Source organism: Nitrospirota bacterium (genome assembly GCA_016178585.1).
Classification (GTDB): domain Bacteria; phylum Nitrospirota; class Nitrospiria; order JACQBW01; family JACQBW01; genus JACOTA01.
The window spans coordinates 1-51195 of sequence record JACOTA010000043.1 but is presented as its reverse complement, the minus strand read 5'-3'; the positions used below and the strand labels follow the sequence as shown (position 1 = coordinate 51195).

At 42.9% G+C, this 51195-nt stretch carries 61 protein-coding genes and 2 tRNA genes; 29 read left to right on the top strand and 34 right to left on the bottom strand.

Annotated elements, in window-relative coordinates; genetic code table 11:
* The 3 genes from HYR79_08025 to HYR79_08015 all read left to right on the top strand — a co-directional run.
* Positions 1 to 1382 (top strand): response regulator (locus HYR79_08025; GenBank protein ID MBI1821641.1); only part of this gene is annotated, 1382 nt, incomplete at its 5' end.
* A gap of 26 nt (positions 1383 to 1408) precedes the next feature.
* Positions 1409 to 2206, top strand: a complete 798-nt coding sequence (locus tag HYR79_08020) for a hypothetical protein (GenBank protein ID MBI1821640.1) — start codon at positions 1409 to 1411, stop codon at positions 2204 to 2206.
* Between the two features lie 175 nt (positions 2207 to 2381).
* A complete protein-coding gene (locus HYR79_08015; GenBank protein MBI1821639.1) occupies positions 2382 to 2765 on the top strand; it encodes a hypothetical protein in 384 nt (127 codons plus the stop codon).
* Positions 2766 to 3730: 965 nt separating this feature from the next.
* Here the strand turns inward: HYR79_08015 and HYR79_08010 are convergent.
* The 3 genes from HYR79_08010 to HYR79_08000 form a co-directional block, all read right to left on the bottom strand.
* Positions 3731 to 4438: a hypothetical protein gene (locus tag HYR79_08010; GenBank protein MBI1821638.1), complete on the bottom strand. Its 708-nt coding sequence runs from the start codon at positions 4436 to 4438 to the stop codon at positions 3731 to 3733.
* A 76-nt stretch (positions 4439 to 4514) separates the two neighbouring features.
* Positions 4515 to 4961: a DUF488 domain-containing protein gene (locus HYR79_08005; GenBank protein MBI1821637.1), complete on the bottom strand. Its 447-nt coding sequence runs from the start codon at positions 4959 to 4961 to the stop codon at positions 4515 to 4517.
* A 5-nt stretch (positions 4962 to 4966) separates the two neighbouring features.
* Positions 4967 to 5593: a DUF488 domain-containing protein gene (locus tag HYR79_08000; protein MBI1821636.1), complete on the bottom strand. Its 627-nt coding sequence runs from the start codon at positions 5591 to 5593 to the stop codon at positions 4967 to 4969.
* Positions 5594 to 6169: 576 nt separating this feature from the next.
* On the opposite strand from HYR79_08000, the gene HYR79_07995 reads away from it, so the two are divergent.
* Positions 6170 to 6670, top strand: coding sequence for a hypothetical protein (locus HYR79_07995; GenBank protein ID MBI1821635.1), 501 nt, complete (start codon positions 6170 to 6172; stop codon positions 6668 to 6670).
* A 1-nt stretch (position 6671) separates the two neighbouring features.
* Positions 6672 to 6971, top strand: a complete 300-nt coding sequence (locus HYR79_07990; GenBank protein ID MBI1821634.1) for a UPF0175 family protein — start codon at positions 6672 to 6674, stop codon at positions 6969 to 6971.
* Between the two features lie 217 nt (positions 6972 to 7188).
* Here the strand turns inward: HYR79_07990 and HYR79_07985 are convergent, their stop codons facing one another.
* Positions 7189 to 7464, bottom strand: coding sequence for a type II toxin-antitoxin system RelE/ParE family toxin (locus HYR79_07985; protein MBI1821633.1), 276 nt, complete (start codon positions 7462 to 7464; stop codon positions 7189 to 7191).
* The gene (locus HYR79_07980) at positions 7461 to 7691 is read right to left on the bottom strand and encodes an antitoxin, RHH family protein (protein ID MBI1821632.1); all 231 of its coding nucleotides are present in this window, start codon (positions 7689 to 7691) and stop codon (positions 7461 to 7463) included. Before HYR79_07980 ends, HYR79_07985 begins: the two co-directional genes overlap by 4 nt.
* Positions 7692 to 8235: 544 nt before the next feature.
* On the opposite strand from HYR79_07980, the gene HYR79_07975 reads away from it, so the two are divergent.
* From HYR79_07975 to HYR79_07930, 10 genes are all read left to right on the top strand, one after another.
* Positions 8236 to 8712, top strand: coding sequence for a MerR family DNA-binding protein (locus HYR79_07975; GenBank protein ID MBI1821631.1), 477 nt, complete (start codon positions 8236 to 8238; stop codon positions 8710 to 8712).
* Positions 8709 to 9032: an antibiotic biosynthesis monooxygenase gene (locus HYR79_07970; GenBank protein ID MBI1821630.1), complete on the top strand. Its 324-nt coding sequence runs from the start codon at positions 8709 to 8711 to the stop codon at positions 9030 to 9032. The genes HYR79_07975 and HYR79_07970 overlap by 4 nt, the downstream gene beginning before the upstream one ends.
* A 359-nt stretch (positions 9033 to 9391) precedes the next feature.
* The gene (locus HYR79_07965; GenBank protein MBI1821629.1) at positions 9392 to 9643 is read left to right on the top strand and encodes an AbrB/MazE/SpoVT family DNA-binding domain-containing protein; all 252 of its coding nucleotides are present in this window, start codon (positions 9392 to 9394) and stop codon (positions 9641 to 9643) included.
* Positions 9640 to 10029 (top strand): type II toxin-antitoxin system VapC family toxin, encoded by a 390-nt coding sequence (locus HYR79_07960; GenBank protein MBI1821628.1) that lies wholly within the window; start codon positions 9640 to 9642, stop codon positions 10027 to 10029. Before HYR79_07965 ends, HYR79_07960 begins: the two co-directional genes overlap by 4 nt.
* A gap of 169 nt (positions 10030 to 10198) precedes the next feature.
* On the top strand, positions 10199 to 10399 hold the full coding sequence (locus HYR79_07955; GenBank protein ID MBI1821627.1) for a type II toxin-antitoxin system VapB family antitoxin: 201 nt from the start codon (positions 10199 to 10201) through the stop codon (positions 10397 to 10399).
* On the top strand, positions 10396 to 10794 hold the full coding sequence (locus tag HYR79_07950) for a PIN domain nuclease (protein ID MBI1821626.1): 399 nt from the start codon (positions 10396 to 10398) through the stop codon (positions 10792 to 10794). The genes HYR79_07955 and HYR79_07950 overlap by 4 nt, the downstream gene beginning before the upstream one ends.
* Positions 10795 to 11004: 210 nt before the next feature.
* Positions 11005 to 11574, top strand: coding sequence for a YqaJ viral recombinase family protein (locus HYR79_07945; protein MBI1821625.1), 570 nt, complete (start codon positions 11005 to 11007; stop codon positions 11572 to 11574).
* Positions 11575 to 11656: 82 nt separating this feature from the next.
* A complete protein-coding gene (locus HYR79_07940) occupies positions 11657 to 12091 on the top strand; it encodes a hypothetical protein (GenBank protein MBI1821624.1) in 435 nt (144 codons plus the stop codon).
* Positions 12092 to 12146: 55 nt separating this feature from the next.
* Positions 12147 to 12440, top strand: coding sequence for a cupin domain-containing protein (locus HYR79_07935; protein ID MBI1821623.1), 294 nt, complete (start codon positions 12147 to 12149; stop codon positions 12438 to 12440).
* A 51-nt stretch (positions 12441 to 12491) separates the two neighbouring features.
* On the top strand, positions 12492 to 12704 hold the full coding sequence (locus HYR79_07930) for a helix-turn-helix domain-containing protein (protein MBI1821622.1): 213 nt from the start codon (positions 12492 to 12494) through the stop codon (positions 12702 to 12704).
* A 595-nt stretch (positions 12705 to 13299) separates the two neighbouring features.
* Here the strand turns inward: HYR79_07930 and HYR79_07925 are convergent.
* A complete protein-coding gene (locus HYR79_07925; GenBank protein MBI1821621.1) occupies positions 13300 to 14094 on the bottom strand; it encodes a PhzF family phenazine biosynthesis protein in 795 nt (264 codons plus the stop codon).
* A gap of 42 nt (positions 14095 to 14136) precedes the next feature.
* Positions 14137 to 14209: transfer RNA gene (locus tag HYR79_07920), tRNA-Lys, on the bottom strand.
* 362 nt (positions 14210 to 14571) lie between these two features.
* Between HYR79_07920 and HYR79_07915 the strand changes: the two genes are divergently transcribed.
* The 11 genes from HYR79_07915 to mtaB all read left to right on the top strand — a co-directional run bounded on the left by HYR79_07915 (position 14572) and on the right by mtaB (position 27240).
* Positions 14572 to 14778, top strand: a complete 207-nt coding sequence (locus HYR79_07915) for a hypothetical protein (protein MBI1821620.1) — start codon at positions 14572 to 14574, stop codon at positions 14776 to 14778.
* A gap of 11 nt (positions 14779 to 14789) precedes the next feature.
* A complete protein-coding gene (locus HYR79_07910; GenBank protein ID MBI1821619.1) occupies positions 14790 to 15410 on the top strand; it encodes a NifU family protein in 621 nt (206 codons plus the stop codon).
* Positions 15411 to 15817: 407 nt separating this feature from the next.
* The gene (gene pyrR, locus HYR79_07905) at positions 15818 to 16369 is read left to right on the top strand and encodes a bifunctional pyr operon transcriptional regulator/uracil phosphoribosyltransferase PyrR (GenBank protein MBI1821618.1); all 552 of its coding nucleotides are present in this window, start codon (positions 15818 to 15820) and stop codon (positions 16367 to 16369) included.
* A gap of 18 nt (positions 16370 to 16387) precedes the next feature.
* On the top strand, positions 16388 to 17308 hold the full coding sequence (locus HYR79_07900) for an aspartate carbamoyltransferase catalytic subunit (GenBank protein MBI1821617.1): 921 nt from the start codon (positions 16388 to 16390) through the stop codon (positions 17306 to 17308).
* 28 nt (positions 17309 to 17336) lie between these two features.
* On the top strand, positions 17337 to 18611 hold the full coding sequence (locus HYR79_07895; protein MBI1821616.1) for a dihydroorotase: 1275 nt from the start codon (positions 17337 to 17339) through the stop codon (positions 18609 to 18611).
* A gap of 12 nt (positions 18612 to 18623) precedes the next feature.
* Positions 18624 to 19736: a glutamine-hydrolyzing carbamoyl-phosphate synthase small subunit gene (gene carA, locus HYR79_07890; protein ID MBI1821615.1), complete on the top strand. Its 1113-nt coding sequence runs from the start codon at positions 18624 to 18626 to the stop codon at positions 19734 to 19736.
* Positions 19737 to 22955 (top strand): carbamoyl-phosphate synthase large subunit, encoded by a 3219-nt coding sequence (gene carB / locus HYR79_07885; GenBank protein ID MBI1821614.1) that lies wholly within the window; start codon positions 19737 to 19739, stop codon positions 22953 to 22955.
* A gap of 49 nt (positions 22956 to 23004) precedes the next feature.
* Positions 23005 to 23469, top strand: coding sequence for a transcription elongation factor GreA (greA, locus tag HYR79_07880; GenBank protein ID MBI1821613.1), 465 nt, complete (start codon positions 23005 to 23007; stop codon positions 23467 to 23469).
* A gap of 248 nt (positions 23470 to 23717) precedes the next feature.
* Entirely contained in the window at positions 23718 to 24503 is a 786-nt protein-coding gene (locus HYR79_07875) for an SAM-dependent chlorinase/fluorinase (GenBank protein ID MBI1821612.1), read from the top strand.
* 110 nt (positions 24504 to 24613) lie between these two features.
* Positions 24614 to 25918 (top strand): tRNA (N6-isopentenyl adenosine(37)-C2)-methylthiotransferase MiaB, encoded by a 1305-nt coding sequence (gene miaB, locus HYR79_07870; GenBank protein MBI1821611.1) that lies wholly within the window; start codon positions 24614 to 24616, stop codon positions 25916 to 25918.
* Positions 25915 to 27240 (top strand): tRNA (N(6)-L-threonylcarbamoyladenosine(37)-C(2))-methylthiotransferase MtaB, encoded by a 1326-nt coding sequence (gene mtaB / locus HYR79_07865; GenBank protein ID MBI1821610.1) that lies wholly within the window; start codon positions 25915 to 25917, stop codon positions 27238 to 27240. The genes miaB and mtaB overlap by 4 nt, the downstream gene beginning before the upstream one ends.
* A 228-nt stretch (positions 27241 to 27468) precedes the next feature.
* Here the strand turns inward: mtaB and HYR79_07860 are convergent, their stop codons facing one another.
* Complete coding sequence (locus HYR79_07860) at positions 27469 to 27966, bottom strand: TrkA C-terminal domain-containing protein (protein MBI1821609.1); 498 nt, start codon at positions 27964 to 27966, stop codon at positions 27469 to 27471.
* Positions 27967 to 28419: 453 nt separating this feature from the next.
* Between HYR79_07860 and HYR79_07855 the strand changes: the two genes are divergently transcribed.
* Positions 28420 to 29502 (top strand): response regulator, encoded by a 1083-nt coding sequence (locus HYR79_07855; protein MBI1821608.1) that lies wholly within the window; start codon positions 28420 to 28422, stop codon positions 29500 to 29502.
* Between the two features lie 5 nt (positions 29503 to 29507).
* On the opposite strand, the gene recN is transcribed toward HYR79_07855, so the two are convergent.
* From recN to HYR79_07725, 26 genes are all read right to left on the bottom strand, one after another.
* Entirely contained in the window at positions 29508 to 31196 is a 1689-nt protein-coding gene (gene recN / locus HYR79_07850; GenBank protein ID MBI1821607.1) for a DNA repair protein RecN, read from the bottom strand.
* A 30-nt stretch (positions 31197 to 31226) separates the two neighbouring features.
* Complete coding sequence (trxA, locus tag HYR79_07845; protein ID MBI1821606.1) at positions 31227 to 31553, bottom strand: thioredoxin; 327 nt, start codon at positions 31551 to 31553, stop codon at positions 31227 to 31229.
* A gap of 131 nt (positions 31554 to 31684) precedes the next feature.
* Positions 31685 to 33316, bottom strand: a complete 1632-nt coding sequence (groL, locus tag HYR79_07840) for a chaperonin GroEL (GenBank protein MBI1821605.1) — start codon at positions 33314 to 33316, stop codon at positions 31685 to 31687.
* Positions 33317 to 33375: 59 nt separating this feature from the next.
* Complete coding sequence (locus HYR79_07835; protein ID MBI1821604.1) at positions 33376 to 33666, bottom strand: co-chaperone GroES; 291 nt, start codon at positions 33664 to 33666, stop codon at positions 33376 to 33378.
* Between the two features lie 143 nt (positions 33667 to 33809).
* Complete coding sequence (locus HYR79_07830) at positions 33810 to 35204, bottom strand: S41 family peptidase (protein MBI1821603.1); 1395 nt, start codon at positions 35202 to 35204, stop codon at positions 33810 to 33812.
* Positions 35205 to 35306: 102 nt separating this feature from the next.
* Positions 35307 to 36449 carry a peptidoglycan DD-metalloendopeptidase family protein gene (locus HYR79_07825; protein MBI1821602.1) on the bottom strand — a complete coding sequence of 381 codons (1143 nt, stop codon included), beginning with the start codon at positions 36447 to 36449 and terminating at the stop codon, positions 35307 to 35309.
* A gap of 149 nt (positions 36450 to 36598) precedes the next feature.
* Complete coding sequence (locus HYR79_07820) at positions 36599 to 37498, bottom strand: ABC transporter permease (protein MBI1821601.1); 900 nt, start codon at positions 37496 to 37498, stop codon at positions 36599 to 36601.
* Between the two features lie 6 nt (positions 37499 to 37504).
* Positions 37505 to 38179: a cell division ATP-binding protein FtsE gene (gene ftsE / locus HYR79_07815; protein MBI1821600.1), complete on the bottom strand. Its 675-nt coding sequence runs from the start codon at positions 38177 to 38179 to the stop codon at positions 37505 to 37507.
* Positions 38176 to 38502, bottom strand: coding sequence for a hypothetical protein (locus HYR79_07810; protein ID MBI1821599.1), 327 nt, complete (start codon positions 38500 to 38502; stop codon positions 38176 to 38178). Before HYR79_07810 ends, ftsE begins: the two co-directional genes overlap by 4 nt.
* 54 nt (positions 38503 to 38556) lie before the next feature.
* Positions 38557 to 38922, bottom strand: coding sequence for a YraN family protein (locus tag HYR79_07805; protein ID MBI1821598.1), 366 nt, complete (start codon positions 38920 to 38922; stop codon positions 38557 to 38559).
* A gap of 202 nt (positions 38923 to 39124) precedes the next feature.
* On the bottom strand, positions 39125 to 39757 hold the full coding sequence (locus tag HYR79_07800) for a ribonuclease HII (protein MBI1821597.1): 633 nt from the start codon (positions 39755 to 39757) through the stop codon (positions 39125 to 39127).
* Positions 39758 to 39776: 19 nt separating this feature from the next.
* The gene (gene rplS / locus HYR79_07795; GenBank protein ID MBI1821596.1) at positions 39777 to 40214 is read right to left on the bottom strand and encodes a 50S ribosomal protein L19; all 438 of its coding nucleotides are present in this window, start codon (positions 40212 to 40214) and stop codon (positions 39777 to 39779) included.
* A gap of 160 nt (positions 40215 to 40374) precedes the next feature.
* Positions 40375 to 41139 carry a tRNA (guanosine(37)-N1)-methyltransferase TrmD gene (gene trmD, locus HYR79_07790; GenBank protein MBI1821595.1) on the bottom strand — a complete coding sequence of 255 codons (765 nt, stop codon included), beginning with the start codon at positions 41137 to 41139 and terminating at the stop codon, positions 40375 to 40377.
* A 3-nt stretch (positions 41140 to 41142) separates the two neighbouring features.
* Positions 41143 to 41529 carry a 16S rRNA processing protein RimM gene (gene rimM, locus HYR79_07785; protein MBI1821594.1) on the bottom strand — a complete coding sequence of 129 codons (387 nt, stop codon included), beginning with the start codon at positions 41527 to 41529 and terminating at the stop codon, positions 41143 to 41145.
* A complete protein-coding gene (locus tag HYR79_07780; protein ID MBI1821593.1) occupies positions 41511 to 41648 on the bottom strand; it encodes a hypothetical protein in 138 nt (45 codons plus the stop codon). Before HYR79_07780 ends, rimM begins: the two co-directional genes overlap by 19 nt.
* A gap of 13 nt (positions 41649 to 41661) precedes the next feature.
* Complete coding sequence (locus HYR79_07775) at positions 41662 to 41892, bottom strand: KH domain-containing protein (GenBank protein MBI1821592.1); 231 nt, start codon at positions 41890 to 41892, stop codon at positions 41662 to 41664.
* Positions 41893 to 41943: 51 nt separating this feature from the next.
* Complete coding sequence (gene rpsP / locus HYR79_07770) at positions 41944 to 42195, bottom strand: 30S ribosomal protein S16 (protein MBI1821591.1); 252 nt, start codon at positions 42193 to 42195, stop codon at positions 41944 to 41946.
* A gap of 56 nt (positions 42196 to 42251) precedes the next feature.
* The gene (locus HYR79_07765) at positions 42252 to 43094 is read right to left on the bottom strand and encodes a diguanylate cyclase (protein MBI1821590.1); all 843 of its coding nucleotides are present in this window, start codon (positions 43092 to 43094) and stop codon (positions 42252 to 42254) included.
* Entirely contained in the window at positions 43064 to 44401 is a 1338-nt protein-coding gene (gene ffh, locus HYR79_07760; protein ID MBI1821589.1) for a signal recognition particle protein, read from the bottom strand. Before ffh ends, HYR79_07765 begins: the two co-directional genes overlap by 31 nt.
* Before the next feature lie 34 nt (positions 44402 to 44435).
* On the bottom strand, positions 44436 to 45161 hold the full coding sequence (rlmB, locus tag HYR79_07755; GenBank protein MBI1821588.1) for a 23S rRNA (guanosine(2251)-2'-O)-methyltransferase RlmB: 726 nt from the start codon (positions 45159 to 45161) through the stop codon (positions 44436 to 44438).
* Positions 45162 to 45187: 26 nt separating this feature from the next.
* Positions 45188 to 46696, bottom strand: a complete 1509-nt coding sequence (locus HYR79_07750; GenBank protein ID MBI1821587.1) for a cysteine--tRNA ligase — start codon at positions 46694 to 46696, stop codon at positions 45188 to 45190.
* Positions 46692 to 47237 carry a DedA family protein gene (locus tag HYR79_07745; GenBank protein MBI1821586.1) on the bottom strand — a complete coding sequence of 182 codons (546 nt, stop codon included), beginning with the start codon at positions 47235 to 47237 and terminating at the stop codon, positions 46692 to 46694. The genes HYR79_07750 and HYR79_07745 overlap by 5 nt, the downstream gene beginning before the upstream one ends.
* Before the next feature lie 86 nt (positions 47238 to 47323).
* Positions 47324 to 48094 (bottom strand): 5'/3'-nucleotidase SurE, encoded by a 771-nt coding sequence (surE, locus tag HYR79_07740; protein ID MBI1821585.1) that lies wholly within the window; start codon positions 48092 to 48094, stop codon positions 47324 to 47326.
* 143 nt (positions 48095 to 48237) lie between these two features.
* Positions 48238 to 48311, bottom strand: a tRNA-Pro gene (locus HYR79_07735).
* Positions 48312 to 48426: 115 nt separating this feature from the next.
* The gene (locus HYR79_07730; protein MBI1821584.1) at positions 48427 to 48783 is read right to left on the bottom strand and encodes a MerR family transcriptional regulator; all 357 of its coding nucleotides are present in this window, start codon (positions 48781 to 48783) and stop codon (positions 48427 to 48429) included.
* 58 nt (positions 48784 to 48841) lie between these two features.
* Entirely contained in the window at positions 48842 to 49165 is a 324-nt protein-coding gene (locus HYR79_07725) for an integration host factor subunit alpha (protein MBI1821583.1), read from the bottom strand.
* A gap of 294 nt (positions 49166 to 49459) precedes the next feature.
* Between HYR79_07725 and HYR79_07720 the strand changes: the two genes are divergently transcribed.
* Together HYR79_07720 and ubiA are read left to right on the top strand one after the other, a co-directional pair.
* On the top strand, positions 49460 to 50047 hold the full coding sequence (locus HYR79_07720; GenBank protein ID MBI1821582.1) for a chorismate lyase: 588 nt from the start codon (positions 49460 to 49462) through the stop codon (positions 50045 to 50047).
* Positions 50048 to 50058: 11 nt separating this feature from the next.
* Complete coding sequence (gene ubiA, locus HYR79_07715; protein ID MBI1821581.1) at positions 50059 to 50928, top strand: 4-hydroxybenzoate octaprenyltransferase; 870 nt, start codon at positions 50059 to 50061, stop codon at positions 50926 to 50928.
* The last annotated feature ends 267 nt before the right edge of the window (positions 50929 to 51195 follow it).

Here is a 51195-nt window from a genome sequence, read left to right as displayed (position 1 = left end):
CTTTTATCGAGGTAAATTCGGCAGGCCTCAGCCTTTTGAAATGCACGCATGAAGACGTTTTAAAAATGAAAATCAAGGATTTTATACTGGATGAAGATCTCTCGATTGCGGCAAAATATTTTGAAGCCCAGCGAATGGGAGAAACGGTTTTGTGTGAAATGCGGATTAAATGTAAGGACGGGTCGGTCATTCAAACGGAGACCAATGCAAAACGGATCGCTGATGGAAGATTTCAGGCCATTATGCGCGATATTACATCACGGAAAAGAGAAGCAGAAAACCACATTAAAGTTGAAAAACTGGAATCAATTACCATTCTCGCCGGGGGGATTGCCAATGATTTTAATAATCTCCTCACCGCCATTTTAGGAAATATTTCATTGGCCCTTTTGTCGACCGATTCGGGAAACCCCGCCTTTCACCGTCTAGCCGCGGCGGAAAAAGCCTCTCTTCGGGCGCAGGAATTAACCCAGCAGCTTCTCGATTTTTCCAAAGGACGGTCCCCTGCAAAGAAAGAAGCCTCCATTAAAAATCTCCTCATTGAGGCGGCCAGGTTTGCCTCCCGCGGCACAAGTATTAAATGTGACTTTCACCTCTCTCCTGATTTATGGGTTGTCGAGGTCGACGAAGGGCAGATCAATCAGGTCATTAACAACCTGATCATCAATGCCGTTCAGGCATCGGGTGAAGTAGAGGATTCCCCGCCGGTCAACCTCCTTCCGGGGAAATATGTCAGGATATCTATTCAAGATCAGGGGGTCGGAATCCCGGAGGAGAATCTGACCAAAATTTTCGATCCTTATTTTACCACCAAACCAACCGGAAGCGGCCTTGGACTGGCCACCTCCTATTCCATTATTAAAAAACATGGGGGAGAAATCATCGTGACCTCCCGGCTTAACCAGGGAACAACCTTTTCTTTTTACCTCCCGGCATTGGATAAAATCAGTTCTGATACAGTGGTTCAAAAAGAACCCCTCTTAAGAGGAACCGGGAGAATCTTGCTATTGGATGATGAAGAAGATGTGTTGGAGGTGACCGCTTATATGCTGAAGGAACTCGGGTATGAAGTCGCCCTGGCCCGTGATGGGACAGAAGTCCTTTCAATCTATCAAAATGCCATGGAATCCAAAAAACCGTTTGCCGCGGTTATTATGGACTTAACAATCCCGGGTGGAATGGGAGGAAAAGAAGTCCTGCCAAAACTGCTGAAAATGGATTCCGGCGTCAGGGCTATCGCCTCCAGCGGGTATTTCAGCGAACCTGTCCTGGCCAACTGGAAATCATATCATTTCTGCTCCGTTCTTTCTAAACCCTACCGGCTGGCGGACCTGGGAAAAACCCTTGATCAGGTCTTGAAGAAAAAGGATGCGGCAGGTTAACCGATCCGTTCATAGAGCCAACCACTTTGAAAAGAGAAAAAAATAAGACACTCCTCATTTTAGGGGGGGGCTATACCGGCCGGGTCATTTTTCGGCAGGCCGCTTCAACTCAACGGTCTGTTTTAATCTCAAGCCGGAATCCGGAGAAACATCTAACCGGGATTCCTCCCCAACAGAGAGTCTTTTTTGACCTTCTCCTCCCGGAAACCTGGGAGCATATCCCCGCCGGAGCCGATCTCATCTGGACTTTCCCTCCCATTCCTCTTGATAAGGTCATTGAATTTATAAAAACAATTCAGATCAGAGCCGGCCGGATGGTCGTTCTGGGGAGTACCTCTGCCTACCGGGTAGAGCCAGCCAGAGCGCCGGAAATCATTGACGAAAAAAGCGCTATTGATCCCGCCCTGCCACGGGTCCAGGGAGAAGAATTTTTAAGAGAAACTCCCGGGGCCGTCATTGTCCGTTCGGCAGGGATTTATGGACCCGGCCGGAATCCCTTGGAGTGGATCCGCCGGGGTAGGATCGGTTATTCAGACCGGGTTTTAAATTTAATCCATGTCGAAGATCTGGCGGGTATTTGCGTTCGGGCTTTGGAAAGGGGGAAACCGGGCGAAGTTTATATTGCCTCCGACGGCCTCCCCCGCCGATGCTCGGACCTGATTGACGCCGCGGCTGAAATCTGGAGTGTGCAAAAAACCCCTTCACCGGAACAAATCAACCAGGGGAAACAACTTTCAAATCAGAAAGCGATCAAGAAGTTAGGATATCTATTCAGGTATCCAGACCTTTTGCAGGGATTAAAAGAGATCGAAGCTCAAAAGTGAGGGGATAAACACCTTGGGATGAGATCAGTATCAGTAAGAGTAAAGTAAAGGGGTCACCCTGATCTTGCCCTAGTTTGACAGATTTCTTACGAGCGGTATACTTAATAAATGGGAAAAAATGACCCATTTTCCATGTTTTAACAACTAACAACCCTCTATTTAAAGGAGTTATCCTATGTTTCAAAAAACTCTCCTTACACTGACCCTTGGCACGGTATTGGGTCTTTTATCGTTTGCAGGCCCCGCCATGGCGGCTGATAATGATGGAACGCCAGACATCCGGCAGGACCGTAAAGATATCAGACTGGACAATGCCAATGTCCGGCAGGACAGGCGTGATATCGCCAAAGACAAACAGAATTTACAACAGGACAGGCGTGAACTGGCCGCTGAAAAACGGGAAGGGGATAAAGCCGGAGTCGCCAAAGTCCGGGCAGAAATTCACCAGGAAAAAAAAGAACTTCATTCAGACCGTAAAGATATACGGCAGGACAGGCATGATCGCCGCACAGACCGGCGGGATTTAAGGCATGACCGCAAAACCCATGCCAAGAAGTAGTTTTTAAGTTTTTCCAGCCTTCAATTATCCAGCCGGGATTTATTCTGAAGACATAAATCCCGGCCTTTGTTTTTAATCAAATCCCCCTTTCTTTTTTTTTATCAGTTAAAAACACACCAACATATTCTATGCGAGCCTATTCTATTCAAAGCAGTCGGAACATCATAATCAACGATAACCGATATAAAAGTATTAATTAACAAAAGATGTGACCCCTTAGTCTTAGTTTCTTACATTTATTCAAATAAAGTTGTTAAAAACGCGGTCAAGTTTCAGCAATTGCTCGGAATTGATAAGGAACGAGCGGAATCCATTGACTTCACATTGAAAAATAATAAAGCACAGATTAAATGCGCTGGGTGCCCAACTCTCTTCATTCCAAGAGATAAAAACCATAAATATTGTGGAAAATGCCCAGAATCGAAGAATAGGGTAAAACGGTGGAGAGAAGAAAAACGTCAACCCGATAGATCTAAACCAGAAGAAAAGATCATCAATCTAACAACTTTTAGTTTAAAAGAATTATCAGCCGACAAGAAAAGCAGTTAAACAAATCTGTTTAACAAAATATAAATCTGAAAACAGTCACTTAAAGCTTTTTTTCGGAGAATTGTTTAACAAATCGTTTTACAAATCAGCAAATTCATTGCGTTGGGTGTGAAGGAAAAACGCCTTTACAGATGTTCCTTATAAAAACTAAAGTTTTGGAAAAAACAGGCCCCGACTTCTGGCCCGCGCTCTTTAAGCCCTAGTGGCTTTATGAGCGCCAGAGGGCGGGATCTGATCAATCCGAACAGGGTGCAGGGTTTCCCTTTCCATATGAAGGGTGGAAGCGACAGCAGAGGGAAACACAAACCCGGAGGTTGTAATGGAAAAACCTCACTTTTCCATTTCTACCGGAGCCATCCGCCAAAATACAATAAGATGGCTGGAGGATTGGGAATAGAAGTTCTCAAAAGAGATGATTATTTTGAATGCGTTCTGACTTCAGTTAAAAAATCCGGGAAAGTGTAAATGCCATTCACTTGAATCCAAAATCCATTCCTTCCATCTGGAGAGCAATATCGTCTACTTAACCCAATCCTTAGATAAATCCGGTTTTGATTCTGTATGAAGTTGTTTAAATTTTCAATTAACAGTGGCTGGGTCTGTTTTGAAATTGCCAAATTATAAAATCCAAGGTCCGTTATCGGTAGAAACTTATACTCTTTCTCGTCGTTATCTAATATATGCAGTTTTATCTTTTCCGGATTAAATCCGTCGCGCATAATGGTGATTTGTCCTGGTTTTAACTTCAACGAGATTATGGAGCGGCCCGGTGGATCATTATGAGGGATAACCTTACTGCTCCCGGGAATTTTGCCCTCAAATCCTTCATTTATAGAATCATAAGTTGTATTTTTTAAAACATCTTCAAACTCGACTGAAGAACAAGGCCCTTCATATTCAAGTTCAGAATAGTTTTTATCCTCTAAGTGTGGTTTTTTCAGTTCCTTTGCTTTTATCAGTTTGCCTTTTATTTTGGCTCCCGGAAGGATATTTAATTTCTTACAATACTCCATTTCAATATATGGAAGTGGCCTCACGCATTTTTTTGTTTTGATATCAACCCCAGCGACACATACGATATCTTCGTTTTGAAATCTTGTTAAGTCGGTAACTATAAAAATCATTTTTATTTCTCTAGTTCACCAATATTTTATAAATAAGTTTTGTGGTCGTGCTTGGTAAAGAAACTTTTTGACTTTTTCAAGAAAGGTGGTTTATTTCGAAATTTCCCCATTTTTGATTGAGGTATTCTGCGACTAACCTTCGATGACAGTGGTGGGGTTTATCTTCACTACATAAAAGACAGGAGCTCTTCAAAACATCTTTTGAAAGACTATCCTCAATTTTTCGAGACGAGATCAATTCCAAGAACTTCTTTTCGTAAAGTGCCCAATCCCCTTTTCTCTTCTTATACTCATCAAGCATGTCCTGTGTAGGTGCCAGAGTTGGCATATGGACGTATTCAATATTGCAGATCAACTTTAAAAAATAACGTAAATCATCTCTTTTCGAGAATCCTGCAAGTTGAGAATTATTATTTAAGCGAATATCTATTACCCGTTTAACTCCAGCCTTCTGAATCAAATTAAAAAATTGTTCCGCTGTTTTCTTTGTAAATCCGATTGTAAATAGCTTGATTTTGTCCAAGCTTTTTAAACCTTTTCGGTATAGGTTATGGGCTGATTGACTGTTTTATTTGAATCGGTAGTATAGGCAATTTTCTCACTCTGGAGATCATAGGCTTTGTTTATCAGGTCTTCCATTGTGGCAAAAAGCTCGGGAGTGGCAAGATTTAGATTTTTCAGAAGTCGTTTTTCAGAGTCTTGATGGTTTTCTATTGTTCCATCCGACCAGATATGTTTAATTTCAATATTTTCTTTTCGAAGACTCCGACAAATTAAAATCGTCCGATGGCAAGTGAGGGGATCCTTTTCTGCGCACATTAATGCAATTCGATATTTCTGCAAACCAAATCTAATACGATCCAGACCCTCTAAAAATAAGGGTTGTTTTTCAAGTGATTTGTATTGGACTTTGCCATTGACATAACAAGAAGGATTATCACTCCGGGCTCCAAGCTCATTGCCCAGAAAGACATAGGCAATCTGGTTCCTTTCTAGCTCTGCCTTAATAGTCTCTCTGTTAAATTGAGGATTAATCCGGCTATAGGGAGTAGATCGGACATCCCCAACAGCCGAAATGTTATTTAATTTCAGGAGTTGAATAAATTCCTGAAGTGAATGAGTGGAGTGCCCAATTGTATAAAGAGTATGAATCATAATTAAAAAGTATGCCCGTTTTAGAGAGGATTTTCAATGGGTTTCATTTTGGTCAAATGGGAGGTAAATTTATTATATAAATGCCCATAAAACTGTCTTTCTTAAAAAAAATCTAAAATTATATTCATTTACAAAATTAGCGGGCTCGGTTTGACAGACTTCCCTCCTTAATATACATTTAACATGGTAGGTTTTTTAAAATAGATTTACTTTAAACCGAAAATCTAATGTAAAAATAATTACCTAATCTCAACAAGGAAAAAAATTAGAGGGTCAGGTCTTTATTATTGAATAGCTTACATAATTGTGCTGGTAATTAGTTTTTATATTTTCAGGGAAGATGTTTGGTTTGAAGGGATATTTACGGAGGTTACGTTTTAGAAAAAATTATTTTTTTTTACTTTTATTTCTTTCTTTGCGAACGGAGAGGGTCGAATCTTTAATCTTTAGTAAACGGTTACATCTTTTGTTGTTTGTAGAGGGGACAAGTCCTGGGGTGAACCCCTCTGTTGAGGCAAACTAAATTGGTGCCCTTTAGTTGACAAACATCATACATTTGTCATACAATTAACACATATGATCATATTTGATTCTTCTACTCTCATTCTGCTGGCAAAAATTCATTTGCTGGATTTGTTTGTTTTAGATTTTCCGGGATTGGTTGTTATTCCTGAGCAGGTAAAAATGGAGGTTAGCGCCAAAGATCGGGAAGAAGTTCCTTTAATCTTAAGTTTAATCAAAGATAAAAAAATCAAAGTGCAGAAAGTAAAAAACAAAAAAGAATTAATAAAGCTTATGGCAGACTTTAATATCGACCTTGGAGAAACGGAAGCGATTGCCATTGCTGTCAATGATAAAAACAATGTTCTTGCAACCGATGACAGGAACGCAATTAGGGCCTGTAAGATTTTAAAGATTGATTATGTTACATCGATTTCTATATTAATACGTGCCTTTGAAAAAGGTCTCCTGGAAAAAGAAGAAGCATTGATTAAATTACAAAACCTGCAATTGTTTGGTAGATTTAAGAAGGAAATCATTGAAGGTGCAACAAAACAAATTCGTAGAGAGGCGTAAAATGGCTACCAAAACTTTAAGTATACGAATAAATGACGACGACTTTAAATTCCTTTCTTCTTTAGCTAAGGAAGAAAAAGAAGATGTCTCGAAAACAGTCAGAGAACTCGTTGATCTTGGCAGGGTGTTACTTGCCATAGACAAATATAAAAAATCTGAGGCTTCTATCGAAAAGGCATCAAAAATAGCCGGTGTTTCCATCTCAAAGATGATGGATCTGTTTAAAGATTACGGCGTTGAGGCCAATCTTGAAGAAGAAGATTATCTGAAAAGTCTAAAAACCATCAGAAAGGTTTGGTGAGATCGTAGCCCGTTGATTTCCCAATTAGTGCCATTTGTATGAAAACAAAATCAATCAGAATCCCCAAAGATATTATGGAGGCGATAGAGCTGAAACCCGAAACCCGGGTCAGGCTTTGACAGTTTGACAATGAAAAAAGAGGACAAGTCCCGTTTTGCTCTCATTGTGTAGAAAGGGAGTGTAGCAAGGGTTTTAGATTTTTTTAGTTTGCCGATTTTTATATTCTGTCTTCAGCGATTTGATAAACTTCTTTTCGATGACAAATTCCTAAAATTAAAATCTCCTGCCCTGTTATTTTGAAAACCACCCGATAATCTCCAACCCGCATTTTCCAATAACGTTTGAGTGTTTTCCTTAAAGGTTCTCCATATTGTTCCGGTGAAACTAAAAGCCTCTCTTCAATAGCCTTTTTAATTCGTTCTTTTAATTTTTTGTTAATTAAGGGGAGATCATTCTTTTTGACATCAGGATGATATCTTAATTCAAAGGTCAACTGGACCAAATCTCTTTATGGGTTAAAGACTTGCTTTTTGAATAGGTTTTTTCCCTTTCTTCGGAAAATTTGGCCAATCCAATATCTTCATGAAGCTCCATGGCTTCTTTGACCATATCCCGGACAACCAGCGACATGGATAATCCATCCCTTTTGGCCTTTTTTTGAATGACTTGGTAAAGGGGTCGTTCAAGAACGACATTGATTCTCGGGTTTTTCCCATGCATTTTTATTTCCTCCTATTTGTTCTAAGTGTAACACATATGAGTCATTTTATGGAAAGATCTTTTTTCAGTAGTGTCCGGTTAAGAAACGGCATCTTTTCAAAATTATAAAAAGGGGTCAATCTTTTGTTGTTTGTTTATCCCCTCTAATATTTAGGAATCCATGGTCTCGAAAGATTTCTTTCCAGTCGTATTGCCATGTTGGAAAGATCGTTAGATATCCATCAAATCGAATTATATTTAAGTATTTTTTTAGAAGTTCCTCTAGAAAATCTAAACAGTCGTCCAATTCCTTGTAGGTTGGAATTATGACGAGGGGTCCTACCTGTATTAAGCTTTAACCATCTATAGCATTGCTTTTCTTTTGGGACCAACCTTCTATACAATCTCCTCAGAAGTGAGTAAAGTAAGCCAGCGTTCTTATCTCAGTGCCTAATCCATCAGATTGTGTCCGGGTTTTAAATTTTATTTTTGTCTTTTTGTTAAAATCACTTGACCTTGGAAACGATTCCAAGGTCTAGAATGCTTATTATGAAGGAGGCCAAATATGTCGTCTCAGAAATTAACGGTCAGCCAACTTGCGCGTATCGCAGGCGTGGGGCCGGATAGCATCCGCCACTATGAGCGAATCGGGCTCGTGCCGAGGGCGGAACGCTCTCCAGCCGGATATCGATTCTGGACTGCGCGAGAAGTCCAGTATCTCAAGTGGGTGGCCCCGGCTAAGCGCGCAGGTTTTACGCTGCACGAGCTGGTCGAAATCTTTCGGATGTACCGCGAGGGAAGTCCCCCATGTCGCACGGTCCGAGATCTCCTCAAGCAGAAACTTTCTGATTTGGATCGGCAGATTGACGATCTGTCGACTCTGCGCACCAAACTGAGACAAGTGCTCTTGCGATGGAAAGGACGACTTCGTCGGGCATCGTCGGGCGACTTTGTGCCCCTCTTTGATGAACTGTATGACGTACCCATCACACAATCAACAGCGGTTTTGAAGCGAAAAAACCGAAAAGGAGGAAAGCAATGATGTACATTTTGGTAAATTTTCATGTCCAACCGTCCAAGGTCCATGAGTTTGAATCACTTCATAGCGCGCTTGCACAGTTTATGAGCGGCCAACCTGGATGCATTGAGGTAAAGGTTCACCGGTCGCTGAAGAATCCTCAGGAGTATGTCGTGTACGGAACCTGGGAAAGCAAAGAGGCTTGGGAGCGGGCGCATCAAACCGCAGAATTTAAGACTCAGTTTCAGAATCTGCCGATTGAACAGCACACGCTCTCAAGCGCAAGCTTCTTTGAGGAAGCCTATTCCTACAAGGGCGGTATCGGCAAGCATTGTTCTAAATGATGCGCCATTTGGCACTGAAGAGGCGTAAAAAACCGGGTCAGGCTTTGACCAGTTTGACAATGAATGTAAATGAAGGGGTCCGGTTTGGCTCATTGTGTTGAGATCGGTGTGGAATTTTTAAACAGCCTGTTTTTCAGTTAGTTCATCTACTTTATCGATGACCCGGTTTTTTATCAGGCATTGCCGGGTCATTCCTCGTCTGGCCGCTTCCGGTCGATTTTCTTTACCACCCAATGGGAAGATCAAAGGGAATGAGTTTGCCGGAGCAAGAGTCCAGCAAGAAAATTAAGTTGAAATGCGAATCTATGGTCGGATATAATACATCTTACTATTGTCTTACTTCTTGGAAGGGGAAAGATATGAAAACCACTAAATTATCCAGTAAAGGTCAGGTCATTTTGCCAAAGTCAGTGAGAGTGGCTCATCACTGGGAGCCAGGCGTTAAGCTTGCTGTCGAAGATCGAGAAGACGGAGTCTTATTAAGACCGGTTAAACCGTTTAAGACAACGACCTTAAAGGAAGTCATGGGGTGTGTTGGATTTAAGGGGCCCGTTAAGACTTTAAAAGATATGGAAGAAGCGATTGCCGCGGAGGCCAGAGCAAAAAAATGATATCTGTAGATACGAATATTTTAATCCGTATCGTGACGAACGATGATCCAAGACAGGCCAAGCGCGCGGCTAACGTACTCGCAAAAGATCGGGTGTTTATTGCCAAGACGGTGTTTTTAGAAATGGAATGGATTTTACGCCGCGCGTATTTGTTGGAAAAGAAAGTTATTCTAAAAGCGTTTAGAAACATCCTTGGGTTAATGAACGTGGAAGCCGAGGATGAACTTCGCGTTGTTCAGGCGCTTGAATGGTATGAAACGGGACTAGATTTTGCGGATGCGTTGCATTTAGCCTCAAGCGGAAACGCAAGCCAATTAGTAACATTTGATAAAGAGTTCGCAAAAAAATCCAAAAAAATTAATAGAACCCGGGTAAGCGTTGTTTAAGGTAGGTGGATAAATAAAGGAATCAGGCTGGTCTTGATTCATCTATGACTATGAAGGGGTCCTGCTGTCCCCGAAACACGGTCTTTAAAGAACCTTGCTTTATACACATAAACAAGCTATGGTTAGTGTATACTTAAACGCGTTTGTTGTTACGAAGGAGAAGCAACATATGCTGAGAACAAACATCGAACTCGACGAGAAAGTGGTAAATGAAGCGATGAAACTCACTCACTTCAATACCAAAAAAGAGCTTGTTAATTATGCTCTCAGGGAACTTGTTAAAAAACTAAAAAGAAAGAAACTTCTTTCCCTGGAAGGCAAGATAGAATGGATAGGAAGCCTCAGTGAAATGCGGAAGGGAAGGGGATGATCGTTGTTGATACCAGCATCTGGATTGATTTTTTGAGGGGAGAAAACTCCGCAGAACAAAGGAAACTTCACAGTCTCATTAATGATGAAGAGGATATCGCGATTGTCGAGATCATTTTCACAGAAATTCTACAAGGTATTAAGGAAGACAAAGATTTTCAAACGATGAAGGGCTTTCTTTTGGATTTTCCAATCTACAAACCAAAGTCGATTGAGACCTACCTTCAGGCCGCACAAATTTATCGCGATTGCAGGAAAAAAGGGAAAACTATCAGAAAAACGGTTGACTGCATTATTGCCGCGATCTGTATGGAGAACAGACTGACCCTTTTTCACAAAGACAGCGATTTCGACAATATTAAAGCTTGTACAGGACTTCAAGTGATGAGGGTGTAAGATAAAAAGGACGGGCTTTGACAGTTTGACAATGAATGTATATTTATAAAAGCCTGTTGCTGTTGTGTTGATGACTCTGTTGATAATAAAAAGCGGCAAATCGTGTTTTGACTCACCTTTAAGTTTAGAAAAATGAGGGTGACCCAATAACTGGCCAAAAGCGCCGGTTTGCTTTTGCCTGCTGTTCAGGATGTTAAACCGAGGAGAAAAATGTTTTACATCATCGTAAATCTCCAACAAGGAGAGAGGGAGTGGCTTGAGTGGCGCAGTCAAGGAATAGGGGCATCGGATGCCCCGACGATCATGGGGGAGAACCCCTGGAAGACCCCGGCAGATTTGTTGAAAGAGAAATGTGGCGGGAAAACAACCGTTTCAAACGCCGCAATGGCGAGAGGCACCGCGCTTGAGCCGGAGGCAAGAAAACGGTATGAAGCCACAGCGGGTATCCGTGTTGTTCCGGCTTGCCTGCAAAGCGTAAAATATGAATGGTTGCGCGCCAGTGTAGACGGATTGGCAATGAACGGAAGCTCTGTCGTTGAAATCAAATGCGGAGAGAGTGTTTATCGCAAGGCGTCAGCCTCTCGGGCCGTCCCTGATTATTATTATGGTCAATTGCAACACATTCTAGCTATTACCAATCTTCAAAACATCGATTTCTACTGTTATCTGCCAGAGCGGCCGGAAGTTCATCTCCGCATAGCACGAGACGATCGTTATATTGAAAATCTCATTGAGACCGAGCGATTGTTCTGGGAGCAGATACTACAGAATAGAAAATAACGGGATAATTGAAACCAGGTTTTAAACAACCTGTTTTTCAGCTTATCAGATAATGAATTTTTTTAAATATCGCGGAGCTTTCATGAAAAAATTGTTTTTTGTCCTGCTTGCCCTCTCCCTTTTCTCCGGCGAAGGATGGGCGGCTTCTCTTGATGAAGAATATAAGCTGAAGCAGTTGTGTGAAAATGACGCTCAAGAAATATTCGGTAGAGAAACCAGAAGAATGAAGCTGGATCATTATAAATTAAGTTATATCAGTCATTACAACAAAAGTTTAAAAACCTGTTTCATGATTATCCAGATATCCACCGATCTTAATCTTCTGGATTTGCCGGTAATCGAGACCCTTTCCTATGATTTTTTTGATGTTGAAGAGAATGCAAAAGTCGGATCCTTCTTTATGCAACTGGATCGAAAGAGTGGAAAAAAGACCTTATTCTTTTGTCATTTTTCGGGACAGGAATGTCATTCTCTTCCGGAATGGCAAAAGCTCATTAAACTCTACATGGAAGAATGATAGAAATAGACACAGGGACTGCCTCCCATATTGCAAATTTCTTTGATCATAGGCCATGCCTTTGAAAAACCAATCCGTTGATATTCAAAAGATAGAAAAAGAATGGAGGTCCCGTGGATTTCAAGGAGGCCTCTGGATGGATCCTCCGGGCCAGGTCTGGAAAGACTTTATTCATAACGTCGATGAACTGGTGATGGTCATCGATGGGGAGGTGGAAATTGAAATGGAAGGATCTGCTTGTTTCCTCCAAATAGGTGAAGAGATATTCATCCCTGCCAATACTTATCATACCGTCCGGAACATAGGAAAAGAAAAATCCCGATGGCTTTATGCCTATAAACTGAAGTAACTGCCCTTTCCCCCAACTTTACAAAATCCCGCCCTCTGCTATCTTTATGGTATGGCCGTCAAGAAAACCTACACCATTCGAGAGGCTGCGAAAAAGCTCGGAATCACTCCTGAGTCTGTTCTCAAGGCGATTCAAAAAGGACGCCTGAAGGCTCGGAAGAAAATTGTTAAAATTCCCCAAGAAATTTGGGTGATCGAAGTTTCGTCCATCGAAGCTTACGTCGTCTCAAAATCCCATCAGTCACGTGGTTTAAAAAGACATTGACAGGTTAGCGTCTGCTATCCTATATTCACACAAAGCGTTCGACTCCCGAAGCCATAAAAACAATTTCGCGATGTGATGATTTAGACGACGAGCCTGTGACTAATGCTATGCCCGATCAACGATTTAATGTTCTTCCAGAGGAGCAGTTTAAATATCTTTTGGAGCATGAGTGTAAACGTGCTCAGAGATATCAATATTTTTTCTCACTTTTGATGATAAAGTTAGATCATCTGGATTCACAGTCTCCTTCTTTAACCGAAATTCCGAGGCTGATTAAATGTGTGATTCGAGATTGCGACACAATAGGCGCCATTCAATACAATAAGCTTGCGGTACTGTTAGGTTTTGCAGATAACCCAAACTCAACAGCCAGAAGAATTGTAAATAAAATTCAAAATGAGTTCCCCCGTATAAACATTAAAGTTGGAGAGGTTTGTTTCCCTGTCGACGCCACCACAGCACAGGATCTTTTTCGTCAAAGTCTGGACCGCATATTTTGAAAAGTTGAAACTTACTTTGACCAGGAATGGTGTAAGCGGAGTCGCGTCTTGATATTTGACTTTGTGATAAGACTTTTTTTTAGATGGAGCCTGGATTAACCGGGATCGCCTTCTACCGAAATCTCCCCGCGAAGATATTCAACCGTTTTACCCGAAATCATCACCCGATCGCCCTGCATCTCACAGACCAGCTCACCTCCGCGCGTTGATACCTGCCTGGCGAGGAGCTTCTGCTTCCCTAAACGGTTGGACCAGTAGGGAATAAGGGTACAGTGAGCTGAACCGGTTACCGGGTCTTCCGGAACACCGGCTCGCGGACCGAAAAAACGGGAAACGAAGTCTACGGAATCACCCGGTGCCGAAACGATGACCCCAAATGCATCAAGCACCGCGACTTTGTCGAACTTTGGGCGGATTGAGCGGACTTCCTTCTCGGATTCAAATATGGCGAGGATGTCTCGCGCCAGAAACGCCTCACGAGGTTTTGCTCCGAGAGCTTCGATCAATGCCGGAGAGACTTCGATCTGTTTTCCGGGGCGGGACGGAAAGTCCATACTCAGGAGTTTCCCGTCGCGGTTTACGCTTAATTCTCCGCCGGGAGACGAAAAGATTATCCGGAGCTTTGAGGGAAAATAGTCGGTAAGCAGAACATGAGCGGCGGCAAGGGTGGCATGACCGCATAGATCGACCTCAACAGTCGGTGTAAACCACCGGATGGGGCAGGTATCGGGGAGGGGAATCACAAAGGCGGTCTCTGCCAGGTTGTTCTCGGCGGCTATCGCCAGCATGATTTTAACGGGGAGCCATGATTTGAGCACAACGACAGCGGCAGGGTTCCCGCCGAAGAGGCGGTTGGTAAATGCATCAATCTGATAGAGGGGAAGTTTCATCTCGGTTGTCGAAGTTAACGATACCTCTATTCATTTAATCGATGGGCTGTCGCGGGATCGAACCGCGGACCCGCTGATTAAGAGTCAGCTGCTCTACCAACTGAGCTAACAGCCCGAAAATACATGATCGGTTTCTCTTGAGGAGAGAGGTTTTTTATCATGTTTGCTGATAAAGAGTCAAGGGATCATTTTCTATTGTTCACCGCCAGTTTTTATGCAGCGGAGCAAGGAAAGGGATTCTGTCGTCGATCCAAAGTCGGACTATCGGAGAATTTCTATCCAGCGTTGTTTCCGTGGCCGTTTCCGCTCATGAACCGCGGAATCCGGCAGTATTAGCCTTTCCTCGCTCTTTTTCCGTCTAAAATGGAATAACTGGGCGTGGGCGAGGTCATTTTTTTGTATACGTACGGGGGGCGCTCCGCTAAAATAGGGAAGTGTTCCTATGTTTAATGAATGCACCGAAGTCGGAGAATGACAATGTGGAAACTGGTTGAGGCCGCAGACGGTTATTTAACGCCGAAAGATATTTTGTTTATTTACACCATGCTGGCCGATAAAGTAAAAGACGCCAATGACCGGAACCATCCGGAAGAGGCGGAATACGAACTTGAGATATGGTTAAAACTCCAACCGGCGGTTTTACAGGCCACCGGCTTTGATATTTCGTTACCCCCCAATAATTAAAAGATGAAAATATGAATCGTGAAAAACCAGCGGAAAAGCCTCTCATCGCGACATTGACCGATGGGGCTGTTGAAAAAGTTCGTGAAGCCCTTCAAGGGGGGAATTACGAAGGGATCCAAATGACCGTAAGCCGGCGCGGAGGGGATTTTGTTTATAAGTTTGATTATGTTGAAAAAGGAAAAGCAGACCCACGTGATTTTAATTTACCCTGCGGTGATTATCGGTTTTTTATCGATTGGCAGTCCGAAGATCTGATTAAAGGTTCTGTCATTGATTATGTTCATGCCGGTTTTACCCAGGCCTGGGTGATTGATAATCCCAATCCTGCCTGGGACAGTGAAATGGCCCGTGAAGTTGCCCGAATTCTGGATGAGGTGATTAATCCGGGGGTAGGGGAACATGGCGGACATATCAGTCTGGTCAACCTTAAAGACAACATGGTTTATGTTGAAATGTCCGGAGGATGCCAGGGGTGCGGGATGGCCGCCAAAACCTTAAAACATGGGGTCATGAAGATTCTCACTGAAAAATTTCCGCAAATTACCGATTTAATCGACATCACCGATCATTCTGCCGGCACCAATCCATTTTTCAACAATGAAAAGGGGAGTATTCCCACGTTTAAATCCTAAGACGTCGCTAATATAAGGCCAAGGCAGGGTGACTCCCTCGCGGGTCAAAGCGTCGACCGTTATTGCCTCGTATATCCTTCTTACTTTGGCCTAAAACGTTCATGAAACACGTTTCAGGCAGGTGGTTTGCCTCCTGACGCGCGTGGTTCTATCGCACGACCCACTCCTCCACCCCCCCTGCCATGGCCTTGGCCACCGTTTATTCAATTGTCGACAATATACCTTAAGATTTCTTGACTTTGGCGGGAATGTTTTGTAGAATCAAACGAACCTTTAAACCTAGTCCTGTGAGACTAGAAAGGATTTAGACGTGCCGCCTGATTCTTTTTTCTCCACCCAAAATTTAAACAGTCATCGACTTACGAAAAGCCTTCTTTTTTAACAGAAAGAAGGCTTTTTTTTGCCCTATGAGTAAACTTCACGAAAAACTGATTCTGGATAAGATCGGCATGGCAAGGTCTCTTAGCCGTATTGCCCACGAAATCATTGAGAAGAATAAAGGAACGTCTGATCTGATTCTTGTGGGAATTCGCACAGGGGGGATCCATTTGGCCAACCGTTTGCGAAAAAAGATCTTTGAAGTGGAAAAGGTTGAACTCCCAATCGGGGTTTTGGATATCACCCTTTACCGGGATGATTTAATGACAAAAAAAGAACATCCTGTTTTGAAGACGACAGAGATTCCGTATGACATTACAAAAAAGAGGGTTATCCTGGTCGACGACGTGTTGTTTACCGGAAGAACGATTCGGGCGGCGCTGGACAGCCTGATGGATCTCGGGCGTCCGCAGGCCATCGAGCTTGCCGTTCTGATTGACCGCGGGCATCGGGAATTACCGGTTCGGGCAGATTTTGTTGGAAAGAATCTTCCGACAGGCAAGGAAGAAAAAGTTAAAGTATTACTTGAAGAAGAGGGGGAGGAAGATCGTGTTGTGATCTTGCACTCCCGCCGGGAATAGAAAGCATCATTTAAGTAAATGTCTATTAAAAGAAAAGACCTTCTTGCTCTCAAAGACCTTCAAAAAGAAGAGATCGAATTAATTCTCGATACGGCGGTCTCTTTTAAAGAAGTGGCCACCCGGGATATTAAAAAGGTCCCAACCCTTCGGGGAAAAACGCTGATTAATTTATTTTACGAGCCGAGCACGCGTACACGCACCTCCTTTGAACTGGCCGCAAAACGGTTAAGCGCCGATGTCATCAATATCAGCCATTCAAACAGCAGCGCGGTGAAAGGGGAGAGCCTTCTTGATACCGCGAAAAATTTAGAAGCGATGAATGCCGATATGATCGTGATACGGCATCCCAGTTCCGGAGCTCCTGATATTCTGGCAAAGCATCTTAAAAGCTCGATTATCAACGCCGGGGACGGGGCTCATGAACACCCCACCCAGGGATTGCTGGACCTCTACACGATCCGGGAAAAGTTGGGTAGACTCGAAGGGGTAAAGGTCGCGATTGTCGGGGATATTACCCATAGCCGGGTGGCAAGATCTGATATTGCCGGTTTAACCAAGATGGGGGCTGAGGTAAGGCTTGTCGGACCTCCGACCATGATTCCTAAAGAGATTGAAGCCAGCGGGGTAACCGTTTATTACGATTTAAAGCAAGGGATCGAAGACGTTGATGTGGTTTTAATGCTGAGGCTCCAGCTCGAACGGCAGGGGAAAGGGCTTTTTCCAACCATTCGCGAATATAGCGAACTTTATGGTTTAAACAGGGAAAAGTTAAAATTCGCTAAAAGCGGGGTTCTGGTGATGCATCCGGGGCCGGTGAACCGGGGCGTGGAGATTATGCCGGACATCGCCGATGGCGTTTCCTCAGTCATTTTAGAGCAGGTGACAAACGGAATCGCCGTTCGAATGGCGGTGTTGTTTTTATTGTCAGGCCCGGCTTAAGCGATATTTTAAACAGGAGTCATAAGGTATGGGATTGGTTATTCAGGGGGGACGTCTAATCGACCCGAAAAACAAAATCGATCAGGTGATGAATCTGGTCATAGAGGGGGACCGGGTCGCACAGGTCTCGTCAAAACCGGTTGATCTCAAAGGCAGAGAGGTCATTGATGCCAAAGGGATGATCATCTCTCCCGGCTTTATCGACCTTCACGTCCACCTGAGAGACCCCGGACAGGAGTATAAAGAAGATATCCGCTCCGGCACGGAATCCGCCGCCGCCGGTGGTTTTACCTCTGTGTGCTGTATGCCGAACACCCGCCCGGTGAATGACAATGAAACCGTGACACAATATATTCTCGAGAAGGCTAAGCGAGAGGGCTTTGTCCATGTTTTACCGGTGGGCGCCATCACCAAAGGGTCGCAGGGACAAGAATTGGCTGAAATCGGTAAATTAAAGGAAGCGGGTTGCGTCGCGCTTTCGGACGACGGCTGGCCGGTGATGAACAGCGAAATGATGCGGAGAGCGTTGGAGTATGCCAAATCGTTTGATCTGGTCGTGATGCCCCATTGTGAGGACAAGCACCTCTCAGAGGGCGGCGTCATGAATGAGGGCCGCAGTTCCACCGAAATGGGTCTTCGGGGAATTCCCTGCCAGGCTGAAGAAATTATGATTGCCCGGGATATTCTCCTGGCTGATTTAACCAAAAGCCGGGTTCATTTTGCCCATATCAGCAGTGAAGGAGGCGTTCGTCTGATCCGGGAAGCAAAAGCCCGGGGAATTCCAGTTACCGCCGAAACCTGCCCTCATTATTTCAGCTTGACCGATGAAGCAACAATCGGCTATAACACCAATGCAAAAATGAACCCTCCGTTGCGGGGGTTAAAAGATCGTGAAGCGGTTAAAAGCGGTTTAAGAGACGGTACGATTGACGCCATTTCAACAGACCATGCCCCTCACAGTCCGGAAGAAAAAGAGCAGGAGTTTGATAAGGCTCCTTTTGGAATTATTGGTTTAGAAACGGTTCTTCCCCTTTCGCTCGCTCTGGAACGGGAAGGGGTTATTTCACTCCAGCAGATGATCGGTTTATTAACGTATCAACCGGCGAACATTTTAAAAATTAAAAAGGGTTCTCTCGAAGAGGGGGCGTTTGCTGATATCACCCTTTTTGATCCTTTGGCCGAGTGGGTTCTGGATTCAGGTCAATTGAAATCAAAAAGCAGGAATACGCCGTTTAATGGTTGGAAAATGAATGGACAGGTCAGGTATACAATCGTCAGCGGGAAAGTCGTCTACCGATCTTGAAAATGAGTGAACATGAAGGCTAAAAAAGCGGTTCTGATTTTAGAAGATGGAAAACTTTTCGAAGGGTTCTCGTTTGGCGCCGAGGGCGAGACCTCCGGAGAAGTCGTGTTCAATACGAGCATGACCGGGTACCAGGAAATCATTACCGATCCGTCTTACCAGGGACAGCTTGTAACCATGACCTATCCGCATATTGGAAATTACGGGATTAACGACTCTGATCATGAATCAAGAAAACCTTTTTTGGAGGGACTGATTGTTAAAGAAGTCTGTTTTACCCCTCAGAACTATTATTTAAGTAAAACTTTAACTTCTTATTTAAAAGAGAATAATATCATTGGAATTTATGGGATTGAGACAAGGACTTTAACCCGCCATTTACGAAATGAGGGATTGAAACTCGGAATCATTTCCACCCTGAATTTTGATCCTGATCTTTTGTTGTCCAGGCTCAAGGAAAACAGAGGGGTGATAGGACAAGATCTGGCTAAAGAGGTGACCTGTTCAAATATCCATACCTGGATCCACAGTCGGGAAAAACCGGAAAATCAAAAACTTAAAGTTTTAGTTTATGATTTTGGCGTGAAAGAAAATATTTTAAGAATGCTTTCTGACAAAGGGTGTGAAGTGGTGGTTCTTCCGGCGGACACCTCCTGTTCGAAAGTATTGGACCTGGCGCCTGACGGGGTTCTCTTATCGAATGGTCCGGGTGATCCGGAGGCGGTCTCTTATGCCATTAAAAACGTGGAAAAGCTTGTGGGTAAGCTCCCTATTTTTGGCATCTGCCTGGGTCACCAGATTTTAGGTCTTGCCATGGGAGGAAAAACCTACAAGTTAAAGTTCGGTCATCATGGGGGGAATCAGCCCGTAATGGATTTAACCACGAAAAAAGTTGAAATAACGGCGCAAAATCATGGTTTTGCCGTAGATATCGATTCCATCTCGTCTGAAATGGAACTCACCCATATTAATCTGAATGACCAAACCGTTGAGGGAATGAGGCATCGGTCTTTACCGGTATTTTCGGTGCAGTACCATCCCGAGGCGTCACCGGGTCCCCATGACGCCGGTTATTTGTTCGACCGGTTTATCCAACTCATGGAAAAGAATCCGCCTAACGTATAGATGCCAAAACGAACAGATATTAAGAAAATTTTAATTATCGGCTCCGGCCCGATTGTCATTGGACAGGGGTGTGAGTTTGATTATTCGGGAACCCAGGCCTGCAAGGTTTTAAGGGAGGAGGGGTTTAAGGTCGTTCTGATCAACAGCAACCCCGCGACGATCATGACCGACCCCGATCTGGCCGATGCCACCTACATTGAACCGATTCTTCCGGAGTATGTGGAGAAAATCATCGAAATTGAGCGTCCCGATGCGCTCTTGCCGACGATGGGAGGACAAACGGCGCTGAATACCGCGGTCCAACTTGTAGAAAACGGCGTGCTGGAAAAATATCATGTTCGTCTCATCGGAGCCAATTACAATTCCATCAAAAAGGCGGAAAACCGCCAGCTCTTTAAAAAAGCCATGGAAAAGGCCGGCATCGAAACTCCGAAAAGCGGTTATGCCCGGAGTAAGGAAGAAGCCCTGGGCGTGATCGAGGAAATCGGCTTTCCCGCGATTATCAGAGCCTCTTTTACACTCGGAGGGGCTGGTGGAAGCATTGCCTATAACCGTGAGGAGTTTGAAGAGCTGGTTGAATTGGGTCTTGCGGCCAGTCCGTCTCATGAGGTCCTGATTGAACAATCGGTTATCGGCTGGAAAGAGTTTGAACTCGAACTGATGCGGGACAAAGCGGACAATGTCGCCATCATCTGTTCGATTGAGAATATCGATCCGATGGGGGTGCATACGGGCGACAGCATCACGGTTGCGCCGATTCAAACGTTAAGCGATAAAGAATATCAGCGAATGAGGGATGCCGCCATCCGGGTGATTCGTGAAATCGGTGTTGAAACCGGCGGATCCAATATCCAATTTTCGTTGAACCCGAAAGATGGCAAGATGTTTGTCATCGAAATGAACCCGAGGGTTTCAAGAAGCTCGGCTCTTTCCTCAAAGGCCACCGGGTACCCCATTGCCAAAATCGCCGCGAAATTAGCGGTCGGCTACACGCTGGACGAAATTCCAAACGATATTACGCGAACAACGCCGGCTTCCTTTGAACCCACGCTCGATTATGTCGTGGTGAAGATCCCGCGATTTGACTTTGAAAAATTTCCTCAGGCTGATCAAACCTTAACCCCGCAGATGAAGTCGGTCGGAGAGGTGATGGCCATCGGAAGAACGTTTAAGGAAAGCCTTCAAAAAGCGATTACTTCTCTCGAAATCGATCGGATGGGTCTTGACCTGAAGAAGGGAACCTCATTGCCGGAAGGACGGGAAAAAGAGGCGATTAAAGAAAAACTCCTGGTTCCCAATCCGGAAAGGATATTTTATATCGCCGAAGGGTTCCGGCAGGGTTTTTCTTTGGAAGAAATCGCCCATGATACGCACATTGACCCATGGTTTCTTTACCAGATTAAGGAAATTGTTTTGTTTGAAGAGGAAATGATTCAGAATAAATCTAACGGCCGAACCCGTGAATGGCTGGAAAAAGCCAAAAGGTTTGGTTTTTCCGACCAAAAAATAGGGGAGATGATCGGATGTCCGGAAAGTGAAGTCTATCAATCGCGAAAGGCGCAGGGCGTTGTTCCTGTGTTTAAACGGGTAGATACCTGCGCGGCTGAATTTGAAGCCTATACCCCTTACCTCTATTCTACCTATGAAAAAGAGTGCGAAGCCTCTCCGACGGCCAAAAAAAAGGTGATGATCCTTGGCGGCGGGCCGAACCGGATTGGCCAGGGGATTGAATTTGATTATTGTTGCGTTCATGGCGTGATGGGTCTGAAGGAAGAGGGATACGAAACCATTATGGTTAATTGCAACCCTGAAACGGTCAGCACCGATTATGATACCGCCGACCGGCTTTATTTCGAGCCCCTGACCCTGGAAAATGTGCTGAGAATCATTGAGACTGAAAAACCGGAAGGGGTGGTTGTTCAATTCGGAGGACAGACGCCTCTTAAACTCGCATTGCCTTTAGAAGAACGGGGAATAAGGATTCTGGGAACCTCTCCCGATTCCATTGATTTAGCCGAAGACCGCGAGCGGTTTAAAAAGTTAGTCGAAGATTTACAGTTGGCCCAGCCTCAAAGCGGTTCGGCGCGTTCCTTTGAAGGCGCTAAAAAGATCGCTGAAACCATCGGCTATCCGGTCATGGTCCGCCCTTCGTATGTTTTGGGCGGAAAATCCATGATGATTGTGTATGACTCGACAAGCCTGGAACAGTACATGAAAAACGCCGTTTCCGCGTCGCGGTCCCATCCCGTCTTGATTGATAAATATCTGGAGGACGCCATTGAGATCGATGTCGATGCGATTTCCGACGGAGATGAGGTGGTCGTCGGCGGGATTATGGAGCATATTGAAGAAGCGGGGATTCATTCCGGGGACAGCGCCTGTTCTCTCCCCCCTTTTTCTCTCGCAGAGGTTCTGATTAAAGAGATCAAAAGACAAACCATTATCCTTGCGAAAGCCTTGAAAGTCGTGGGTTTGATCAATATTCAATTTGCCGTTAAGAATGGGGAGGTATTCATTCTTGAGGTGAATCCAAGAGCCTCCCGGACAGTCCCCTTTGTCAGTAAAACAATTGGTTTGCCTTTAGCCAAATTAGCCATTAAACTTATGGTAGGGAGAAAATTAAAAGAGTTTGGTCTGTCTGATACGCCGGTTTTTCATCACGTAGCCGTTAAAGAAGCGGTTTTTCCATTTAATAAATTTCCGGGGGTTGATCCGATTCTCGGGCCGGAAATGAAATCGACCGGTGAAGTGATGGGAATTGATGTCGATTTCGGAAAGGCTTTTGCAAAATCCCAATCGGCGGCGGGAAGCCCTTTACCATTAAGCGGCACGGTTTTTTTAAGTGTGAAGGACAAGCCATTGCTTCTCCCGATCGCCCGGGATTTGTTTGAGCTGGGTTTTAAGCTCATCGGGACCCGCGGTACCGTAGAATATCTATCCCGTCACCAGGTTAAAATCGGGTTGGTCAATAAAATCGTCGAAGGACGTCCTCATGTTGTCGATCATATGAAAAATATGGAAATTCAATTGTCAATTAATACCGTTGGGGATAAAATATCTCAAACCGATTCTTATCCCATCCGCCAAACGACGCTTCAGCAAAAAATTCCCTATTTTACCACTATGGCCGGTGCAAGGGCGGCGGTTCGGGGTATAAGCTCCCTGTTGAAGGATCAGGTTTCTGTTCAGTCACTCCAGCAGTATCATCAAAAAAAATAAAAATCTTGTATAATATATTTTTTAAGGAGGAAGTCATTTGAAAGAACCGATGACACGAAAAGGCTATGAGAAACTACAGAAAGAGCTTGAAAGGCTCAAACGGGTAGAGCGGCCTAAAAACATAGCTGATATTGCCGAAGCCCGGGCGCATGGCGACCTTTCTGAAAACGCAGAGTATTCAGCCGCAAAAGAACACCAATCTTTTTTAGAGGGAAAAATACGGGAGATCGAAACAAAATTAGTCGATTCTCAGGTCATTGAAACGGCCAATCTCTCAACCGAGAAAGTTGTTTTCGGAGCTACGGTGGTTCTCATTGACGTGGAAACGGAAGAAGAAAGAAAATACACCCTGGTCGGGATGGATGAAGCTGATTTAAAAGAGAATAAAATTTCAATTCATTCTCCCGTGGCAAAAGCCCTGATTGGACAAAAAGTCAGTGTTACGGTTAAAATAAAAGCGCCGGCAAGAACGATAGAATACCAAATTTCTAAAATATTTTTTGAGGAAACTTAAACGTTAGGATGTTGAAAAGCCCGTTCAATGTCTTTGCGAGGAACGATTTCAGTGGTTGCGAGGCGAAGCCAAAGCAAACTCGGAGACGAGATTCCTCGCTTTGCTCGGAACAGGCTCCGCAATTCAGAACTTATTGATTTTATTGAAGGGGAGATTGCTTCGCTTCGCTCGCAATGACGGTAAAAAGAGTTTTTCAACATCCTGTTAGGCTTTGCCCGTGTGTGTGAAAACAAGGGATTGGGGGGTAGATGAAACCTGTTATTACGCTGACCACCGATTTTGGGAACAAAGACTACTTTGTCGGGAGCGTCAAAGGGGTAATTTTACAAATTAATCCCGATATCAAAATTGTTGATATCACGCATGAAATTCCCCCTTTTTCTATTCAAGACGGCGCCTTCGTCATTTATTCTTCCTTTCGTTTTTTTCCGAAAGGGAGTATTCATCTGGTTGTGGTAGACCCCGGTGTAGGCAGTGAACGGAAATCAATATTAGTGGTAAGTCGATCAGGATTTTTCCTCGGCCCGGATAACGGTCTTTTCAGTTACATTTATGAAGAAGACGACCCCTGCCAGGTGTATGAAATTACCGAAAAGAAGTTCTTCTTACCGTCCATCGGACAGACCTTTCACGGGAGGGATGTTTTTGCCCCGGTGGCCGCCTGGCTATCTACTGAAATGGAGAGCTCCTCTTTCGGAAAACTCATTGAAAATCCTATCAAATTTCGCATTCCGAAACCGGTAACCGAAAAAAATAAAATCACCGGACAAATCATTTACATTGACCGTTACGGGAACCTGATTACCAATATTAAAGTTGCGAACCTTTCTGAAATCGATTTAACAAAATGCAGATTAATGATTGGAGCTTACAGCCTTGCCGGAGGAAAAAAATTTTACGGTGAAGCCGGGGATAAAGAACCTTCTTTTACGATCAATAGTTCAGGACATTTAGAAATCTTCCAAAATAAATCAAATGCCGCAGACTTTTTACATGCTTCTCTTCAAGATTCCGTTCAACTGATCCAGCCTTAACGGGTTCCGCTCACTGTTTTGTTTTGACTCCGCTGATTTAAAGTTGTTAAAATAGCTCTCAAAATTAAATCTAAAATAATGTTTTTAATGACAAAACGAAAGAGAGAGATTTGAAAAAGTTATTTATTAAATCGTTTGGCTGTCAGATGAATGACCACGACGCTGAACAAATGGTCGGGTTGCTTCAAAAAGAGGGTTTTTCGTTGACTGACCGGCAGGAAGAGGCCGATATGATTATCATGAATACCTGCAGTATTCGTGATAAGGCCGAGCAAAAAGCCTATAGCGAATTTGGAAAACTTGATACCCTGAAAAAGAAAAACCCGGAATTAATCATCGGATTTGCGGGATGTGTGGCTCAACAAGAGGGAAGCAAGATCCTCCAGCGGATTTCAAATGTGGATTTTGTCATGGGACCGAGGAATATCAGCGACCTTCCGGTCATTCTTGAAAAAATGGAGCAAAATGAGCGGGTGGTTCATACTCGCGATGAAGACCCGATTGCCCCAAGCCGCCCTTCCTATCGAAAAGATAATTTGAAAGCCTGGGTCACCATTATGGAAGGGTGTGATTATGGATGCACCTACTGCGTGGTCCCCACAACCCGAGGGGCCGAAAGGAGCCGGCCCAGCAGAGAAATTTTTCATGAAGTCGAGCGATTAGCCGGCGAAGGGTTTAAGGAAATTACCCTCCTCGGACAAACCGTAAACTCTTACGGAAGGAATCTTCCGGAAATAATTGATTTTTCTGATCTTTTAGCTATTCTACAGCGTGTGGATGGGATTGAACGAATCCGGTTTATGACCTCTCATCCCAACGATTTGACCCGGAAGCTGGTGGAAACGATAGGACGTTACCCTAAAATTTGTAAACATATTCATTTGCCGATTCAATCCGGATCGAACAGGATTCTCCAATCCATGAAACGAGGATATACCTATCCCGAATATCTTGAAAAAGTCTCCTTGTTGCGGTCTGTCATGCCGGAAATCAGCATTACTTCGGATATTATTACCGGTTTTCCGGGAGAAACGGAAACGGAGTTTCAGGAAACGCTTGATATGTTAAGAGAAGTTCAATTTGACGCCCTTTTTGCTTTTAAATACTCCAACCGGCCGAACACGATTGCTCCTTTAATGGACGGTCAGGTTTCGGAAGATGTTAAATCGAAACGTCTGGCTGAAATTCTCGAAATTCAGCAGGAAATTTCCCGCAATAAGAATCAAAAATTGCTTGGAGTCGTGAAAGAGGTACTTGTCGAAGGGGTCAGCAAGAATAACCCGGAAAGATGGGCGGGGAGAACCGATTGCAACCGGATGGTCCATTTTAACACACCGAGAGATTTAAAGGGGATGATCGTTCCCCTTCGGATTACAGAAGCAAGAATTTCCTCGGTAGACGGCGAACTTGTATGAAAATTGCTTTTGCGACCCTGGGGTGTAAGGTCAACCAGTTTGATACCGCCGTCATGTCTCAGGAAGTGGCCGGAGAAAACCACCAGGTGGTTTCTTATGGCCAGAAAGCGGACCTCTACGTCATCAACACCTGTACGGTTACAGAAAATGCCGATTTGGAATCCCGCGAATGGGTTAAAAGGGCCCGTCTGACCAACCCACAGGCAAAAATCATCGTAACCGGGTGTTATGCCCAGACCAACCCGGCCGAGGTTCAAAAAATACCCGGAATCAACCTGATCTTAGGAAATGAAGAGAAAAAAAAGATCTCGTCTTATTTGCCGATTTTAAACTCTTTGTTACTGACCGGAGAGCAAACTGAGCAGATCAGTTGTGTCGGGGAGATTTCCAAGGAAAAACTTTTCAAACAGCCCCTTATTGAATTTTTCTTAGATAAAACCAGAGCATTTCTAAAAGTTCAGGACGGGTGTAATGCCTGGTGTTCTTTTTGCATCATCCCTCAAGCCAGGGGCAAAAGCAGGAGCTTTACACCGGATGAGATCGTCGAACAAATTCTGCGGTTTGAAGAAAAGGGGTACCGGGAAGTCGTTTTTACCGGGATTAATTTAGGGGCCTACGGCCTCGATTTTTCTCCGAAATCCTCTTTATTGGAGTTATTTCGTTTTGTAGAACGGAAAACGTCGCATATTCGTTTCAGGTTCAGCTCCATTGAACCTGATTACTTTAGCGATGAATTAGTGGACGTCTTTACGGCCTCAAAACGGGTTTGCCGCCATTTTCATATTCCGTTGCAAAGCGGCGATCGGGGAATTTTACAGAAAATGAACCGAAAATATACTCCGCAGGATTACCGGAAAACCGTTGAAAAAATCCATGATCAGATGCCTGACGCGGGGATCGGACTGGATGTGATGGTCGGGTTTCCCGGGGAAGGTTTAAAAGAGTTTGATGCCACGTATCAATTGATTTCGGATCTGCCCGTCTCTTATCTGCATGTTTTCCCTTATTCCTCGAGAGAGAAGACCGCCGCAAGCCTTTTTCCCGGCCAGGTTTCACCCGAAGAGAAAAAAGAAAGGTCCTGCCGCCTTCGTCAATTAAGTCAAACTAAAGGGGAGAATTTTAAGAGGAGATTCATCGGAAAAAGCGTAAAGCTTTTAGTTGAAGAGAGCAGGGAACACGATCCCCCGGGAACAAAACGGGGTTTATCCGATAATTATCTTAAAATTCTTATTGAAAAGGCTCCGCATTTAAAACCCAACCAATATATTACCGTTATCCCTCATACTCTGCAAAGAGACAAATTAATCGCCAACTTATTTTAAAAATAACGGATTTTAATATCTCGAATGGTCTCTTTTTTTAACGTGAATTCAGGCAAAAATAACGGCAAAAAACTGCACTAGTTTTAGGCAAAGAGGTTGAATCGCTCTCCCGCAGGCAGTTTCGCCTTAATTCACAATTCAAATCACAAGTTATCCATAGCCCTTTGTGGACACCCTGATCAGAACGGGCCTTACAAAATCGTGGGATTTCATTTAATAAGAATTTTTTTAGATTTCTCTCTGTTGAAGCAAATGTTTAAGGTCAGCGAGGCCTTTTTCATTTCCAATGCAAATCAGAAAATCCCCCCCTTCCAAAACCGTATTCCCATGAGCCAATTCCATCCGGTTTTCTTTTTTGACCATTAAAACGAGAATGTTTTGTCTAAGAGGAAGCTCTTTGATTTTTTTTTGCGCATATTTGGTATTTTCCGGAACAGGGATTTGAAGAAGGCCCCAGCCTGTTCGGTTGAATTGGTCTGTACATTCGGAGAGCGCCTCCTTTAAGGCCTTGCGTTGAATGACGGATAATTCTTGAAGGGCCTGAGAGTATTTATCCTTTAAACTTTGGATGACCTCCAGTTCCTGTTGAAACAGGGAAGTGTTTAGGTTTTGAAGGTTTGGATTTCTTTGATAATATTCCAGAGCTTTCCGCCCTAATTTGGTAAATCCACGATCCAATTCCCTTTCAATTAGATTTCCGGTCAGGGAGATTTTAACTTCCCTCATCCGATAATCCAGTTTATCAGCCAACGAAAAAATAAGTTCTTTAAAACCCGCGAACCATGAAGGAAATTCAATTTTAAGAAAGTTCAACATATTGAAATAGTTAAAATATAGTTAAAATAATGGACAAAAAATTAAACTCTTTAACGTCTGATAAGGTATATTATGTTAAATATTATGTCGTTATCGGATAAAAAAGCTTTTACATTCCAAAATTATATTTTATTTAGAAAGGATTCACAACTTTAAAATAATTCAACTTCTTTTATCTAAACAAAAACCTGTTCAAATTTGTTCATTTTTTAAAATTCAAGTATAGGACTAAAGATAAGTTTGTAAAAAAATATCATTATTTTTCATTTAAAATCAATAACTTATCATTTAAAAAATGCTTTTTTTAGTTGGTCTAACAATTGCATTTATACGAAAAAAAGCCTTAAAAACATGGAGATCCCAATGAAGAGTAAATTTGATACGAATGTCCTCGTAGTTGATGATGAAATGGGGCCAAGAGAATCGTTGAAAATGATCCTGAAACCGTATTACAACGTTTTTACCGCGGAAAATGCTCAAAAAGCTTTGGAAATTCTTAATGAAACGCCAATTGATTTGGCCACCCTTGATTTTAAAATGCCAGGAATGACCGGGACAGAATTACTAAAAGAGATTAGAAAGTCCAATGAAGAAATTTCGATCATTATGATCACCGGGTTTGGAACGATGAAAAGCGCTGTCGAAGGAATTCGATACGGCGCTTCAGATTATCTCGTAAAACCCTTTGAAATAATGGAAATTATTGAAATTGTTAAAAAAAATCTGGATAAAAAGAAATCAAAAAGTCAGGTAAATAAATTTGTCAATGAGATGGCCCAGGTGATGGGGGTTCCTGTTCCAAGAAATGATTTTTCAAAATTTAGTTCGATGAGAGCCTATATTTTAAAGAAAATGGAGATTTGTTTTTCCGGGTTTAATTCCCGGTTTGCCTCAAAAGAAGAGGCCATTATTTCTTCAATGAAAGACCTGATTAACGCCGCTGAAAGTCATTCAGCATGGGATAGCCACTCGCCGAGCGTGGCATATTTTGCAAATCTCCTTGGAAAAAAAATTAACCTTGACCCAAAAACACTCGAGGATCTTGAGACGGCGGCATGGCTCCATGATCTTGGAATTTTTGGGGTCTATTATCGATATCTTGATTTTGAAAACAGCGATAATCCCAGGGTTAAAGACTATTCTTTTCAGAAGGCCGATCTGGGAAAATTATTTTGCAAAACACTTAATTTACCGGAAGAAATCGTAAATGCGATCGCTCATCAGAACGAGAAATACAATGGTGAGGGACTCCCCGATCACTTGGCGGGCGATCAAATCCCCATGTTTTCAAGAATCATTTCGATTGCCGAAAAAGTTGAGGAGTTATCCAGAAAGTTTAATGATGGAAGAATGGTGGTGAATTTTCTAAAAGAGGAAGAAGGAAAACAATTTGATCCTGTTTTGGTCAGACATATGGTGGAGATCATTCTGAAAATCAAAAAATAATTGATCTAGATGTTTTCGGGAACTCTGGCCAGCATTTCTTCAGCGTGCTTTATCGTATTCGGCGTAATTTTAATGCCGCCCAACATTCGGCCGATTTCAATAATTCTATCTTTCTCAGTGAGCTGGTTAACGAAAACCGATGTTTTACCGCTTTTTATTTTTTTTTCCACGGCAAAATGAGTATTCCCGAACGCCGCAATTTGGGCCAAATGGGTGATACAAAAAATTTGTTGCGACGTGGATAGCTCCCATAACCGTTTTCCTATCAATTCAGCTACCGCACCGCCGACTCCCGTGTCAATTTCATCAAAAATAAGAACCGGAACGGCTTCTTCTTTAGACAGGATTGTTTTTAACGCGAGCATCACTCTGGACAGTTCTCCTCCTGAGGCAACCTTCTCAATTTCCACCGGGGTATATCCGGGATTTAAAGATATTAAAAAAGAGACCGTTTCCTTACCGTGTCTGGAAAATTTCGCAGATTCAGTCAATGGCGTCAAGATGATCTTAAACTGAGCTTGTTCAAATTTAAGTCCTTTGAGCTCCTTTAATAATTTTTTTTCTAATTCGTGGGAAGCTCCTTTTCTTTTTGAGGAAAGCCGGTCCGCCAGGTCATTTAAATTTGTTTCAGTTTCAGTCAAATTTAAATTTAACTGATGTTTATGGGTTTCCAGGTTTTCAATTTCTTCGACTTCCTGTTTAAGGTTTTTCAAAAGGTTTAGACTCTCTGAAATCGTACCGCCGTACTTTTTTTTTAGTTGAGAAATGTCAAATAAACGCCTCTCGATTCTTTCGAGTGTTTCAGGCTGATCCTCAATTTTCTCCCGATAATCTCGCAATAAATTGCAGGCCTCTTTAAGATGAATTTGTCCGGTTTTAAAAAGTTGGACCATAGGTTCGGTCTGCGGGTCGACCGAAAAAAGGTCGTTTATTAGCCGGTCGATTTGCTGAAGATTGGTTAAAACCGCTGATTCTTCCTTTTCAAAAAGGAGGTGGTAAGCCTCGGCTGATTTTGTTTTCAAAAATTCCGATTGGGATAAAATTTCCTTTTCCCGGATTAAATTCAATTCTTCATCCGGGGACAGGTTGGCCGATTCCAGCTCTTCAATTTGGAAAAGAAGAAAGGATCTTTTTGACTTTTTTTCCTCTTCTATTTTTTCTAAATCCTGAATCTTTTGAAGAAGGTTGTTCCATTTTTGATAAAGAGTTTCATAGTCTCGTTTTAAGGGTATTAAGCCGGCAAAGGAATCAAGCAGTAAAAGCTGGGTGTGTTTCTTAAACAGGGAGGTCTGATGGTTTTGCCCATGAATTTCGAGGAGCGCTTCGGATAATTCCGAAAGAAGAGACAGGTTCACGAGGTTTCCATTAAGAAAGGATTTATTTTTGCCGGATGAGGAAATTAGTCTCCTTACGACAATTTCATCCTCATCTTCACTCAAATAATGTAAATTCCTGTATTTTTCTTTTAAAGGGAAATCAGGCGGGAGAACAAAGTTTCCCTCAATAAGGGCCTCCGTCGCGCCTTCCCGAATATTTTCCTGAAAACCCTTGCCTCCAAGCAAGGTTTGGAGGGCATCGACAATAATTGATTTTCCTGCGCCTGTCTCCCCGGTAATGACATTCAGGCCCTTTCCAAAATCAAGATGGAGGTCATGAATAATGGCAAAGTCTTTAATGTGGAGTCCCTGGAGCATAGGAGAGCGTTTTCTTGTATTTTTTTATTTTTAGGCTAACAAACGATCAATCGTCTCTTTAAATTGTTTTTTTGACATTGCCCCGACTAATTTTTCAATGACTTTCCCCTCTTTAAAAAATAAAAGGGTTGGAATCCCCATGATCTGATACCTTCCGGCCACGTCCTGATTTTCGTCGGTGTTCAATTTAAAAACCTTTAATTTTCCAATATATTCGGTCGCCAGTTCGTCAATAATGGGAGCAACCATTTTACAGGGACCACACCAAACGGCCCAGAAATCGACCATCACCAATCCATTTGTCTTTAATACTTCCTGATCCCAGTTTCCTGACCCCGCTTTTAGCACTTCCGACATTGAAATTTCTCCTTCATTTTTTTTGTATGCTAGAAAAGTAAATTCTATATGATACCTTTTACCCTGTCAATTTTAAAAAAAAAGCCCCTTCTTTTGTGAAGGGGCTTTTAAAATGGAAAACGGTTTAAAGTTTAGTACATGTCACCCATTCCACCCCCGGCTCCAGGCGGCATCATTGGAGTTTTTTTCTCTTCCGGAATATCCGCAATCATCACTTCAGTGGTCAGCATCAAACCTGAAACGCTGGCGGCATTCTGTAAAGCGCTCCGGGTCACTTTGGTAGGATCAATGATCCCCGCGTCTACCATATTGACATAATTTCCGGTTGCGGCATCAAAGCCGTTATTTCCCTTTTCGTTTTTAACTTTTTCAACGACGACAGAACCTTCAAATCCCGCGTTTTCAGCAATTTGACGAATGGGTTCTTCAAGGGCCCTTTTTACGATATTGACGCCCCATTGCAGATCACCTCCGAGTTCCAGTTTCGCTAAAGCTGAAAGACAGCGGAGAAGGGCGACGCCGCCACCAGGAACGATTCCTTCTTCCACAGCGGCTTTCGTTGCGTGAAGAGCGTCTTCGACCCGGGCTTTCTTTTCCTTCATTTCGGTTTCTGTCGCGGCGCCGACATTAATCACCGCCACGCCCCCGACAATCTTGGCAAGCCGTTCCTGAAGCTTTTCCTTATCGTAATCGGAGGTTGTTTCCTCAACCTGGGCTTTGATTTGTTTCACCCGGCCTTGAATTTTCGCCTGATCTCCGGCGCCTTCGACAATCGTCGTATTATCCTTGTCAATGGTAATTCTTTTTGCTCTTCCCAAATCAGAAATTTTAACGTTTTCCAATTTAAGACCAAGGTCTTCTGAAATGACCTGTCCTCCGGTTAAAATCGCGATATCTTCAAGCATCGCCTTCCTTCGGTCGCCAAATCCCGGGGCCTTAACTGCCGCGCAATTGAGGGTCCCTCTCAGTTTATTGACTACCAGCGTTGCCAAAGCTTCCCCTTCAACATCTTCGCTAAGAATCAGGAAGGGTTTTCCCATTTTCGCAATCTGTTCGAGAATGGGGAGAAGGTCTTTCATGGTGCTGATTTTTTTCTCATTGATGAGAATAAAAGCGTCTTCCAATACGGTTTCCATACGATCGGAATCGGTGACGAAGTAAGGAGAAATATAGCCGCGGTCAAACTGCATTCCTTCAACCACTTCCAGAGAGGTCGACATACTTTTTGCTTCTTCCACCGTAATGACGCCGTCTTTTCCAACTTTTTCCATTGCTTCGGAAATTAAGTCGCCAATGGTTTTGTCGTTATTGGCTGAAATCGTTCCGATTTGTGAAATTTCTTTTTTTGACTGACAGGGCTTGCTGATTTTCTTTAACTCTTCGACCACCAATTCCACTGCGCGTTCAATTCCCCGCTTAATATCCATGGCGTTGGCTCCGGCGGAGGTATGTTTGACCCCTTCCCGATAGATCGCCTGGGCTAAGACTGTGGCGGTTGTCGTTCCGTCACCGGCGGTATCACTTGTTTTACTGGCAACTTCCTTAACCAATTGCGCACCCATATTTTCATACGGATCTTTTAACTCAATTTCCTTTGCAACCGTAACGCCGTCCTTGGTGATCGTGGGAGCGCCAAATTTCTTTTCGATGACCGCATTTCTTCCACGGGGTCCCAAGGTGGCCTTTACGGCATCTGTCAACTGATTCACCCCTCTTAAAATTAATGTTCGCGCATCTTCGCTAAATAATATTTGTTTTGCCATGCTTTTAACTCCTTCTGACTAGAATAATGTAATTTTAATGGTAGATCTTTTTGTTTTTATTAAGCTTCGAAAATACCAAGAATATCTTCTTCTTTTAAAATGAGATATTCCACGTTATCAATGTTTATTTTGGAACCGGAATATTTGTCAAATAAAATAAGGTCCCCTATTTTTACTGACTTTACTTCCGCGCCAATCCCTTCAATTTTTCCTTTTTGAGGCTTCTCTTTTGCCGCTTCCGGAATATAAATTCCACCGGCGGTTTTTTCCATTTCTTCAGAATAACTTACAAATACCCTGTCTTTTAAGGGTTTGAAAGTTAATGTTCCTTTTTTTGTTGCAGTCGCCATAAGATCCTCCTTTGTTTATTAATTGATAAATTCAATGAACGGCTAATCCGAATAATTAGCACTCTCACCCGATGAGTGCTAATTAATACATTAAATGAAATTGAATTTCAAGTAAAAAATTGTTTTTTTTAAATACCACAAATCTATTTACCGACCAGAACTTCCTTTTGAGTGTTTTGTTCCGAGTTTTTTGTCGTTACAGTCGGCATTAACTGCTTAAAGATTTTCCAACTCTTTAAGAGGTCAATTGCTTTTAAAAGCTGGAGATCTTCCGGATCCTTTTTTTCCTCAAGAATGGGCAGACTGTCCTCGCTCTGAGGTGAAGCAGGTTGAGGCTCTTTTGCCGGTTCTTTGGCGGTTTCGTTTTTTAAATGACGTTCGAGATCTTTTTCTCTCACGATTTGCCGGTTTATCGCCATCCCTTTGGGATCTTTGATCGGCGCCGGTTTAACGACAATATCAGGGTCAATTCCTACATTTTGAATCGATCTGCCTTTAGGCGTGTAATATTTTGCCGTCGTTAAACGTAATCCGGAGCCATCCGAAAGAGGAAGAATCGTCTGGACCGACCCTTTCCCAAAGGTTTGAACGCCGACGATCACAGCTCGTCCCCAGTCTTGTAAGGCTCCCGAAACAATTTCGGAAGCGCTGGCGCTTCCTTCGTTAACGAGGACAATCATGGGAAAATTTTCCTGATTTGGAGGCCCGTTGGAAGAATACTCTTCCTTTTTTCCGTCTCTCCCTTTAATTGAAACAATCAATTTTCCTGGCTCGAGAAACATTTCACTGACTTCTACTGCCGAGGTCAGCAGTCCTCCGGGATTGTTTCTCAGGTCGAGAATTAAAGACTGCATTTTTTCTTCTTTTAATTTTTTAAAAACTTTTTCTAAATCCCTTGAACTATGTTCCTGGAACTGGGTGAGACGGATATAACCGATCCCCTGTTCCAACATTTTACTCTTTACACTCTGAATCTTGATCGTATCCCTGATCATCGTGAAAACCAGCGGGTCTGCCGTATTTTCACGGCCAATGGTTAAGGTAACCTTGCTGCCTTTTGGACCTCTCATTTTTTCAACCGCTTCCTGCAAATTCATATTCGCAGTCGATTGACCATCTACTTTTAAAATGATATCTCCGGCTTTAATTCCAGCCGCGTCGGCCGGCGTTCCCTCAATGGGGGAAATGACGGTTAATTTACTATCTTTCATTCCGATCTGGATCCCCAAACCGCCAAATTCTCCTTTGGTGTCCACCTGCATTTCCTTGTAAACTTCCGGAGGCATGAAAGAGGAATGACTATCCAGAGTATTTAACATCCCTTTGATGGCTCCATAAATGAGATCCTTGGATTTTGTCTCTTCCACATAATTTTTCTGAACCGTAGACAAAACTTCTGAAAACGTTTTCAGATCATCATAGGTGTCCGGTTGGGCAAACACCCTTTCAAATCCCCGCCCGGCTACAATTCCAACCACCAGCATGGTCATCAACGCAGTTAGAAAAATCGTCGTTTTATATTTATCTTTCCATCTCATTCGCCTATCTCCCACAAAGCCTGCCGAAGCCTGTTTCCACGGCAAAGCTGATTTATGATTTATAATACCAATCGCCTTCAGTCATAGCAAAGGATTAAAGAATTATTTTTTTCTGGTAAGCCAGAGGGAAGGATCTACCGCTTTTTCTCCCTGCCTGATCTCGAAATATAAATTCCGGTCCATGGAATAACCCGTTTCCCCTATTTCACCGATGACGTGATTCTGTTTAACTTTGTCTCCAACCCCAACCATAAGCTTGGAAGCATGGGCATATAAAGAATAGTAACCTTCTCCATGATCGATAATCATCAGCAGACCATACCCCTTAAACCAATCGGCGTAAACCACGACACCATCGTAAATCGCCCGGATGTAATCTTCTTCTGTCGGTTTAATTTCCCACCCTTTTTTCATGACATAAAAATCAAATTTAGGGTGTTTATTCCGTCCAAAATTCCCTACGACCTCTCCCCGATTGGGCCAGGGAAGTCTCCCTTTTTCCGCAAAGAACCCGGACCGGTTCGAAGGATTAAGCTCTAATTTTCTCATAAGTTCTTGAACTTTTAAAGTGGATTCTTCCAATTCTCTGATTGCCTGCCGGGTCAGCTCTTTTTCGGTGCGTACTTTGGCGAGAAGCAATTTTTTATTGATTTTCTCATTTTCCAATAGCTCTATTTTCCCGGCAGCTTCTTTTTTAATCTCAACCAGTTCTTTACGCTTTCCTTCCACCTGGCCTTCTTTTTCTTTTAAAAGGCGCATCCCGTCTTCGTATTCGTTTAAAGCGGTAACATCTCTTTTCGAAATGCCGACCATCGCATGAACGCGGGTCGTGAAATCCTGATAATTTTTCCCGGTTGTCAAAATGAGTAAATCTCCCATTTTGTCTTCCTTATAAATCCGGCGAAGTCTGGCGTTAATAATTATCTTTTTTTCTTCAATTCTTTTTTTTAAATTTTCTATCTGTTGGTTTAGCGAGTTGATTTCCTGGTCCTTATTTTTGATATTCCTTTCATAATGCCGAAGCTCCTTTTTTCCATTGCTCCATTTCTTATCGATATTTTCAAATTCACTTAGAATAGAATTTTCCAGTTTTTTATTTTTCTTTTCAATTTTTCGTTTTTCCAAAAGTTCCCGCTGTAGTTTTTCAAGCTCATTCTTTTTTTGGGAAAGAGATTCGGAAAATACCCATTCCGGGGAAAATAACAGGAAAGCGGTTAAAAAGAGGCCTATTATTTTTCGTTCCATTGTCTATTTATATTCAGGGGCCTTCGCAAAAGGCGCTCAGCCCCCGAACCCCCACGTTATGCTCGGTCTAACGACGACCATTCCCAAGCCCGTCTCGGTCTAACGACGACCATTCCAAAGTCCGTCACTGGCAAAGCCAGTTGTTTCACTTAATTAAAAGATTTTAAATATTTTTGCAAAGGAAAAAAACTTCCCATGACACCCAAAAAAGGACCTGAAATGAGAAAGATAAAAATATAATTTAACGGCAGGAATGTGGTCTTAAACGGAGCCCCGACAAATAATTCATAGAATGGAGAAAAGCCGATTAATAATTGGAAGACCCCGTAAAGGGCGATCAAAGATAACCCGACGCTGACCAAACCCAAAAACGCCCCTTCCAGCAAAAGAGGCACCTTGATAAACCAATGGGTTGCTCCGATGTATTTTAAAACCTGAATCTCTTCTCGTTTTGAATAAACGGTTAATCGAAGGATGATTCCTATCATGGAGATCATCCCGATCAGCAAAATAAAACCAATCGCGATGCCTAAGATCTGAATGAACTCCACATACCGGGTTAAAAGATCGACCCACTCTTTTCCGTAAAAAATGTCCTCGATTCCTTTATTTCCCCTTATTTTTTGAATAAATCTCGTGTAATCTTCCGAAGATTGGTAGAGGTCTTTGAATTTGATTTCAAAATAACTCGGAAGGGGATTCCCTTCAAAATTTTTAAATAAATCATCTTTAGCCTGGAGCGTTTTTCGAAAACCGGTCAAGGCTTGTTCTTTTGAAATATAACGAATGGACGAAACCTCTCGTTCGGCAGAAAGCCTCTCTTCCAAAAATTTTACATCGCCTCCGCTTAACCCATCTTGAAGATAAACAATGAGTTTAACATCTTCCTTCAGGCTTGAATAAAGCTCGAAAAGATTGAAATAAATGATCGCGAAAAACCCGAGAATCACCCATATAAACGCGGAGGTTAATACCGCCCCGAGCGTTAATAACCGATGACGGTTTAAATTATATAAAAATTCCTTAAAAAAATAATATAAAGTGGCCATGGGGGTTCAGGCTAAGCCCGCGGGTTGATCGGTAACCACCCGCCCTTCTTTTATGTAAACCACTCGTTTCCTGGACAGGTTAACCAATTCCTTATTGTGGGTAGCGACGACCACAGTTGTCCCGCGCGCCTGAATACCTTTTAAGAGCTGTAGAAAATGGAGGGAGAGATCAAAATCAAGGTTTCCGGTGGGTTCATCGGCTAAAATAATCGCCGGACGATTGACAAAAGCTCTTGCGATACAGACGCGCTGTTGTTCTCCTCCGGAAAGGTCTATGCTTTTTAAGTCTTTTTTATATTCAAGTCCGACCAGGCTAAGCGCTTCGTGAACCTTTTTTTGAATTTCCTTATTTGGCAGGTAAAGGACTTTGAGGGCAAGCGCAACGTTTTCGAATACGGTTTTCCGAAGGATAAGTCTAAAGTCCTGAAAGATGAATCCAATTTTTCTTCTATAATAAGGAATAGCAGAGGGTTTTAGGCGGGAAATATTCTGGCCTTGAACCAGGATATATCCCTGGTCAATTTTTTCTTCACAAAAAAGAAGTTTGAGAAGGGTTGTCTTGCCGGCGCCGCTCGGCCCCATGATAAATACAAATTCCCCTTTCTCAATTTTTAAATTAAAATCTTTGAGTGTATAACGATCGGGGTGGTAGCCTTTGTAAAGATTAGAAATTTGAATCATTGCTTGTTTTTAATGTATTCATCTACATAATCGTCCAGACTTGTTTTCTTCTTCTTTTCACCGCTTCCCAGAAAATGATTACATTGCCCGTTTAAAAGAGAGGCGATCATTTCTTCATGTTGCCGTTTCATTAAATCTTTTAATTTCTCTATTTCATGTTTTGGAATAAATAAAGCCGAATAATTCGTTTTTTTTGAGGATAAAATCGCCCCTTTATAAAAAAGGTGCGTAATGATCACCGGATTTTGAGGTCCGCTGTCTTCCGTTTGCACATGGAAAATCATTTTCTGGTATTCGATATCCGTATTAAAACCTGTCTGCATAGTTCACTTTATAACATCTTTTTCAGGGAAAGAAGAGAGTTTTCGATCATTTCCTTAAAGACTTAAATCAAACGCATTTTGGATGAGTTCAACAGAGGGCGAATCGATCGGTCCCAAGATGAGCACAACATCAAATCGAACATCGCTCTCGATTTTTTTTGAAAAGATATAAAATTTAGCCATCTGAATGATTTTTTTCCTTTTAGTTGGCGTGATCGCGGCGCGGGCGCCTCCAAAATGGTCATTTTTCCGGGCTTTAATTTCAACAAAGACAAGATATTCTTGATCTTTTGCAATTAAATCTATTTCTCCGAAACGGGTTTTATAATTCTTCTCCAGAATGGCATATCCCCTGCGGGCTAAAAACTGGGCGGCATGATTTTCAGCCTCCTGACCATACTCCTGGGTAATTGAAGTCATTTGCGCCTGGCTTTTTTAACGGTTTTTTCATTCATATTCAGGGGCCTTCGCAACGGAGCTAATGTTTTTAAAAATCTAGTCTCATGTCCGCTGTGAAAACGCTCCTAAAGCCAGCTCGGAGGCTCAATGCCCCCGAACCCCGCGTTCTGCACCGGCAAAGCCGGTTGCTTCACTATACCAAGAAAAAAATAAAATTTCCAGACTAAGAAGGTGACGGTTTGACACCGCGGAAAGACCTTCGGTGAATCGGTGATGGACCCAATTGGCGTAAAATGGATAGGTGTTCTTTGGTCCCATATCCCTTATGACGGTTGAAATGATACTGGGGAAATTGAATGTGATAAGCGTCCATTAAACGGTCTCGAGTCACTTTGGCAATGACGGAGGCCCCGGCAATCGAATAAGAGAGGGTATCCCCTTTAATGATAGATTTTTGGGGAATGTTTAAAAAAGAAAGGTTTAGAGCGTCAATGAGTAAAAATTCGGGAGGAAAAGGCATATTTGAAACCGCAATTTGGGCGGCGAGGTAAGTTCCCTGAAGAATATTGATTTGATCAATGACCTCTGGTTCTACGATCCCAACCCCTATTGCCAGGGCATTTTTTATAATTTCTTTGTAGAAGAGGTTTCGTTGTCCGGCGGTCAGCTGTTTTGAATCATTTAGTCCCAAGAGCTTAAAATCAACGGGGAAAATCACGGACGCCGCAACGACCGGCCCGGCCAACGGGCCCCTTCCTGCTTCATCGATTCCAGCGGTGGAATGAAAACCGGCTTTTAGCACCTGGTTTTCAAACCGGGCCATTTTTTCCCATCTGCTGGCGAGAGCGGAATCCATTAGGAGATCATCAAAAGGTTTAGGCAGCGCCTTTGGTCTCAACGCCAACGGGCGCCAGGGTTTCAACGTTCTCTTCAATCACAGGGATCTGGGTAGCAACCGGTCCTTCTGCCTTATATTCTCTTTCAGCAATTCTGGCGGCTTTCCCTTTTTTGCCACGAAGATAATAGAGTTTCGCTCTTCGAATTTTCCCTTCCCTTAATACTTCAATTTTCTCGATAAAAGGGGAATGGACCGGAAAAATACGCTCGACGCCGACGCCATAGGAGATTTTCCTGACGGTAAATGTTTCCCGATTTAACGTTCCCTTCCGCCCGATGATCAATCCTTTAAAAACCTGAATTCTCTCTTTCTCCCCTTCAATAACCTTGACATGGATATTGACGGTATCCCCGATTTTAAAACTTGGAGTCTCTTTCTTGAGGAGCCCCCGTTCAATTCTTTCTTTCTGATTCATGACCCTGTTCCTCCCACAAAGCTGCCTGTCTATTTATATTCAGGGGGCTGTCCCACAAAGCTTGCTCGCGAGCGCTCCCGCAGCGAAACTATGTTTTTTAAGCCCCCGAACCCCTCGCTACGCACCAGCAAAGCCGGTTGCTTCGCTTTTGGCAATGTCGCTAATTTTTAACTATTTCCACTTCCGTTTGATGATTTTCTTTCTCTATTTCTTTTAAAAGATCCAGTTCTTCATTGTTAAAGACTTTTTTTGCCATCAAATCAGGCCGCATTTGCATTGTTTTACGGAGCGACTCTTTTAAACGCCATTTACGGATCGCTTCGTGATGACCTGACAATAAAACAGGCGGAACCTCCATTCCCCTGAAAACAGAAGGTTTTGTGTAATGGGGATATTCAAGAAGATCTGACGAAAAAGATTCTTCTTGAATCGATTCTTTGGAGCCTAATACTCCTGGCACCCATCTGCTCATCGCGTCTAAAATCACCAGAGCTGGCAATTCTCCTCCTGTTAAAATGAAATCTCCGATTGAAATTTCTTCCATGGCAAAAGCAATCGAAATTCTTTCATCGAGGCCTTCGTAGCGCCCGCATAGAAAAACAATTGTTTTTGTTTCTTGACTTAATTCCTGAGCTTTTTCCTGATTAAAGATCTTTCCGCGCGGGCTGGTCAAAATGATACGCATGGGCCCTTCGGTCTTCAATGAATCAAAGACTTCAAAAACCGGTTCAGGAGACATGACCATCCCCGCACCGCCGCCATAAGGGGTATCATCCACCTGTCTGTGTTTCTTTCTAGAAAAATCCCGAATATCGATCACTTTAACCTGTAAGGCCCTGTTTTCTATGGCTCTTTTCAAAATACTATGATTTAAAACAGGGAGCACCATGTCGGGAAACAAGGTTAAAATTTTTACCCGTATCATCTTCTATCCTAATAAGCCGTCAATGGCATGAATGATGATTTTTTTTTCAAGTAAATCTATTTTTTTTATAAAATTTTTTGTTGCCGGTATTAAATATTCTTTTTTCCCTTTTTTTATTTCGTAAATAGACTGATGCGGGAATGAATAAATCTCAATAATTTGTCCGATATGTTCATTTTCTTCCGTAAAAACATCCCACCCAATCAGTTGAAAGGGATAAAAAGCGCCTTCTCCTGGCGGGGCCAGTTCCTCAAAAGGGATAACAAACGTCTCTCCGATTAATTCCTTCGTTTCTTCAACGGACCGAATATGATCTAAACGAATGTAGGCAAAGTCCCCTTGAATCTGTGACTCGGCGATTAAACATGGAATCAGTTCTTTTTTTTTAATAAAACCGTTTTTCCTGCGGCAAAACGTTCCGGAAAGTCTGTCAGAAGTTTTACCTTAAGCTCGCCGGAAAGCCCTCTGGGTTTAAGGATTTTTCCGATGATAATCCAATCTTTTTCCATGGGCTTTTTTCAGTTACTCTAATATTTCAAGAACGCACCTCTTGCCTAATTTTGTCCCGGCGGCATTTAGGATGGTCCTCATGGCTCTAGCGGTTCTTCCCTGCTTTCCGATTACTTTTCCCAGATCTTCCTGATTGACCCGCAACTCAATAATCGTGGTTTTTTCACCATCAGTTTCTCTTACAACGACCCCTTCTGGTTTATCCACTAAAGATTTTGCGATGTATTCAATTAAGTTTTTCATCGGCTCAACTTCCATAGCAGGCTCCTTGGGCTCAGGTGCTTTCTCGAAACGTTATTTGTTTTTGAAAAGACCCTCTTTCTGGAAAATGCTTCTGACAGTGTCAGACATTTGAGCTCCCTGGCCCAACCAATATTGAATCCGATCGGTTTGAATCGTAACCTTTTTTTCCTTTCCCAACGGATCGTAAGTTCCTAAAATATCCAGAAAACGACCTTCTTTGGGAAATCTTGAATCGGTTGCCACGATTCTATAAAAGGGTCTTTTATGTCTTCCCATCCGGGATAGTCTTACTGTTACTGCCACAGGATCTCCTTACGTTTAGAGTTTTACAATTTTCAAAAGCTGTAATTATAACCTGGTTAAATAAAATTTTCAAGAGAGAGTTTTACATGATTGAAAATTTGTTCGTAATCATGATTCATCAGGGTTTTTCCCACTTTTATGTTAACCGGAACGGGAAAGGCCCGAGTTTGGTTCTCCTGAACGAATTTTTCTTTAAGCCGTTTTAGAATAATATTCATTTTATGATTGTCGGAATGAATGAGTAAAACCATTATTTCATCTTCGGAAAACCGGCCCACCAGGTCGACATCGCGGGAATTTCCTTTTACAATCTCCCCTACTTTTTTAACAATCTCGTTGGCTTTAGCCTTGCCGTAACTTTGATTAATAAACGCTAAATTGCCGATTTGAACAAGAAGGGCGCCTAAAACGCCGCCATGTTTCCGCATCCTTTTAATTTCCTCTTCGGCGGCCTGTTCAAAAAAAGTTTTATGATAAAGTCCTGTTAATTCATCCAGCCGCTCTGTTTTAATCTGTTTTTCTCCAAGACCATATTTCAAAAGAACATTTTCAAGAATTAAACCATAGCAGGGTTTTTCTTCAGGAGTGGTGATGGGAAAGGAAATGGCAGGGAGAAGAACTTTATTGCCAGATCCAAGCGTTACCTCCATTTCCAGGTCGAAATTTGCCCCGGAAGGGTTAAAGAGCAGATGATTGGCCTTATTTTGAGAGGAATTCAAATAGATGAGTTGGTGAACAGGGAACTTTTTCCCAATCATCTCTTCCATATTCCACCCCGTAATTTCCCCGGCTGAGGGATTTAACGCTTCGATGTTCAGAGAGGAATCGAGGATGATAACCCCGTCTGATGTGTAATAAAAAAGAGACTTTAACCCTTCCTCATCGATATTGAACGCCATAGTTTCGCCGCGCCTCCTTTTGCACTCAAGGTTTTCATCATTTTTTTGGCTTCCATGAACTGCTTGAGTAATTTATTGATCTCCTGCACAGTCGTGCCGCTTCCTTTGGAAATTCTTTTCCGCCTGGAGCCGTTTATCATACCCGGGTTTTCTCTTTCCTTAAGAGTCATGGAGTTAATGATGGCTTCAATCCTTGCCAGCTCTTTTTCCGGCATCGCCATATCTCCGCCTAATTTAAGTTGGCCGGCGCCAGGAATCATAGAAAGAACTTTTTCAAAAGAACCGAATTTTTTAAGCTGTTTTATCTGTTCTTTAAAGTCTGTAAGGGTAAAGTGATTGGTCTGGATTTTTTTGGTAACGATTTCCGCCTGTTTTTTATCGAAGTTTTCCTGAGCAAGTTCGATCAACGACAGAACGTCTCCCATTCCCAGAATTCGGGAGGCCATCCGGTCGGGGTAAAAAAATTCAAGGGCATCTAATTTCTCGCCGGTCCCGATAAATCGTACCGGTGTTCCGGTCACCTGCTTCATGGAAAGAAGCGCTCCACCTCTGGCATCGCCTTCCATTTTTGTTAACACGATCCCGGTAATTCCTAAACGCTGATGAAATCCTTCGACCACTTTTACGGCTTCCTGCCCGATCATCCCGTCGGCCACCATAAGAATTTCATGGGGATTGACCAGGGATTTGATCATCTGGAGCTCTTCCATCAGAGCTTCATCGATTTGAAGCCGTCCCGCGGTATCGATAACGACTAAGTCATATCCCTGTTGTTTTGCCCGGGAGAGTGCGTTTTTTACGATCGTTATTGGATCTTTTTGGTCTGAGGAATCGACGTCGACTTCAATCTGTTTTCCGATAAACTCCAATTGATTTTTTGCCGCCGGCCGGTAGGGATCTGCGGGAACCAGCAAGACCCTTTTTCCTTCTTTTTTGTAAAAGGCCGCTATTTTCCCTGCCGTGGTTGTTTTACCCGCTCCCTGTAAACCAATGAGCATGAAAACCGTGGGGGGCATGGAAGCCATGGGTATTTTATTCTGTTGCCCGCCAAGAAGAAGACAGAGTTCCTCGTAGACGATCTTGATCATCTGTTGGCCGGGGGTGAAGCTTTCCATCACCTTCTGGCCAAGAGCTTTTGCTTTTACGGCATCAATAAAACCTTTAACGACTTTAAAATTAACGTCGGCTTCGAGGAAGGCCAGGCGGACTTCACGCAATGCCTCATTGATGTTTTCTTCTTTTAAGACACCAACACCCCTGATTTTTTTAAAAATTGTATTTAATTTGTCGGTTAATTCATTCAGCATACATTTTTCTTTCTGATTAAACCTTTTTTATTCTTTATTTCGAAATTTTGGCTCTCTGCCTGAGGACTTCATAAACGACGATACCTGCGGCGGTTGATACGTTTAACGATTGGACTTTTCCCCTCATCGGAATTGAGATCGTCATGTCACAGGTTTGTTTAACCAGCGGACGGAGTCCTTTTCCTTCCGCACCTAAGACAAAAGCAGCGGGTGCAGTGTAATCCATTTGAAGATAGGTTGCTTTTGCTTCGCCGTCTAAGCCGTAAACCCAAATCCCCTGAGTTTTTAGAAATTCAATCGTTTGAACGATATTAACGACTTGAACAACCTTGACGTATTCTATGGCTCCGGCAGAGGTCTTTGCAACTGTTTCAGTAATTCCCGCTGAACGCCGGGTTGGAAGAATAACGCCATGTATGCCCGCCCCTTCAGCCGTTCTTAAAATAGCTCCAAGATTTCTCGGGTCCTCGATTTCGTCAAGAATCAAGAAAAAAGCCGGTTCTCCTGTTTGCCGGGAATGTTCGAGGAGGTGGTCGATGGTGTCATACCGTTTAGACGCTCCGAGTCCCAAAACGCCCTGATGTTTTAAGGTTCCGGAAATTTGATCAAGGATTTCTTTTGCGGCATAGGTCACCCGGATATTCTGCTCTTTGGCCAGTTGAATCATTTCCTTCAGAGAAGATTCTTTTTTCCCTTTTTGAATATAAATCTGACTAAAAGAGCGTCCCTTGGCTCTTAAGGCTTCCAGCATCGGATGCATCCCGATCACCAGGTTTTCATTTCTACTTATTTTTTCCAAGTTGTTTTCCCACCAGGATGATCTTCCAGAATAACACCCTCTTTTAATAGATCTTTGCGAATTTCGTCAGCCTTTTTAAAATCTTTTTTATTTTTGGCCTCGGCACGTTCCATAATTAATTTTTTAATGGCTTCGTCTTCCGGTACTAGGACGGGTTTAAAGGTAGAGGTTCCGGAAATCGTATTTTGTTTCCTTTGAGAAGAAAATGGACTGGAAACCTCAGGAATAGGAACAAAAAAGGGCCATTGCTCAGGCGATACATGAAAGAGGCCGAGCGGTTTTCCGACCTCCGCGAAAAAACTTAAAACTTTACGTCCCTCTTCAGCATCTATGCCATGGGAGAAATGTTTATTCAATTCACTCCGTAGCAAATGAAGATGAGCAATGCCTTCAGGTGTGTTAAAATCATCATCCATTACATCAATAAATCTTGTTCGGGTTTTGTTAAGTGCCTGATTCAGGTCGATTCCTCCATCCTTCTTTTCTCCGGAAGCCTCTTTACATCGTTTTAATAGATCATAAAACCGGTCGAGACTACTTTTCGCTTCATCAATCGCTTGATCAGAAAATTGGATGGGTTGACGGTAATGCGTAGAAAGAATAAAATAGCGTAAAATTTCCCCTGTTATATTAACAGGATACGAATATTTATTAAAGATTTCCTTTATCGTAAAAAAATTCCCTAGCGACTTTGACATCTTTTCCTGATTAACCGTCACAAATCCATTATGAATCCAATAGCCGACAAATTTCTTTCCTGAAAATCCTTCACTCTGGGCGATTTCATTTTCATGATGGGGAAATAAAAGATCTTCTCCGCCGCCATGAATATCGATGGTTTCCCCTAACAGGGACATGGCCATTGCGGAACATTCAATGTGCCATCCCGGACGTCCTTTTCCCCAGGGAGAATCCCATGACGGTTCCCCCGGTTTTGATGATTTCCAGAGCACAAAATCGAGAGGGTTCTCTTTTAACTCATTGACGTCAACTCTTATACCGGCAGACTCGATCGATAAATCACGCCGGGACAGCTGTCCATAAGATTTAAAGGCATTGACCCGGTAATAAACATCTCCGGCCGATTCATAAGCATACCCTTTTTCCATTAGCCTCTGAATTATTTTAATCATATCTGAAATGTACTCAGTGGCTTTGGGTTCATGGGTTGGACGCGTTACATTTAATCGATCCATGTCGTTGTGATATTCGTCGATATATTTTTCTGTTAAATTTTTCCACGGAATATTTTCCTCATGCGACCGTTTAATAATTTTGTCATCGACGTCTGTAAAATTTTTAACCAGCGTGACTTCGAACCCTCTGAACCGGAAATAGCGCGCGATCATATCAAAAACAATCGCGCTCCGGGCATGTCCTATATGAGAGTCGTCATAAACGGTTACGCCACAGACATACATATTGACTTTTTCAGAAATGAGCGGTTTAAAAATTTCCTTTTGCCGGTTCATCGAATTAAAGATTTTAATTTTAATCATGGATCACCCTGTTTTTTTTCTTTCCGTTGGCTCGCTTGAACCAAAAAATAAAGAAAATTAAACCTAAAATAATTAAAAAATCAAACTGATGGAAATAAGGGCCCAATCCCCTCCAGTGAACCCCAAGTTCTTTTCCAAGATAAGCAAGGCCAAAACACCATGGAATTGATCCGACAAAAGAATAAATGGAAAATTTCACGAAATTCATTTTAGAAATTCCCGCGGGAAGAGAAATAAAAGTCCTGACTAAAGGAAGCATTCGCGTTGCAAAAACTGTGAACTCTCCATACTTTAAAAACCATTGGTCGGCTTTAATCAGATCTTCGTTCGATATCAAAAAGTATTTCCCGTGGTTTTCTAAAAATTTTCTCCCTCCAAACCGTCCGGCCACGTAGGCGACCCATGATCCCAATAGATTTCCAAACGCCCCCGCCAGGGTTACTCCGGTCAATGAAAAAGTTCCCACAGACACCAGAAAACCTGAAAAGGTCATGATAATTTCACTCGGGAGGGGAATGCAGGCGCTTTCAATGGCCATACTCCAAACAATTCCGGAATACCCATATTTTGAAATGATCGAGAGGATCCATTCGCCAAGGTACCCGATTATGGCATCAAAAAAATTCAATCGTCTTTCTTATCGCGGTTGAGCGCCTTTTCCCATTTTTTCATCTTTTTCAGAAATTCATAATGGGTTAGGTCGAGATGAAGAGGGGTAACTGACACATGGCCATGGGAGACCGCATCGTTGTCCGTGTCTGGTTTATCCTCCCAAAGAATTTTTGTTCCCCCTATCCAATAATATTTTCTCCCTCTGGGGTCTGTTTTCTCAATGATGGCGTTATCTTCAAAAACCCGCCTGCCGAGGGAAACAATTTTAATGTCCTTGATTTTTTCGATCGGGAGATTCGGGACATTGACATTTAATAAAATATCATTTGGGAGTCCTTTATTTAAGATCTGTTTGGCAATTTGCAAGGCAAACTGGGCGGCGGACTTAAATTCGTAGGGAGGCGGGCCCATTTGGGATACGGCAATCGAAGGCACTTTAAGAATTGTTCCCTCAAATGCCGCTGAAACGGTACCCGAATAGGTGACATCATCGCCCAGGTTAGCTCCTTTGTTAATCCCGGAAACCAACAGGGCAGGTGGTTTCTTTAAAAGGTGGAGCACTCCCCAATTTACACAATCCGTGGGAGTTCCATTGAGGCTGAAAAAGTTTTTTTTAATTTCTTCGACGCGCAGCGGTTTATGGAGGGTCAGGGCATGACCAACGGCGTTTCTTTCACGATCCGGAGCCACAACGTAAATATTTCCTAATTCTCGAAGAACTTCGGCTAACGCATGGATCCCGGGAGATTGAATCCCGTCATCATTGGAAACAAGAATGTCGATCATAATACTCTGCTCTGAAAAGTTAAAAACAACCGGATGTTTCCTGAAATAAAAAAGTCCCGAAATTCGGGACTACGTTTGGGGATTTGACCCTCTCTACGGGTGCCAGGACAGGCCACATGGGCCTGTCCCTATGTAAAGAATCGGGGCGACTGGATTTGAACCAGCGACCACTCGCACCCCAAGCGAGTGCGCTACCGGGCTGCGCTACGCCCCGAAAATTTTACTATTTTACTTGGGGACCTGTGCGGTTTCACTTCGTGAAATCCTCCAATGCCCCCAAACCCCGCGTTTCGCACTGGCTAAGCCAGTTGCTTCACTTACGCCTTTATTTAGTGTAAAAGATCGAGGATGCCCTTCAGTTCCTTCTGAATCTGAAAAAGGTCTGAAGCAGGAGCCGGGCCGCCTGAATGTTGCCTTAAAGCTTTTTTAGCGCCTATGATCGTGTATCCTTCCTCGTAGAGCATCTTCTTTATTTTAAGGATCAGTTGAATATCCTTTGAAAGATAAACCCGTTGTCCTCCGTTATTTTTCTTAGGATGGAGAACCGGAAACTGATTTTCCCAGAATCGAAGAACATAAGACTCTAACCCCGTTATTTGACTGACCTCCCCTATTTTATAAAACATTTTTTCGGATTTTCCGGTGGTATTGTTTCTCTGTTTTTTTCTCGATTTTGAGTTTTTCATCGATATCGGATGATTTTAAAACAGATAAAGTCTAACCTTTAATGATCAGGGTAACCCTTCAGGGAACATTGGATTTTTCTGAAACATTTGTATTCTCTGTATTCTCGGCCGTATTGACATATTTTTTAAAAACTTGGCTGGGTCTGAAGCTGACCACTTTTCTGGGTGTAATTCCAATTTCCTCACCCGTTTTTGGATTTCTCCCTTTTCTTTCTTTTTTTTGCCTCACCACAAAATTTCCGAAACCGGCGACTTTAAAGATTTCACCTTTTTTTAAAACATCTTTAATTGTAGAAAGGATTATTTCTAAAATTTCAGAGCCTTCTTTTTTTGAGATCCCAATTTTTTCAAATAATTCTGTGGTAATATCGGTCTTTCTCATTTTAAACCCTTTTGATCTAACAAGGACTACGACGAACTTATTTACGAAACGAAGGTTTGATGAAACCTTTTTCTTTATTTTAAAAATACGTTAAAAATTGAATATAAAATACAATAGGTTACACAAGAACAGAGTTAGAAAGCTGTCATTGCGAACAAAGTGAAGCAATCTCAAGACTTTACGATAAGATTGCCACGCACCCTTCGGTGCTCGCAATGACATGATTAATAAGTGGGTGCGAAGTCTATCGCTGGTCTTGGGACCGGCTGATGCCTTGACAAGGTGGAGGCCATTTTGTATTCTACCCCCATGGATCAGCCTTTTTCTATTACCTGCCGAAAATTCTGGCCGGACAGTCAATCTTTTATTCACGACTCAAAAAAAAACGGTCTTAATTCTACCCTTCGTCTTCTCTTAACCTCAGGCGGAACCTTGACAACCTCTTTACAGGCTCTGATGATGGGTCCTGTCTATTTGGAGGTGGCCAGTCAAACGATTGCGGAAACCGATACGGAAACGGTTCAATTCCTTGAATTAAAAAAACCTGAAAAAGTCCTATATAGAGAGGTGTGGCTTTTAAATGATCAGAAAGAACGGATGGTCTATGCCAGATCTTATCTTCCCATGAATTCAATTGACCCTTTTCTTCTTCAACAGTTGCAGTTAAAAAGCAGGTCTATTGGCGATCTCATCGATTTTTCAAATCTTCCCTCACTTAAAGATAAAATGACTTTTAGCCGTGTTGAATCGGCACCTCTTGCCCGGGAATTTAACCTGGTTAAGGAAAGCTTGATGTGGTGCCGCCATTACCGTTTGAAAGTCCAAAACCATCTTTTGGCGTCTATCCAGGAGGTTTTCTCTCCCTCCTTATTTGAAACTTAACCGTTTTCCAAATGAATCCCTTTTTAAAAAAGATTGGGGCATACCTTCGGTTAATGAGGGTTGACCGCCCGATTGGCACGGTTTTAGTCTTAATGCCGACGCTTTGGTCACTTTGGATCGCCAGTCAAGGACGCCCCTCTCTGTTACTGGTCGTCATTTTTACGCTGGGCAGTTTTTTGATGCGAAGCGCGGGATGCGTCATCAACGATATCGCGGACAGGAATTTCGATCCTTATGTGACGAGGACCAGGGAACGTCCGATTGCCTCTGGCGAAATCACTGTTAAAGAAGGCCTTGTTTTGTTTCTGGTTCTCGCGGCCCTCTCTTTCTTGCTGATCCTCCCGCTCAATCGCCTGACTATTTTACTTGCCTTTGCCGGCCTCTTTTTGGCCATCGGCTATCCATTCACAAAAAGGTTTATTTCATTTCCTCAATTTATTTTGGGAATGAGTTTTGGATGGGGTGTGATTCTCGCCTGGGCCGCCGTAAAGAATAAAATAGAACTTCCGGCGATATTGCTTTTTATCGCCAATATCTTCTGGTCGCTGGCTTACGATACGATCTACGCTTTAATGGACCGGGAAGATGATATCAAAATCGGAGTCAAATCGACCGCGATTCTTTTTGGGGATCGCGTGTGGCTTGCCACCGCTTTTTTTCTATTCTGCGTTTTATTTTTTTTGGGATGGACAGGATGGGTCGCCGGGCTTCACTTCATCTATTTTTCGATGATCATCTTAATGGGTTTTGCTTTCTTTATACAGACGCTAACGTTAAAGAGAAATCCATCTTCAGACATTCTCTTCCGCCTCTTTAAAAATCATGGTCTTTTTGGATTTCTTATTTTCATCGGAATCGTTACCGACTATTTCTTTTATTAATGATAAAAAACACAGGTTACATATACGGGGTGGCTGAATACGGGGTCAGGTCTATTTTCTTGTCATTTTTTAAGCCATCTCGTTTTGTTTGATCAGTCGGCTCACTGATGTAAAATGCAAACTCAGATAATCCGCAATCTCACGCTGCTTATACCCGTATTTTTCAACCGCCTCAACAACCTTCTTGTTCCGCCTCGCCTTTACTTGAAGGACCTCTTCCGTAAAAATCGTATCAAGTCCAGGCCGGTTGGCATAGCGCTGGCTCTT

What these genes read in the sequence shown, in the direction of transcription:
- HYR79_08015 (MBI1821639.1), top strand. Translation starts at nt 2,382, where the DNA reads ATGTTTCAAAAAACTCTCCTTACACTGACCCTTGGCACGGTATTGGGT.
- HYR79_08010 (MBI1821638.1), bottom strand. Translation starts at nt 4,438, where the DNA reads ATGATTTTTATAGTTACCGACTTAACAAGATTTCAAAACGAAGATATC.
- HYR79_08000 (MBI1821636.1), bottom strand. Translation starts at nt 5,593, where the DNA reads ATGATTCATACTCTTTATACAATTGGGCACTCCACTCATTCACTTCAG.
- HYR79_07995 (MBI1821635.1), top strand. Translation starts at nt 6,170, where the DNA reads ATGATCATATTTGATTCTTCTACTCTCATTCTGCTGGCAAAAATTCAT.
- HYR79_07990 (MBI1821634.1), top strand. Translation starts at nt 6,672, where the DNA reads ATGGCTACCAAAACTTTAAGTATACGAATAAATGACGACGACTTTAAA.
- HYR79_07980 (MBI1821632.1), bottom strand. Translation starts at nt 7,691, where the DNA reads ATGCATGGGAAAAACCCGAGAATCAATGTCGTTCTTGAACGACCCCTT.
- HYR79_07975 (MBI1821631.1), top strand. Translation starts at nt 8,236, where the DNA reads ATGTCGTCTCAGAAATTAACGGTCAGCCAACTTGCGCGTATCGCAGGC.
- HYR79_07970 (MBI1821630.1), top strand. Translation starts at nt 8,709, where the DNA reads ATGATGTACATTTTGGTAAATTTTCATGTCCAACCGTCCAAGGTCCAT.
- HYR79_07965 (MBI1821629.1), top strand. Translation starts at nt 9,392, where the DNA reads ATGAAAACCACTAAATTATCCAGTAAAGGTCAGGTCATTTTGCCAAAG.
- HYR79_07960 (MBI1821628.1), top strand. Translation starts at nt 9,640, where the DNA reads ATGATATCTGTAGATACGAATATTTTAATCCGTATCGTGACGAACGAT.
- HYR79_07955 (MBI1821627.1), top strand. Translation starts at nt 10,199, where the DNA reads ATGCTGAGAACAAACATCGAACTCGACGAGAAAGTGGTAAATGAAGCG.
- HYR79_07950 (MBI1821626.1), top strand. Translation starts at nt 10,396, where the DNA reads ATGATCGTTGTTGATACCAGCATCTGGATTGATTTTTTGAGGGGAGAA.
- HYR79_07945 (MBI1821625.1), top strand. Translation starts at nt 11,005, where the DNA reads ATGTTTTACATCATCGTAAATCTCCAACAAGGAGAGAGGGAGTGGCTT.
- HYR79_07940 (MBI1821624.1), top strand. Translation starts at nt 11,657, where the DNA reads ATGAAAAAATTGTTTTTTGTCCTGCTTGCCCTCTCCCTTTTCTCCGGC.
- HYR79_07935 (MBI1821623.1), top strand. Translation starts at nt 12,147, where the DNA reads ATGCCTTTGAAAAACCAATCCGTTGATATTCAAAAGATAGAAAAAGAA.
- HYR79_07930 (MBI1821622.1), top strand. Translation starts at nt 12,492, where the DNA reads ATGGCCGTCAAGAAAACCTACACCATTCGAGAGGCTGCGAAAAAGCTC.
- HYR79_07925 (MBI1821621.1), bottom strand. Translation starts at nt 14,094, where the DNA reads ATGAAACTTCCCCTCTATCAGATTGATGCATTTACCAACCGCCTCTTC.
- HYR79_07915 (MBI1821620.1), top strand. Translation starts at nt 14,572, where the DNA reads ATGTGGAAACTGGTTGAGGCCGCAGACGGTTATTTAACGCCGAAAGAT.
- HYR79_07910 (MBI1821619.1), top strand. Translation starts at nt 14,790, where the DNA reads ATGAATCGTGAAAAACCAGCGGAAAAGCCTCTCATCGCGACATTGACC.
- pyrR (MBI1821618.1), top strand. Translation starts at nt 15,818, where the DNA reads ATGAGTAAACTTCACGAAAAACTGATTCTGGATAAGATCGGCATGGCA.
- HYR79_07900 (MBI1821617.1), top strand. Translation starts at nt 16,388, where the DNA reads ATGTCTATTAAAAGAAAAGACCTTCTTGCTCTCAAAGACCTTCAAAAA.
- HYR79_07895 (MBI1821616.1), top strand. Translation starts at nt 17,337, where the DNA reads ATGGGATTGGTTATTCAGGGGGGACGTCTAATCGACCCGAAAAACAAA.
- carA (MBI1821615.1), top strand. Translation starts at nt 18,624, where the DNA reads ATGAAGGCTAAAAAAGCGGTTCTGATTTTAGAAGATGGAAAACTTTTC.
- carB (MBI1821614.1), top strand. Translation starts at nt 19,737, where the DNA reads ATGCCAAAACGAACAGATATTAAGAAAATTTTAATTATCGGCTCCGGC.
- greA (MBI1821613.1), top strand. Translation starts at nt 23,005, where the DNA reads ATGACACGAAAAGGCTATGAGAAACTACAGAAAGAGCTTGAAAGGCTC.
- HYR79_07875 (MBI1821612.1), top strand. Translation starts at nt 23,718, where the DNA reads ATGAAACCTGTTATTACGCTGACCACCGATTTTGGGAACAAAGACTAC.
- mtaB (MBI1821610.1), top strand. Translation starts at nt 25,915, where the DNA reads ATGAAAATTGCTTTTGCGACCCTGGGGTGTAAGGTCAACCAGTTTGAT.
- HYR79_07860 (MBI1821609.1), bottom strand. Translation starts at nt 27,966, where the DNA reads ATGAGGGAAGTTAAAATCTCCCTGACCGGAAATCTAATTGAAAGGGAA.
- HYR79_07855 (MBI1821608.1), top strand. Translation starts at nt 28,420, where the DNA reads ATGAAGAGTAAATTTGATACGAATGTCCTCGTAGTTGATGATGAAATG.
- recN (MBI1821607.1), bottom strand. Translation starts at nt 31,196, where the DNA reads ATGCTCCAGGGACTCCACATTAAAGACTTTGCCATTATTCATGACCTC.
- trxA (MBI1821606.1), bottom strand. Translation starts at nt 31,553, where the DNA reads ATGTCGGAAGTGCTAAAAGCGGGGTCAGGAAACTGGGATCAGGAAGTA.
- groL (MBI1821605.1), bottom strand. Translation starts at nt 33,316, where the DNA reads ATGGCAAAACAAATATTATTTAGCGAAGATGCGCGAACATTAATTTTA.
- HYR79_07835 (MBI1821604.1), bottom strand. Translation starts at nt 33,666, where the DNA reads ATGGCGACTGCAACAAAAAAAGGAACATTAACTTTCAAACCCTTAAAA.
- HYR79_07830 (MBI1821603.1), bottom strand. Translation starts at nt 35,204, where the DNA reads ATGAGATGGAAAGATAAATATAAAACGACGATTTTTCTAACTGCGTTG.
- HYR79_07825 (MBI1821602.1), bottom strand. Translation starts at nt 36,449, where the DNA reads ATGGAACGAAAAATAATAGGCCTCTTTTTAACCGCTTTCCTGTTATTT.
- HYR79_07820 (MBI1821601.1), bottom strand. Translation starts at nt 37,498, where the DNA reads ATGGCCACTTTATATTATTTTTTTAAGGAATTTTTATATAATTTAAAC.
- ftsE (MBI1821600.1), bottom strand. Translation starts at nt 38,179, where the DNA reads ATGATTCAAATTTCTAATCTTTACAAAGGCTACCACCCCGATCGTTAT.
- HYR79_07810 (MBI1821599.1), bottom strand. Translation starts at nt 38,502, where the DNA reads ATGCAGACAGGTTTTAATACGGATATCGAATACCAGAAAATGATTTTC.
- HYR79_07805 (MBI1821598.1), bottom strand. Translation starts at nt 38,922, where the DNA reads ATGACTTCAATTACCCAGGAGTATGGTCAGGAGGCTGAAAATCATGCC.
- HYR79_07800 (MBI1821597.1), bottom strand. Translation starts at nt 39,757, where the DNA reads ATGGATTCCGCTCTCGCCAGCAGATGGGAAAAAATGGCCCGGTTTGAA.
- rplS (MBI1821596.1), bottom strand. Translation starts at nt 40,214, where the DNA reads ATGAATCAGAAAGAAAGAATTGAACGGGGGCTCCTCAAGAAAGAGACT.
- trmD (MBI1821595.1), bottom strand. Translation starts at nt 41,139, where the DNA reads ATGATACGGGTAAAAATTTTAACCTTGTTTCCCGACATGGTGCTCCCT.
- HYR79_07780 (MBI1821593.1), bottom strand. Translation starts at nt 41,648, where the DNA reads ATGGAAAAAGATTGGATTATCATCGGAAAAATCCTTAAACCCAGAGGG.
- HYR79_07775 (MBI1821592.1), bottom strand. Translation starts at nt 41,892, where the DNA reads ATGAAAAACTTAATTGAATACATCGCAAAATCTTTAGTGGATAAACCA.
- HYR79_07765 (MBI1821590.1), bottom strand. Translation starts at nt 43,094, where the DNA reads ATGGCGTTCAATATCGATGAGGAAGGGTTAAAGTCTCTTTTTTATTAC.
- ffh (MBI1821589.1), bottom strand. Translation starts at nt 44,401, where the DNA reads ATGCTGAATGAATTAACCGACAAATTAAATACAATTTTTAAAAAAATC.
- rlmB (MBI1821588.1), bottom strand. Translation starts at nt 45,161, where the DNA reads ATGCATCCGATGCTGGAAGCCTTAAGAGCCAAGGGACGCTCTTTTAGT.
- HYR79_07745 (MBI1821586.1), bottom strand. Translation starts at nt 47,237, where the DNA reads ATGGCCATTGAAAGCGCCTGCATTCCCCTCCCGAGTGAAATTATCATG.
- HYR79_07730 (MBI1821584.1), bottom strand. Translation starts at nt 48,783, where the DNA reads ATGAAAAACTCAAAATCGAGAAAAAAACAGAGAAACAATACCACCGGA.
- HYR79_07725 (MBI1821583.1), bottom strand. Translation starts at nt 49,165, where the DNA reads ATGAGAAAGACCGATATTACCACAGAATTATTTGAAAAAATTGGGATC.
- ubiA (MBI1821581.1), top strand. Translation starts at nt 50,059, where the DNA reads ATGAATCCCTTTTTAAAAAAGATTGGGGCATACCTTCGGTTAATGAGG.